This is a genomic window from Prosthecobacter debontii (genome assembly GCF_900167535.1).
GTDB classification, from domain to species: Bacteria; Verrucomicrobiota; Verrucomicrobiia; order Verrucomicrobiales; family Verrucomicrobiaceae; genus Prosthecobacter; species Prosthecobacter debontii.
This window is the reverse complement of sequence record NZ_FUYE01000026.1, coordinates 1-57,671: the sequence shown is the minus strand read 5'-3', so window position 1 is coordinate 57,671 and position 57,671 is coordinate 1. Positions and strand designations below refer to the sequence as shown.

Sequence of the window (57,671 nt, the reverse complement as noted above, 5' to 3'; positions counted from 1 at the left end):
TCCCATGTTAGCCACTGGAGGTAGTGCCTGTGCAGCGGCAGCTCAGCTCAAAGCGGCTGGGGCTAGCCGTATCACCTTGGTTTGTGTGGTGAGTTGCCCCACAGGGTTGGAGGCGTTTGGGACTCAGCATCCGGATGTCCCTGTCGTGACGGCGGCGGTGGATGAACGGCTGAATGACAAGTGCTACATTGTGCCAGGATTGGGAGATGCCGGGGATCGCTGCTTTGGCACTTGAGGGTCATCCCCTGACCGGGGGACAAAAAAATTTAGTTTTGCACAGGGATTGCTCTGTTCATTACGGGCTAGTCGTGAAATAGTGAGGCCCGCATTCCATGAAAGAGTATGCTTACATCCATGAGGACGGTCAGTTGCCAGCGCCGCTGAGTGCAGTGCCGTTTCTCAACAGTTTCACGGAAGATCAGCTCGATGAAGTGCTGAATTCTTCCAGCCTGCTTCAATGTGATGAGGGAGATACCATCATCCGTGAGGGCAGCATTGATTCCCGCATTTACATTCTGCTCAGCGGCGAGCTGGAAGTGAAGGTCGCAGGTAAAAAAGTGGCCGTGATCGGACGGGCTGGCGACGTGTTTGGCGAGTTGGCTCTGGTCAACCAAGACAAGCGTGCGGCGTCTGTCATTGCCGGTAGCCGCGCGTTGTGCTTGGCTGTGGACCAGAAGTTTCTCCAGGACATTCACCCGCGGGAAGAAGATCCTGCCTTTCATGCCGCCCTCTTCGAGTTTGTGGCTCGATTGGTGGCGCGTAAGCTGGATGCTACCTCGCGCCGTTTAGCAGAGCTCGAAAAAGAGCTGAAAGCCTTGAAAGGAATCGATGGCTCGGAAGCTCCGGCGAAAACGACCACGGCTAAGGTGCCTGTGAAAGGGAAAGAAAAGGAAAAGGCCAAAAAACCGACCCTTAAAAAAGCCATGGCACGCCGCTAAGGGCGTGCCAGGCAGGGTCTTGGTCTTTGTTGATGAGAATGGATAAGCTGAGATAGGCTCAGCCGTGAGCTCAACTCACGTTGGGCTTGATCAAGGTTTCCAGACGGCTGACGCCGCGGCGGATGCGAGCCTTGATGGTGCCGAGAGGTTCATGAAGCTGATCAGCCACTTCCGCTTGAGTCAAACCGCTGAAGTATGCGAGATGAATGGCTTCGCGCTGGTCGTCATTCAGCTTCGACACGGCGTTATGAATTAAAGAATGGCGTTCTTTTTCCTGCAGCACTTCCAAGCCCGATTCCTCGAACTCGAACTGCACTTTTTTGTTCTCCGTTTCGAAGTCGTCGTTGAGGCGTGAGCGGCGTTGTTTGGAGCGAATCCGGTCGATGGCACGGTTGCGGGCCATGGTGGTGAGCCATGTCAGAGGTTTACCCTTTCGGGGCTCATAGAGATGGGCTTTGTTCCAAAGCTGCACGAGCACCTCTTGCATCACATCTTCCGTATCGTGATGGTCGTTGAGGACGTTGGAGATGGCCGCAAAGATGAGGCCAGAATATTTTTGGTAGAAGGTCTGGAAAGCCGCAGAGTCACGTTCGGCAATCCGCTGGATGAGTTGGATGTCTTCCTGAATCTGATCCTCTTGTTCAGTGTCAATGGATTCGGTCATGGCAGTAAGGGGGGTGAAAGTGAGAGACCTGAGAGACTGCGATTATTCCTGACATGAACAAAAAAGGTTTTGTTCATATTTTGTCAATTATTTGTCGAAGTTTTTGTGAAGCCTGGGTTTTGCCGAAAGTCCAGTGATGCGCGAGTGGGCTCATCCGATGTCATTATAGATTCGTAAGCTCACTCGCAAGCGGCCTTATGGTCGTGGTTAGACGATAGCCCGCCCCCCTTTTGAAAGCATAACTTGGACAAAGTATTCGCTTGTCGAGCCTAGCCGACGAGGCCCTCATTTGAGGGGCTAAGTAAAGGGCTTGGAGACGAAAGCGACAGCGAAGTCTAACTCTTCGACGGGTCAACACTGGGCACAGGCGGTAGCCAGGCTTCGGGTGCGCCAGCTTTCCTCAGGACCTCGCGTAGACTCACGGGCTTGCCCTCTTGGCGTTTGCTCTGCTGAGCGGCTTCCATGAAGGCATAGATCTCCAATGTTTGTTGAGGGGTTACTGGCGGCTGCCCTGTTTGAAAGAATTTGATGATCTCTCTCAGCATCGGGGTGTAATCCCCCTGGTTTTTTTGCTCCACGACGCCTTTGACTCCGAAGCGGGTGATCTTGTAATTCGGCGAGCCCATGGGCAGGCCATGGATGGCGTGCAGGGTGCCGAGGCGGTTGCCATTCCAGACTCCGGTGACGACCGAAGCATTTTCACTCGTCGTCCGCACGACTTCTTGGCATCCTGTCCCCATCACGGTGAAAAGGGCTTCGACGGAGTGAATGCCATAAAAGAACAGGTCTGGATGGTGTGGCAGAATGGGGGCTGGACCGTAGGCGATGGCGGTGAGGGCAGGGGTATCTTCAGCCGTGGCGACCTCGATGACACCGGGATACCAGCGCATGGAGGAGGCGCTAAACATGGGCACCTTCGCCGCCTCGGCGAGCTTATAGATCTCCACGGCCTCTTTCAGAGATGCAGCTACGGGTTTGTCGAGGAAGAAAGGTTTTTGGCAGAGCAGCACCTCCCGCACCTGTTCCAGATGCGGGCGTCCATCCACGCTCAGGATCATGATGGCATCCACCGCCGCACAGACCTCGGTGATGCTGCTCAGGATTTGCACCCCGTATTTATCTTTGAGCGTGGCTGTGAAGCCCGCCACGCGGTCGGCGCTTTCAGGCAGATCAGGGCTACCACCGGCATAGGCAGCCACGACGCGTGCACCGGGGATGTGGCTTGGATTAGCAGGATCGTTTAATCGCAGGGTGAATTGCTCGCAGTGGGAGGAGTCGAGCCCGATGATGCCAATGCGCAGGTTATCAGCCATGACGAGACGAGGGGAGAGCATGGCTAGAACAGCCATGATGAGCGCGGACATGAACTGGAAGTGCCGGGCGACCATGAGACAGAATGGCATGGGGTAGGAGGGGCGCGCAAGTTGCTAAAGCGACTCTCTTATGACGCCTCTCCTTCGTTATGTATTCGGCGGTGGCGGTGAAATGGGTTCACGTAAATTTGTCTGAAGTGCCTCCGCTGAGACTTCGCCCTCCCAACGGCTGATGACGACGGTGGCCACGCCATTGCCCACCAGATTGGTCAGAGAGCGACATTCACTCATGAAACGGTCGATGCCCAGGATCAGAGCCATGGCCTCCACCGGCACGCTCGGCACAGCTGAAAGCGTGGCGGCAAGGGTGATGAACCCGGCTCCAGTCACACCACTGGCACCCTTTGAGGTCACCATGGCGACGAGAAGGAGACTGACCTGTTGGCTAAGGTCCAAGGGGGTATTCGTCGCCTGGGCCAGGAAAACTGCTCCCATGACCATGTAGATATTGGTGCCGTCCAAGTTAAAACTATACCCGGTTGGGATTACAAGACCCACGGTGGAGGGAGCACAGCCCAGGCCGCGCAGCTTTTGAATCATCTGCGGCAGCACGGTTTCGGAGGAGCTGGTGCCGAGCACGATCAACAGCTCGTCCTTGATGTAGATGAGAAAACGAAAGATGGAAAACCCTGCGGCACGGGCGATCAAACCCAACACCACCACCACGAATAGGATCGAAGTCGTGTAAAAGCCCAGCATCAAATAGAGAAGCTGCTGCAAGGAGCCGATGCCGTAACTGCCGATCGTATGAGCCATCGCCCCCAGAGCCCCCAGGGGAGCGACCTTGATGACGATGCGCATGATGCCAAAGAAGACCTCGCCAGCTCGATCGATCACGTGCAGCACAGGCAGGCCGCGCTCTCCTAGACTGGCGATAGCGAAGGCTGTCAGCAGAGCGATGAATACGACCTGGAGGAGATCTCCTCCTGCAAAGGCCCCAACGAAGGCGCTGGGAATGATGTTGAGCAGAAAGTCTGTCGTGCTCAGAGAGTGAGCTTTGTTGGCATACTCATGCACGGTGGCCACGGACTTCGCATCCAGAGCGCTGATATCTGCATTGAAACCCGCGCCTGGTTGCAGGGTATTCACCACGATCAAGCCGATGATGAGGGCTAAGGTCGAAACGACCTCAAAGTAGAGCAGCGTCTTGCCACCGACTCGGCCGAGCTTTTTCAAGTCGCCAATGGACGCGATGCCATGCACCACGGTGCAGAAGATGATCGGCGCGATCATCATCTTGATGAGCTTGATGAAGCCTTTGCTCAGAGGCTCCAGTGCTTTTCCCGCCTCAGGAAAAAAATGCCCGATGAGAATGCCGATCACCACGGCCATGATGACCTGGAGATACAGAACGCGATACCAAGGAGTGCGGGCAGAAGAGACGTGCATGGTGGGAGACTGGGGGATTCAAGCCCGAAGTCTCCGCCAATTGCAAGCCGCGTCGTCTCAGAACACTATTTCTCAGACTTCTTCACCGGGTAGCGGTTGGGATTCTTTTGATACGCTTCCACGCAGTCGGCACAGCAAAAGATGATGGTGCCTTCATCCGTGAAGATGCGATAGATCGGGCGACCAGGTTTCCCTTCCACAGGGCAGACGTCATTGATGGGGCGGCCACCTTTGGCGAAAACGACGGTGAGGCTGGCAAAGGTGAGCAGCAGGGCGGGTAACAGAGCTTTCATAGCAGGTGGGAATGCGAGTTCGGTAGGTTTGGCGTCTGGAGCGGAGAAAATCCGCTCCGTTAAAGCGCCAACGAACTTGAGCCCACCTTTCCTAGGCCCAGACCAATGCGGGTATGAGGAAGCGCAAACGCTGCACATCTGCACCTCCTGAAAAGATCAAAACGGAATATCGTCGTCTTCCATCCCATCCGTGATGGGGCCTTCACCGAAATCATCGTGCTGTTGGGCTGGAGCAGGCCGCTGAGGAGGCCTCTGCTGGCCGCCGGAGCGCTGTTGATAGCCACCGCTGCCGCCCCCGCCTCCTCCGTAGTTGCCACCACCACCACCACCGCCGCCCCCGCCACCTTGGCGACGCTGCTGCTGGGGTGCTGGGGCGCTGTAGCCCTCAGAGTCGTCACCACCGCTGTATCCACCGCCGCCGCCATTGCCTGGGCCACCGCCACCGGCATTGTTGAGGAACTGCATGTTCTCAGCCACGATCTTGATCTTGCTGCGCTTCTGGCCTGTTGCTTTGTCTTCCCAGGTGTCCATCTGAAGGCGACCTTCGACGAAAACCGAGCGGCCTTTGGCGAGGTATTGACCGGCGAGTTCAGCCGTCTTGCCCCAGAGCACAATATCCAGGTAGGTCACTTCTTCCTGGCGCTCCCCGCTTTCCGTCAGGTAACGGCGATTGACTGCGATGGCCATGTCACAGACCGCACTTCCTTTGGGCGTGTAGCGCACCTCCGGATCGCGGGTGAGATTGCCAATGAGCATGACTTTATTGAGCGAGGCCATAATTCCGTCACCTTATCCATCCAGGAGATTGCGCCACAACCATTTTTTAAACCCGAGCAAAAGGCTGGCCAGGAGAAGGTTCCTACACCTCTCCCGGCTCAGGCAGGGCCGTATCCGCGTCGCGTTCTCCGCTTTTCTTAGCCAGACGGGAGAGAGCGGAGGCAAAGACCACCATGAGCACAATGGAAAATGCTCCTGAGGCAATCAGCTTCTCCACGGAAGGTTTGTTGATGTTGAAGTAGAGGAGTTGGGCCACATTCAGAATGACCACCCCTCGCAGCATCCACTCCACATTCATCCCCTGGAGGATGTAGGAGCCAAACGGTGCCATGAACAGCACCACGGGATACGCACACAGCCAGGTGCGCACCTGATCATGCGTGAGCCCGGCATCGTAGAAATGCCGGTAGGCATACCCGAGCACGCTCATGGCCGCCATGATCATGATGCTCAGGTGCGTAGCCACCTTTTCCTGCATGCCGAATCGGGTGACCAGCAGCGTGTAGAGGATGATGTCTGCCCCTGTGCCGAAGAGGCTGGCACACATGCCCCCGAGAATCAAGATGGCACACAGGAAGGCGATGTCCGTCTTGCTCGTGATCTCCAGCGTCATCTTTTGCCCGCGATGACTGCTGTAAAAGTAAGCGATGGCAAAGGTGGTGATGAGGCTGAGAAACAGGGCCTGGATGATGTAAACCGGGATTTTTTGGAGAGTGAGCATCCCCAGCACGAACCCCACGAAGCCGACGGGAATGAACCACAGCATCGGCCGATAACGGCTCATCACATTTCCCCGATAGCTGAGGATGAAGATGCTGGCGCTGGTCATACCGATGCTCTGGATCATCAGGCTAAAGTCACGGGCGAGTACACGGTCGATGCTGAAAAAGACACTGAGAACAGGAAAAGCCACCGCGCCTCCGCCCTCCGGCGTCAATCCCGCGACGAAGGCGCCGAGGACCATGATCAGCGGATAATGAAAGTGCGAGGCGAGAAACCCCAGATCATTGAAGCTGTAAAACAACCCGGCCCAGACGATGAGCATGGTGATGAACCAAAAAGTGAAGACTTTACTGCGGAACATAATCAGCGGGCAGGGAGCAGAACGGCCGCCATGTTAATCCGAAACGAGAAATGCGATCATACTCTTTTGAGACCTGTGTGATGCTCATCAGGCATAATGAGCAAACGCAAATTTTACGGCGACTCCCGGGGAATCCAATTCGATGCGAGTGTTTGCCGCTGATGGCTTGAGTGGGTTAGATGGGCTGAGCCTGGGTCTAGTCATGCTCAAGAAGGCGGATCAGCTTTTTATATTATCGCCCACACTCTCGATCGTCAAATGAGTGGCATCCGTCTGTCAATGTGGTCGAGAGTCTGAAAAGTGTGGCCACACTCTTGCTGCCAACTCCAGAGGAATAATAGACCGCTTCACCTTAAGTAAAGGGGGCAAGGCTACGGCGTCTCGTGGAATGATGAGCGGCAGTGAAGTGCAGACTGCGCTCTGTGGCCCCTAAACGGCTCTAACTCTTTAAGGTGCTGATCCACCACTAAAAAAGAGAGCAGGCCTAGCGGCCTGCTCTCTCAGGGGGGTTAGAAGGGGAGGGTGGCGGAAATGAATTAGATCTCCTCGCCGACGGCGTAGCGCACGAAGCGACGCACGACAAGGTTCTCACCCAGCTCAGCGATTTTGCTTTTCACGTAGTCGCCGATGGTCTGGTCAGGGTTCTTGATGTAGGCCTGCTCAAGGAGGCACTGCTCGGAGAAGATTTTGTCGATCTTGCCCTGGATGATCTTTTCAGCGATTTCCGCAGGCTTACCCTTGATCTGGTCAGCAGCGATTTCGCGCTCCTTGGCGATGAGGTCCGCAGGGATCTCTTCGCGGGTGAGGAACTTCGGATTCGCAGCGGCGATGTGCAGGGACACGTCCTTCACGAAGGCCTGGAAGTTTTCGTTGCGAGCGACGAAGTCGGTTTCGCAGTTCACTTCGATGAGCACGCCGATACGGCCAGCCATGTGGATGTAGGAGGCGATGATGCCTTCCTTCGTCTGGCGGTCAGCCTTTTTCTCGGCCTTGATGGTGCCTTTTTTGCGGAGAATGGTTTCGGCCTTTTCCAGGTCGCCATCGGCTTCCTTGAGAGCGGCTTTGCATTCCATCATGCCTGCGTTGGTCTTTTCACGCAGGGCCATGACGACTTTAGCGGAGATTTCTGCCATGTGTCTGTAAAGGGGGTGAGGTTGGGTTTACTTCTTGGCTTCAGCAGTCGCGGTGATGACAGGGTCGATCAGCTTCTGCAGGATGATGCGGATGGAGCGGATGGCGTCGTCGTTAGCGGCGATCGGGTAGTCCACTTTGTCAGGGTCAGCGTTGGTGTCCACGAGGGCCACGATTGGGATGCCGAGGCGGCGGGCTTCATGAACGGCGATGTGCTCACGAGCGGAGTCCACGATGACGACTGCGTCAGGGAACTTCTCCATGCCACGCACGCCGCGGAGGTTGCGCTCCAGCTTGATGCGCTCACGGTTCAGGGAGGCGAGCTCCTTCTTGGACATGAGTTTGAACTCAGGCTTCTTCTCGATCTCTTCCAGGTAACCCAGGCGGGCCACGCTCTTGCGGATGGTTTCGAGGTTGGTGAGGGTGCCACCCAGCCAGCGGTGGTTCACATAGAATTGACCGCAGGCTTCAGCCGCTTCACGGATGGCTTCCTGAGCCTGGCGCTTGCAGCCGACGAAAAGGATGCGCTTGTTCTTGCGGGCCAGATCAGCCAGGAATTCAGCAGCGGTATCGATCTGCTTGACGGTTTCCTCGAGGTTGAGGATGTGGATCTGGTTGCGGGAGTCGAGGATGAAAGGCTTCATCTTCGGGTTCCAACGCTTGGTTTGGTGGCCGAAATGGACTCCGGCTTCGACGAGTTCTGCGAGTGCTTGGGACATGTAGGTTTGAGATTGCCAGTTCTTCGCACGTTTCAGCCAAGGGGCTGGACGCTCAATGCCAGGAGTGGCACAGATCCGAAAAAGCAGCGGGTTAGGGTTTACTGAGCTTTTCCCAGGCGGAATGCCCGGAAAAGGGCGGCAAGAGTAGGGCCGTAGGCGGATTCGGCAAGCAGTTTTTCGTGTGCAGATGTACACATGCACATCTGACACCCCCTGGGTGGCGTATTCTTTGCGCCAGGTGGAAGGGCCTTGTTTGACAAGCTGGGCCGTCCCTCCTTGATTACTACCACTTATGTCCAATCCTCAAGATTTCCCCACTCTCATCACCCCTCCGAGCAACTACATCGTCCCGACTGTGATCGAGAGCGAAGGCCGGATGGAGCGCGCTTATGACATTTACTCCCGCCTGCTGAAGGATCGCATCATTTTCCTGGGCAGCGATGTGAATGACCAAGTTGCCAACGTCATCATCGCTCAGTTCCTGTTCCTCCAGATGCAGGACCCGAAGAAGGACATCCACTTTTACATCAACAGCCCTGGTGGTTCGGTGACGGCTGGTCTGGCCATTTATGACACGATGCAGTTTGTCACCTGTGACGTGAACACCTACTGCATCGGCATTTGCGCCAGCATGGGTGCTGTGCTTCTGGCCTCGGGCACGAAGGGCAAGCGTTTCGCGCTGCCGAACAGTGACATCATGATTCACCAGGTCTCCGGCGGCGCCCGTGGCACGGCCAGTGACGTGGAGCGCACGGTGGACTTCATGTATAAGCTGAAGCGCCGCCTGAATCGTATCCTGGCTCACCACTGCGGTAAGACGCCTGAGGTGATCGAGCGTGATGCGGACCGTGATAATTATATGAGTGCTGAAGAAGCCGCCGCTTACGGTCTCGTGGACAAGGTGCTCCAGAGCAACAAGGAACTGCCGCCACTTGCCTGAGGTCGCCTTTCCCATTCAGCGAGTGAGAGCAAGAAAGTTCTTCAAGTTGGCAAAAGAGCCGCTTATGAAGATTGAACGTCTTGCTCCTCACCCGACTCATTGAGATAGAGGGGCATTTCGTCCGTCTTGACTCCAGCCTTCGCTTCATGCGACACTCCATTTATGCCTCGAGCTTCTACAGTAACTCTTTGCTCCTTCTGCGGTAAAAGCCATGCGGAGGTGAGGAAGCTCATTGCTGGGCCTGGGGTGTATATTTGCGACAACTGCATCGGCGTTTGTAAAGCCATTTTGGATAAAGAAGCGGCTCAAGAGGCCGATCATTCGCCACCTCTCTCGGTGCCTAAGCCAGTTGAGATCACGGCGATTCTGGACCAGCACGTCATCGGGCAAGCTCAGGCAAAGAAGGTGTTGAGCGTGGCGGTGCACAATCACTACAAGCGCATTCTGCACAGCCAGCAGCTCGCTGCACGGCGTGAAAATCCGCGGCGTATACCTGGGCCTGACGATGTGGAACTGGAGAAAAGCAATGTTTTGCTCTTGGGGCCGACGGGCTGCGGCAAGACCCTACTCGCCAAGACCTTGGCCAAGATCTTGAATGTGCCCTTCAGCATTGCCGATGCGACCACCCTGACTGAGGCCGGTTACGTGGGGGAAGATGTAGAGAACATCATTTTGCGACTCTTGCAGGCTGCGGATTACGACATTGCGAAAGCGGAAATCGGGATCGTTTACATCGACGAGATCGACAAAATCGGGCGCACCACCAGCAATGTCAGCATCACCCGCGATGTCTCTGGGGAAGGGGTGCAGCAAGCGCTCCTGAAAATCATTGAGGGAACCATATGCAACGTGCCTCCTCAAGGCGGGCGTAAACACCCGCAGCAGGAATACATTCAGGTGAATACCGAGAATATCCTGTTCATCTGCGGGGGAGCTTTTGTGGGCCTGGAGGAGATCATCAAGCGTCGTAAAGGCAAGCAAGTGATGGGCTTCAATACCGGGACGCAAACTGATGAAGGTGAGAAGAAAGGCCCGCTTCAGGTGGAGCCGGAGGACCTCCTCGGTTACGGATTGATCCCTGAGTTCATCGGCCGCCTGCCCGTGATTTGCTCGCTGGAAGCCCTGACGGAGCAAGAACTTGTCCGCGTGCTGACGGAGCCGAAAAATGCTCTGCTCAAGCAGTATGCCAAGCTGATGAACATGGACGGTGTGGACCTGAACATCAATAAAGAGGGCTTGCTGGCTATGGCACGTGAAGCGGTGAAGCGCGGCACGGGAGCCCGTGGGCTGCGCAGCATCTTTGAGCGCATCATGCTGGATGTGATGTATGACGTGCCTAGCCGGGTGGATGTGCGCTCCGTCTCGATCAACGAAGCCGTTGTCAAAGGCGAGCGTCCGCCGATCCTGCGCAAAAAGATCGAGCGAAACGCGGCCTAGCGCGTGTGGGCTGAATCCCGTTTTACTCGTGCCAAGTCTGGGCGATCCGCTCCACCGCGAGCGCCTTACCCGTGGCCGGATCGATCGTGATCAAGGCTCCATTCACGCGCACGGGGCCCCGCCCGACGCCAAATTTGGTGGGCATCTGCGTGTGGAATTTTTCCAGCACCGGCTCGATTTGACTGCCGATGATGGAGTCCATGGGGCCGCACATGCCGGCATCGCTTTGGAAGGCGGTGCCCTTGGGCAGCACGCGTTCATCGGCTGTGGGAACATGGGTGTGGGTGCCGATCACAGCGCTCACCTTGCCGTCCAGATGCCAGCCCATGGCGACCTTCTCACTGGTGGCCTCGGCATGGAAATCCACGAAAATGACAGGGGTCTCCTGGCGCATTTGCTCGACCGCTGCGGTAACGGTGGTGAAGGGGTTTTCTAAGGCATCCCGCATGAAAGTGCGGCCCTGGAGGTTGATGATGCCGATCTTGCCCTTCTTGGTCTGTAGCACGAGGCTGCCATTTCCTGGTGTCCCCGCCGGATAGTTCAGGGGACGCAGCAGGCGCGGTTCATCGGCTAGGAAAGGGATGATTTCTTTCTGATCCCAGATGTGGTCACCTGTGGTGATGACATCTGCCTTGGCGCGCATCAGGCTGATGGCGATCTTCGGAGTGATGCCCCGGCCTGCGGCTGAGTTTTCACCATTGACGATGGCAAAGTCCACTTTGAGCTGCTCACGTAGCAGGGGCAGAAGGGTGCTGATCGCCTTCCGCCCGGGCTCGCCCACGATGTCTCCCAGGAAAAGGATACGGAGAGTTTCAGGCGGCGTTTCGGTGAGGGCATCGGACATAAGCTGCACTTAGTAGATGATGCCGGGGCGCATCAAGTCTAGGATGCAGTCATGAGATCGCTTTTGAAAATTAGCCGTCGGGGGCAGGTGACACTGAGCTGTGTCGTGACTGTCTCCTGGCTAAGTGCCCAGGAACCAGCCCCGCCGGCTGCCCCGGTGCCTGCCGTGGAGGTGCCGCCCCCGCCTGCAGCCGCTGTCGAGCCTACTCCAGACCCGCTGCGGTTGGCCAAAGTCAGTCCTCTGGGCAAGGTGCCTGAGTGGGAGGACCTGAAAGTCTGGGCCGGAACCATGACTCGTGAGGAGTTCGAGACGGCCTGGAAGGAAACTTATTCCCCTGAGGTGGGGCTTCCCCCCCCTTTTGAGATCGCGCCGGATGGTCTGGTGGTGCCCACAGGAAATCCCATCGACCCCGTGATGAAGGTGCCTTTCCGGCAGGGCGGAGCAGGGGAGTTGCCGGCTCGCTCGTGGCGAAAGGCGGCGGACCTGCCGCCGCTGCGTGGACGCCCGGCTCTAAGTGATCTCCACATCGCTCTCGATCCTGGACATATCGGCGGAGGTTGGGCTGAGGTGGAGGAGCGCTATCTAAGTTTTCAACCGGGTGAAGCGATCCGAGAAGGCACTTTATCCCTCATCACGGCTCGCGTTTTATCCCAGAGGTTAGAGGCCTTAGGGGCGCGAGTGAGCTTCGTGCGAGATCGTGAGGAGCCAGTGACTGAACAACGCCCGGATGATTTTGAGAAACTGGCCCGCGATACCCTTGCTGAGCATGGCATCCTCAATCCGCTGCCGACATATGCGGGGCTTCAGGGGGACGCGAAGATCCTCACCGTGCAGTGGCAAAAGGAGAAACTCTTTTACCGAGTCAGCGAGATCCATGCACGGGGTGACAAGGTGAATGGGCAGATCAAGCCGGACCTTGTCCTCTGCCTGCATCTGAATGCGGAAGCTTGGGGGCCTTCGAACGCCCCGCAGTTTTCACCCAAAAATCATCTGCATGTGCTGGTGAATGGCTGCTATGCGCCAGTGGAGCTTGAACAACAAGACGTGCGTTTTGAGATGCTCCAGCGTTTGTTCGCGCGCATTCATGAAGAGGAAATCCCGCTGGCGGTGTCTGTGGCGGAAGGGTTAGCCCGCATTACCCGACTGCCCGCCTACATCTACACCACCCCAAATGCGCGCAAGGTGGCCACAAGTCCCTATGTCTATGCACGGAACTTGCTGGCTAACCGATTGTATCAATGCCCGGTCGTTTATCTGGAGCCCTTTGTCATGAATCATGAGGAAACCTACCGCCGCCTGCTGGCCGGTCATTATGTTGGGCGCACGCTCATCAGTGGCAGGCTGCAAACCAGTGCGCTGGAGGAGTATGTTTCTGGGATCGTGCAGGGACTTCTCAACTATTATCAAAATCAACGTCGCCCCTCATGAGAGTTCTCGTTGTGGGATGTGGTTTTGTCGGTGAACGCACCGCTGATCTGCTGCACGCCGCAGGGCACGAGGTGGTGGGCTTGACGCATTCACCCGCTTCTGCCGAACGCTTGGCAGCCGTGAAGCCGTGGCCTGTGCTCGCCTGTGACATCACGAGCCCAGACGCTGTGATGGCATTGAGCACGGCGGCTTGGCGGCCAGAGGCCTTCATTCACTGCGCCAGTTCCAGCCGTGGGGGGGCGGAGATGTATCTGGCTGTTTATGTCCAAGGGATGACGCATCTTCTGGCGGCGTTTCCTGAGGCGTTCCCGTTCTTCACCAGCAGCACCAGCGTCTATGCCCAAACCGATGGCAGCACAGTGGATGAAACCTCACCTGCCGATCCTGGCAAAGAGACCGGACGCATGCTGTTGACGGCAGAACTGCTTGCTCTGAACCATGGCGGTGCGGCCGCCCGTCTGGCTGGTATTTATGGGTCTGGGCGCTCGTTTGTGCTGAAAAACTTGTTGGAAGGCAAAAGTGGCATCGAGACCACTCCCGAAGCTCCCGATGGGCGTTTGCTGAATCAAATCCACGCCGATGATGCGGCCGCGGCGATTGCCCACCTCGTGACACGTCGCCTCCGGGGACTCTTCAATGGGGTGGATGATGCGCGCATGACGCAGCGGGAGTGTCTGGAAAAGCTGGCTCCGTTGGTGGCTCTTCCAGTGCCACCTGAGAAGGTGCCTGATCCTAACCGTAAGCGTGGGTGGACGCATAAACATGTCTCAAATGCCAAGCTGCGCGCCGCTGGCTGGGCACCCCGGTATCCCGATTACTTTGCGGCTTTAAATGATGATCCTGAGCTGCTGTCTTCAATCCTACAGATTGTTATCGAAGAGAATCAAGTGCCCCTGCCGAGGGCCGAGAACATTGTCTTGATCGGTCTTATGGGCAGTGGGAAATCCACCGTCGGACGCATGGTGGCGCAGATGCTTGGATTCCAGTTTGTGGATACCGATCATATGATCATCGAGCGTGCTGGGTGCTCCATTCCTGAAATCTTTGCCCGAGAGGGCGAGGCTGGATTTCGTCTCCGTGAATCAGCCGCACTGCGCAGTTTGTTGGGCAGTAAACACTGCGTGATTGCTACTGGAGGTGGCATTGTCACCCAGGCTCGCAATCGCGCCCTGCTTCAGCATCTGGGTTTCATCACTTGGCTGGAAGCGGATGTGAAATTGCTGGCCCGGCGCACGGCGGGGAACAATGATCGCCCTCTGCTGCGAGGAGAAGAACCTCCCCTGCAAAAGCTGACACGATTGCTGGCCGAGCGTAAGCCGCTTTACAAACAGCTCGCAGACCTGCGCATTCAGACGGATGAGCTCAGTCAGCAAGAGAGCGCCTATGGAGTGGCAGAGAGTGCGCGCATTTTCTTCTCTCGGCGGATTTGAGACCGTCGAGAGATAGACAAGGTCAATAGAGCAGGAAGCGAGATCGGCGTTGCTCAAAAGCGGCGGTTTCGGCTTGCATGAGAGAGGTCATCTCCCGTCTGCTTTGACCTGCGCGAATGTCTTTGAGAAGCGGGGCGTGATTCAGCAGCGTGTTCACCTTATCCAAAGCAAACTGAGAGGGATACAACTGCTGAAAGACCGTGGCAATGCTAAGGCCAGTTTGCACCGGTTTTATCGCCTGGCGATCGGTGACTTGTAGGCGCACGCCGCCACAGGGTTGGTCTTTGAAAATGCTGGCTGTGGGCGTAAAGCGAATGGGGAGAAAACGAATGCCGGGTAGGCCTTGTTTGTTGAGTTCATAACTCAATCGCAGATCATCCACATACGGCGCACCGAGGATCTCGAAAGGGGTATCCGTGCCACGGCCAACACTGAGGGAAAATTCCAGTAAACCGATGCCTGGATACAGCATGGCAGCTTCCAGAGTGCGCATGTTAGGAGATGGGTTGATCCATGGCAGACCTGTTTCATCGAAGAGCCACTGGCGTTGCCACCCCTCCATGCGGATCACCTGCAGATCCGCATGGATGCCTCGCTCGGCATTGATCATCTGGGCTAGTTCGCCCACGGTCATGCCATGACGAAGCGGGATGCCATGCGTGGCCGTAAAGGATTCTTGATCCAACACGGCAGGGCCTTCGACGGCGACTCCTCCAATCGGGTTGACTCGATCTAAAATGAAGAATTTTTTGTTATGCTTGGCCGCAGCCTCCATGCAGAGGCGCAGGGTGGAAATGTAGGTGTAAAAGCGGCAGCCAATGTCTTGGATGTCGAACACCAAAGCATCCAGGTCAGTCAGTTGTTCGGCGGTGGGAGCGCGGCGTTCCCCATACAGACTGTGAATGGGACGTCCGGTTTTTTGATCCACCGAATCGTTGATTTGGGCCTGATCTAAAGCCCCTCGGATTCCGTGTTCGGGGCTGAACAAAGCCCGCAGTTTTACCTTGGGAGCCTGTGCGAGCAGGTCAATCGTCGCGATACGCCGGGCATTGATCCCCGTTTGATTGGTGATCAAACCGACTCGGAGGCCCTCCAGCGGTGCGAAGCCGTCTCGCTCGAGCACATCGATGCCATTGAGAACCGTGGGCACCTCGTCGGATCGGCGCTGTGTTAAGGCACCGCGTGCATTGGCAAAATCGAAGTCGGGGATGCAACGCGCGGCGGCTTTCCCCACTTCTTCATAGAGATCGCGGACGCTGCCGCCGCCCTGAGGGTGTAAGCGTGAACTGAGAAAAACGACAAAACTCTGGGAAAAGGGATCGATCCAGACGCTGGTGCCAGTAAAGCCCGTGTGTCCGAAGGAGCCGACCGGAAACAGATCTCCACGGGGACGGCTGTAAGCGGATTCGATGTCCCACCCTAACCCACGTCTTTCGTAAAGCGTGGCAGCCGTCTGCACGCGTTGCATTTGCTGGAGGGTTTCGCTTTTGAGGATGCGTGTCCCCCCTGATTGGCCGCCGCCGAGAATCATGCGGGAGAAACGCGCTAAGTCGGCTGCCGTGGAGAACAAACCGGCATGACCAGCCACACCGCCCATGCGCCGGGCTGTGGGGTCATGCACGATACCGCGCAGCATCACCCCTTTTTCGTCTCTCTCCGTGGGAGCGATACGCGACCGCCAGTCTGCAGGGGGAAGGAAACGAGTGGAGGACATCTTGAGCGGAGCGAAGAGATGTTTATGGGTGAAGATCTCCAAAGGTTCACCACTGAGCGTCTTCACCAGATGGCCTAACAAAATAAAGTTGATGTCACTGTAGCGGAGTTGGCAGTCGGGAGGAGCTTCGGGGATCGCCTCCAGTGCCAACCGGATGCCTTGGTTGTAGCCTGACCAAGCGGGTTCCTTCGGCAATCCTGGCTTCAATCCCGAGGTATGGGTGAGCAAGTGGCGCACGCGGATGAGTTCCCGCCCTTCACCGAAAAACTCTGGCAGGTAATGGTGAACGGGGGCCTCAATGTCCAGCTTGCCCTGCTCGGCAAGGATCATGATGGCCGGGGCTGTGGCGATCACTTTCGTTAACGAGGCGAGGTCGAAGACCGTATCGAGCGTCATCTCCTCACGGACAGGATCTAGGGATCGGTCTCCCCTCACATTTTGAGCCGACTTCCCTCGATGCTCCAGCCACAGCACCACCCCAGGGGGTGTTTTTTGAGCCACCGCTTTTTCGAGTGCCTCGTCCAGAGCTTGCCAGCCCTCCGTCTTAAACCCGGCCCCTTGGGCAAGGCACAGCATCGGCAGCAGGAAAAGCAGCAGCAGTGAATGACGCATGCCCACCAGCAAAGAGGACAGCGGAGAGGGAGTCAACTCCTCCTCGATGAAAGACGTCAGATCGTCTTCAGGGTGCTCGCACCTTCGTCGATGAGCTGCCAAAAGTTTTTGGATTGGCTCAGTGCCTCATCTTCGCCGCCACCGGGCAGATTGCTGCGATAGAGGAAGTCTGCCAAGGTATTCTTATGCAGCACGCGATGGATGCGGACATCGCCGTCATTCACGGCAAAATAGATGCGGTGATCTCCGGCCCGGCAGCGGTAGAGTTTCTTTGGACCGCGCTCCAGAACTCCGAAGCGGCTGGCCAGAACCTTCTCCTCCAGATCTCCCGGCGTAATGTTCAGCGCTTCCAGGATTTGAAACTGGATTTGAGTGGGCAGGCGGGAGAGTTCCGCTGCGCTGATGTCATTGAATACGATCTGGAGCATGATCGTGCAGATTAAAGATCAATGGCCGGAGTTCAAAGGGAGAAATCAGCAATCGTGACTGGAAGGCGCGACTTTCACGGGGAGGTGCAACATGGCGCCCACCTCCTCCGCCCTGCGCAGGCACCACTGCTGGAGTTCAGGGCTGTAAACGGGGCAAGCCATGAATTCCTGGATGGTGGATTGACCCTCTTCTTCATGCTCAAAGTAGAGCGATACCATGCCGCCTCCCTTGGCTGGGAGGATGGGATGAAGGCGGATTGCCTTGAGAGATTGGCGGGGTAGTTGCCCCGCATACTCGCGGTTTTGGATGAAAACGGTGCTGTCATTGGCCGCGAGGATCATGAATACCTCAGGACCGCATTGGGAGAGCGCGGCGGTCAAAGTCGGCTCCAACTTCCGTGTGTAGCACGAGCTGGCCATGGCATAACGGGCCATGGGAGGCTGGGAAAAGACAAGATAGACAAGGTCTGTGCCGGGGATGGTTTGGGGTGCGACGAGAGGGCTCGTTGTGGGTTCTCTTGGCGAGGCATCTGCGTTTTCTTTGGCAACGCAAACTTTTTCCGCAGGCTTCTCAGGGGCAGCGAGCGGCAGGCTCTTCCGGGCGAAAAACCACCGAGCGATTACCCAAACGAAAATGACGGCGCCTGGCAGCACCCATGGGCTGCGTGGATCTTCCGTCACTTGACAGACAATCGGGTAGAAAGACAGCATGAGGCTTGAATAAAAGCCCAAATGCGGTTCTGACAAGGTCGTCTGTTCTCATGCCCACGTTACTGTCAGATAAGCACGACATCCTCACCTGCCCGATGTGTGAGGCGAGTTTCACCTGCTTCTGCAATCGGCCTGCTGCTTGCCCCTGTGTTCAGGCGAATGTCACTCGAGATGAAGCCGAGTGGATTTCTTGGCAAACGGGCGGGGAATGCGTCTGCATCGCCTGTCTGATGCGACTGAGAGAAGAAGCCCGTCAGGTTTTGACCTGAGTTCTCATCGGGTTTGCCGTTCGAAGAAAAACACGATAAACCTTGCTTACACTATGACTGTTGCGACGACGCCTCCTCAGACACCCGACCGTTGGTCTCTCGAATCCTGGTTCACAGCCTTTGGTGCGGAGGATTATCACGCTTTCAAAAGTGAGCTTGTCCGCGATGTGGAGACCATGAAAGCCCACGCCACGACCTTGGGTGAAGATGTCCAGGCAATTGCCGAGACGCTCGTTGCTTTTGAGTCGCTGGGTGATCGTCTCTGGCATCTCTCCGCTTATCTCGGTTGTCTCTCCGCCGATGATGCCGGCAATGAAGCGGTGAAGGGGGATGAAGCCTGGCTATCCACGGTGGAAGCAGAGTGCTCGAAGCTGACTTCTTCTTTGCAGTCCGCTTTAGCGGCGCTGAGTGAGGAGGGGTTTGACAAACTTCTGGTTGATCCATCTTTGAAGGGCGCTGAGCACGCAGTGCGGCGCATGCGCACTCAGGGACGGCAGCAAATGAAGTCTGAGCTGGAGGCGCTGGCGGCGGATCTGAATGTGAATGGTCTGCACGCCTGGGGGCGTCTGTATGATACCCTCACCGGGAAGATGACCTTCGACATGACTTTCCCCGATGGTCACACCGAGTCCGTGCCGATGGCACGCCGCCGGGCCTTGATGTCAGACCCGGATCGCCGTCTGCGTGAAGCGGCTTTCCATGCCGGACAGAAACCTTGGTTAGACCATGCGGATACACTGGCGGCAGGGCTCAATGGGATCGCAGGCACACGCCTCACTTTGTATGGGCGTCGGCAGATTCCCCATTTCCTCGATACCCCCTTATTCGATGGTGCCATGAGCCGCGCTTCGCTGGAGGCCATGTTGGAGGCCATTCATACAAATATCGAAATGCCACGTCGTGCCATCCGTGCGGCGGCGCGCTTACAGGGCACACCGGCTTTACATTATTTCGATCTGGAAGCTCCCCAAGTCGCAGCACCGGATGAAAAATCGCTGACCTGGGACGAAGCCTGCAGCACCGTGGAGCGTGCTTTCAGCGCTGCCTATCCGAAGCTTGGAGATTACTTTACCAGCTTGCTGAAACAGCGTTGGGTCGAGGCTCAGCCACGACCTGGAAAGCGGCCAGGGGCCTTCTGCACCGGATCCTTGCTGAAGCATGAAGAGCGCATCTACATGACCTGGCACGGTACCGTGCATGATATGGTCACCCTGGCTCATGAGGCCGGTCATGCCTGGCACTCCTGCGTGCTGCGCCCAGCGCGTTCGTTTGCCGCTAATTATCCGATGACCTTGGCTGAGACGGCGTCCAACTTCGGTGAGATGATCTTGCTCAGCGGGTTGATGAGTGATCCTGAGCTGACACCAGAAACCAAGGCCTATCTGTTGGATCAAGAGATGCTGCGCGCCCATGCCTACCTGATCAATATCCCCATGCGATATGAGTTTGAGAAGGCCTTTTACACGGAGCGTGCTGCGGGTGAGGTGTCAGTTTCCCGTTTGTGTGAACTGATGAACGCAGCGCAGGATAAACTGTATGGTGATACCCTGCTGACAGATGGCAAGGACCCGATGTTTTGGGCCTCAAAAATGCACTTCTTCATCACGGGCGTGTCTTTCTATAACTTCCCGTATGTCTTTGGCTATTTGCTGAGCCAGGCCTTGTTTGCTCAGTTCAAGGCGGAAGGTCCCTCGTTCTTACCCCGATATGAGGCGTTTCTGGCCGCGACTGGAAGGGCCACCTGCGAAGAGGTGGCGCGTGAAACCTTGGGTGCCGACCTCACCAGCCCAGACTTTTGGGCGGTGGCTTTAAAGGCGATGGAACCCACGCTGACCGCCTATGAAAAGCTGGGGTAATTCCCCAGCTTAGCGGCGGCTTCACTCGTCCGGGGTGGACTGCTGCTGATTATTCACGATCAAGCGCAGGAGCGGAAAGAGGGCATCTTCGCACTCTTTGCGCTTGAAGCGTAGCTGGCGTTTGACCAGGGGATTGCTGAACATGCGATGCGCATCACCAGCTTTGCCATCCAGGATGTCTGCCCAACTGCTGCTGGAGGCATCCAAGGCGGAGGCAAGGCTTTGGTCGAGCACGGGCATGCGCAGGATGATGTCTTGAGGCCGGGCAATCTCTTCCAGCATGTCCGAGGTCACAGGGCCGTCTTTCATGCTGACGACGATGACGGAGGGGCATTCTCCAAACACGGCCGTGCGCCATTGATTGATCGCAGGCACGGCGGCGGCCTTGGCGGTGAGCAGATGGATCGGTAGCCAATGAAGGCCTTCATCCGCACGCAAGCTTTGGATGATGTCAGGATTCAAGTCACGAGCCAGGACGTCCTGGCAGCTTGCGGGCAAGTCTGCGAGCACGAGCTTACGCTCCATGGCAGTTTCTACCAGACGGCGCATGGTATCCACGTTATCAATCGGCATGGACTCGATCTTCTCGGGGGAGATCTTCTGAAAGTCACGATTGCCGAGTGCATCACAGTCAAACATGGCGACGTCATCACGGTTTTCAAAGTTGGCGAGCTCATAGATCAAGCGCGCTACAGTGCTTTTGCCGGTGCCGCCGCTGCCTGCGGTGATTAGGATCATCTTCATAGGTTCGTGGGGTAGATTCGCCTTCGGCTGGGAGTTGAAGGCGGGGAATGGGAGATCGAGTTGAGGGAGGGGTGTTGAAGTCGGTGTCGAGGAGAGCGTCTGGCCGACAGCGCTCTTGAGAGATTTCAGAGCTTTTTTGTCTGGGGGCGGCACCCCCAGGTAGCATGAAAAGAGCCCAGGCAATGCTTTCTCTGAAGCACTTCCCATGTCATATCCTGACAAACTAAAGGTCCCATCCTGGAGTGTTTGGGAAAGACGGCCTAGCTGATCATCCAGCTTCCCGCGTAAATCGACGTAAGCCGTATCAGGGGTGGGGGCCTCCCGGAAGACGACAGGGGAGCGAGCGGTGGTGAGGCACCCCGAGCAGGACTGAAGGGCAATGGAGAACTCTGGGAAGCTATCCAAACGCGCATCCAAGAATTTTGTGTCATTCACCGTCTCGCGTTGCGAGGGGAGCTGGAGGAAGATGTGCTGAGGGTCGAGACTGAGACCTTCCTCGGGAACAAGCGCGGCCACTTCTTCCAATTGGCTCAGCAGCAGGGTGATTTCGCTGGGGTTCAGCTTATTCCGGTGCGCAAGGAACCGTGACAACCGCACCATGCTGAGATGATTGCCCGCCGGATCTTTGCGGTAGAGGGGCTCTTGATTTTCCCGCGAGACTGTCTTCGGATACCAGCGCGGATTCACAATGAGCTGAGACATCAGGTTGGTGCCCCGGATGCCGCGTGTGACATCTGCCGTGGCGACCAAAAGCACTCCTTTGAGCTGCTTGAGAGTGAGAGGGGATTTCCCCGTGTGCTGAAGTTGGCGCAGCGGCGTCAGCAAAGAAGACGGCACCCCGACAGCGACGGAGTTATCGATTGCCGGGTTCATGCTGCCATTCAGCAAGAATCCACAGAGCTTGAGCAACTGAGAAGGAAGATCCACTCCGCGCTTGGACGATGTGCCTTGGGCGAAGCGATCAACAAATAAGTGCAGGAACTCTTGCTGCCACAAGCCTAGCTGGCACATCAGAGGATCGATACGCTCAGCGGCCTCAGGCATCCAAGACTCCAGGGCCTCCAATTCCGCTGCCAATCTCCAAATGAGCACGCAGGCGATGCTGACGGGGAGCGGCCCTACTCTCTGACAATACTCAGGGAGAGATTCACCGGGTGAGGTTCCCAGCATGGTCTTGATCTGTCCCCACTCGTTGCGACGGTAGTCCAAGACGCGGGGGAGAGAAGGAAAGTAGCCTCCCAAAATCCCCGTCATCCATTCGGCTTCACGTCTTTCGAAGGTCTGCTTGATGAGCCAAGGTCCATCGGGCGCGAAGAACTCTTCGACTCTGGCTTTAAAGCCGGAGTCTGGGAATAGAGGCCGTGTGGCAGGAGCTGGGGGCACGATCTCAGATCGTGTTCGGAACATAGACGGGAGGAGGTGATTGAGGAATGTCAGGAAGGATTTAGATCGTGCAATAAGCAGAAGTCATGCAATGACACAAAAGACTATTCCCTGACGAGTACTTTCTGTGACAAAAGCCACAAGAATCTCATGACCCGTTGTCAGATTTTAGGAAGAATTACGGGGTTCGGGTTCAAGCTTCGCGAGTCTTTGGTAAAAGCAGCCAAGCCAGACCTATGCCAAGTCAGGACCACTCTTGGGATCAGGATTTTTTGGATGGAAACTTTTGGGCAAGGAGTGAAGCGGCGTGGCTCTCGACTTCTTTCAAAGTGTTCTCTCCAGCGCGGTTTTTGAGCTCCGTCGGGTCGTTGGCATGGTCATAAAGTTCCCGCGCGATGACTTCGCCTGTGTTCCAATCGCGCCATTCCGTATAGCGCACGTGGCCTGTGCGGACGCTGTAGCCCATGGCTTTGGGCTTCTTGTCAGGTTCACGGTCGAAGTAAGCGGGGCGTGGATGCTGAGTGAAAGCTGCGGGTTTGACCGAGGCAGAGGTGTCTTCCAGCACCTTCACCAGACTATCCCCTTCCAGGCCTTCAGGGCGAGGCAGGCCACACATCTCGACCAAGGTGGGAAACAGATCCACCAGCTCAGCGAGGGACTCGGTGCGGGTTCCTGCATTTTTGCCATCCGCACGAGCGATCATGAAGGGGACGCGGGCATCATAATCGAAGTTGGAGGTTTTCCCCCAGAGCGTGTGTTCGCCGAGATGATAGCCATGATCGCCGATGAAGGTGATGATGGTATCCTGTGCGACTCCGCTTTGCTCCAAGGCATCCAATACTTTGCCTAACTGAGCGTCCAAGTAGCTGATGTTGGCAAAGTAGCCGTGCCTCATCTCCGCGGCTTGGGCGGCCGTGGGTTGTTTTTGTTCCGCCACAGGTCCGAGAATCTCGGTGCTTTGATGGAAGGCCAACTCAGGTGCACCTTCCGGGCGATTGGAATTCAAGGGTGGCAATTTCGCGCGATCATAGAGATCCCAATACTTCTTGGGTGCATTGAAGGGCGCATGAGGTTTCCAGAAACCCACGGCCAGGAAGAAAGGTTGATCTTTGACCTCCGCTAGCATCTTCACCGCTTCAGCGGCCACCCGCCCATCGTAGTAGGCTTCATCAGGCACGTCGCGGCATTCGCAGAGAGGCACATCGCCATAGTTCCGCAGGCTGGGTTCGGTGATCTGGTTTGGGGGCAGTTCACCAGTGACTTGCGGAGTGTCGGCCCCATGATTGGCATAGTGCAGAAACTCATCGGCACTCCATGAGCGTCGGTCGCCTTTCTCGGTGGTATGCCAGTTGTGAAAGATCTTACCCACACAGCGGGTGATGTAGCCATGGTCCTTGAACCACAAAGGTAGAGTGGTGACTTCAGGATTCAACTCGCGGAAATGGGTGCCGTTATTCCAGAGACGGAGGGTATCGGGCCGCCGACCGGTGAGCAGGGAGGAGCGAGAGGGATTGCACACGGCCTGCTGGCAGTAGGCACGCTGAAACTGCACACTCTTTTTAGCCAAGCGATCCAGATTCGGCGTGATGGCAGGGGATCCATAGCTGGCCAATTCAGGACGGAAATCATCCGTCATGATGAAGAGCACGTTAGGGCCGGCGGCTTGGAGAGAGAGGGCAGATGTCAGGAGGAGAAACCAAAGACGCATGATTCAGCAAACGTGGCTGAATCATGCACCTTACGCACGGTTTTACTGAGCCGCCTCTTCGACGCTGATGCAGGAGCAGATCAGGTTTCTATCTCCATACACATTGTCCACGCGTGCGACCGGCGGCCAGTATTTGCCGTCCTTGACCCAAGTCAGAGGGAAGGCGGCTTTTTCTCGTGTATAAGAGTGGGGCCATTCATTCTTCATCACGAACACCGCCGTATGAGGAGCGGCCTTCAAAGGGTTGTCCGTGGCTGAAATGCGGCCGCTTTCGATCTCTTCGATTTCGGCATGGATGCACTGCATGGCACTGCAAAAGCGCTCCAGCTCCGCGAGGCTCTCGCTCTCGGTCGGTTCAATCATCAGGGTGCCTCCCACGGGCCAGCTCATGGTCGGTGCATGGTAACCGAAATCCATCAGTCGCTTGGCCACATCTTCCACGGTGACCTGATGGAAATGACGGAAGTCGAGGATGCACTCATGAGCCACAAGTCCGTTGACACCTTTATAAAGGGTCGGGAAGCACGAGGCCAGTTTCTTGGCGACGTAGTTGGCATTGAGGATGGCGTATTTCGTCGCTTGCTCAAGCTGGGGCCCCATCATGGCGATATACATCCAGGAGATGGTGCAGATGCTGGCGCTGCCCCAAGGCGCGGAACACACGGCTCCTTCGTGAAACTCGAGCATTTCATGCCCTGGAAGATAGGGCTTCAAATGAGCGGCGACACAAATCGGTCCCACGCCTGGACCTCCGCCACCATGAGGAATGCAGAAGGTCTTGTGCAGGTTCAGATGGCAGACATCGGCACCGATTTTGCCCGGCGAAGTCAGCCCCACCTGAGCATTCATATTGGCACCATCCATGTAAACCTGTCCGCCCTGCTCATGCACGAGACGGCAGATCTCGACGATGCTTTCCTCAAAGACCCCGTGCGTGGACGGATAGGTCACCATCAGAGCCGCGACTTTGTCGGCGTGCGCAGCTAGCTTCGCTTTCAGGTCAGCGAGGGAGATGTTGCCCTGGTCATCACAGGCCACAGGCACCACCTTGAAGGCGCACATCACGGCGCTGGCAGGGTTGGTGCCGTGGGCACTGGTTGGGATTAGGCAAACGTCACGATGCCCCTGACCTTGGGCTTCATGGAAACGTTTGATGGCCAGCAGGCCCGCGTATTCCCCTTGGGAACCTGCGTTCGGTTGCAGAGAGGTGGCATCGAAGCCGGTGCATTCAGCTAACCAATTTTCCAACTCCGTGAACATGGCACGATAGCCTTCGCTCTGATCGTGAGGCACGAAGGGATGCAAGCCGCCGACCTCAGGCCAACTGAGTGGCATCATTTCCGCAGCGGCATTCAGCTTCATCGTGCAGGAGCCCAGCGGGATCATACTCCGATTCAGCGCGATGTCCTTGCTCTCCAAGCGATGCAGGTAACGCATCATCTCGGTTTCGGAGTGATAGCGATTGAAGACCGGATGGGTGAGGAAGTTAGATTGGCGATGAAAGGTGGCGGAGCAGTTCAGCTCAGCATCGTTGGCCAGAGTGAGTGGGTGCTGAGCTTTACTGATGCCGAAGGCTTTTAAGACACTGTTCAGGTCCTCTTCACGCACACGTTCATCCAGAGCCACGCCCACATGATGAGCATCCACCTTGCGGAGGTTGATGCCAAAGAGCACGGCTGTTTTCAGCACCTCGTGGGCGCTGTGCACCTTGACCGTCAGCGTATCGAAGAAATCATCGCTGACGATTTCCTGACCGGCCAACATCAGCTCACGCGCTAGCCACACCGCAGCGCCGTGCGTGCGGCGGGCGATCTTTTTCAGCCCTTCAGGGCCGTGATAAACCGCATACATGGAGGCCATGACAGCGAGAAGCACCTGGGCTGTGCAGATGTTGCTGGTGGCCTTTTCACGCCGGATGTGCTGCTCACGAGTTTGCAGAGACAGGCGATAGGCGGGATTCCCGGCGGCATCCTTTGACACACCGATCAAGCGACCCGGCATGCGGCGCTTCAGGGCATCCTTCACCGCCATGAAAGCAGCATGGGGGCCGCCAAAACCGAGGGGCACACCGAAGCGCTGGCTATTCCCCACACAGATATCCGCACCGAATTCCCCCGGCGGACGAAGCACGGTCAGGGCGAGAAGATCGGCGGAGACCACAAACAAGGCTCCTGCCTTATGAACGCGGGCAGCGAGGTCCTCGAAATCTTGAATGACCCCACGAGTGTCTGGATACTGAACCAGAACAGCCGCGATTCCATCACTGTCTTCCGATGTCCAAGACGCGATATCCACGACCTGAACGAGGATGCCTAGGGCCTGCATGCGCGTGCGCACCACGGCGATGTTATGTGGATGGCACTGATCGGAAACCACGACGGACTTCGCGCCGTTTTTTTGCGCCACGGCCAGGGTCAATGCCTCTGCACACGCCGTTCCTTCATCCAGGAGCGATGCACCGGCGACATCCAGCCCGGTGAGATCGGTGATCATGGTCTGGAAGTTGATCAGGGCTTCCAGGCGGCCTTGGCTGATCTCAGGCTGATAAGGCGTGTAGGCGGTATACCAGCCGGGGTTTTCCAGGATATTCCGCTGGATGACCGGAGGCGTGAAAGTGTCGTGATAACCCAGGCCGATGAAGGAACGCACGGCCTTGTTGCGACTCATGAGCTGTTTCAGACGCCGCAGTGCATCCTCTTCACTCAGAGCTGGGGGAAGATTCAGCGGCGTGCGCTGGCGGATGGTTTCGGGCACCACTTGATCCACGAGGGCATCCAAGGAGGTGTAACCGAGCGTTTGAAGCATGGCGGCCGTGTCGGCAGCCGAAGGTCCAATATGACGGGAGGAGAAGGACGTGGGCATTCGCACCCGCAGTGGAGCCGATAATTCGCCGGATGCAACTCAAGGCGGTGATTTCAAAGCATACAAATCTGTCAAGGTGTGCAGGCGTGCATGTAGGGAGAACAAACATTGGTTGAGTGGCTGTTCGAAACCGAATTATCCCACGGAACGGCGGAGCAGATTGGCGGTGATGCGCTGCACTCGGGCATCAGGGCCGTGGGGGCGGGTGTAGTGGCTCCAGGGGATGATGTGCCCGGGAGGTGAACTCAGGCCTTGGCTCCAGAAAATGGTGCTGGCATTGAAGACGATGTTCTTTTTGGGGCCTTCGAAGATCGTCGCGGCATATCGCCCCAGGCGGGTGCCACCCGCCCAGACGTTGCCTGCGGCGATGACTTCCAGCCCGACTCGATCCAGATCGGGGTCGCCATGAAATTCCCATCCGACCAGTCCAGGAATGTAATCTCCCTTTTTCATACCCGTGCCTTCAAAGAGCCAATGCTCAGGGCGGGTGCAGGTCCAATCGCCACCGCCATTGAAGGGCACGACGGTGCGAGCTCCGATGATGTCTCGTTCATCAGGGCCGGGGTTTTCAAACGGGCCGAGCACCTTGGCATAAGCTTCCTTTTCCTCCTCGCGGAATTCACCGTAGCAGGTTTCGCGGGTCAGTCGGCGGTTGGCTTCGCCTTGGGCATTCGCGGAAAACGGGGTGACCATGTAGACGTCATTGGCAGAGAGCCACAGGATATTCAGCCCCTCTTGAATCGCCTGCTTGACGTTCTGATACTGGCGGAGGTCCCAGTATTCATCATGACCAATGCTGATCAGTGTTTTGCTGCGCTGTAAGTTAGACAGCTCCAGGTTATCCACATTGGAACCGTAGGTCACATCGTAACCTTCTTTTTCTAACCAATAGCATAGTGGATACTCCCACAGGAGAAACTCACCGCTGCCCATGCTCAGGGGATGATCCAGGATCTGCACATATTTGCCGTAGGGGCGATCAAAGCTCACGCTGACACCGGGGGCATGAGCGGCGCGGGGATCGGTGTAGAGAGATTCATTGACGGGCCAGCGGTTGTAAGCCTGCCACGTGTTGTCGCTGCATTGAAAGAGGACATCGGCACGGCGATCATCTTTGACGATGAAGATGATGTAGTTCTGCCAATAAGGTTCATCGGCACTTGCGGCGAGGGTCGAGAGGCGCCCAAGATACACCCCGCTGAGCCAGTCTTCGGGAATGGTGAGGGAAGTGCTGGCCGTCCATTGGCATTCACGCAGCCGTTGCTCGCCTATTTCAGGAGTGGGCTGAGTTTGGCCTTCGAAGGGGCCCAGGGTGGTCATCAACCGAGACCCGACGCCGTCGTAATAACCCATGCGGAAGATCTCAATCTGAAAGCGCGCGATTGGATTCGTGCTGACGAAAATATCCAGCTTCTCGCCCGCTTTCACCGATTGTCGGGAACAGTAACCTTCGATGACCGAACTCCGGTAGGACTTGGCGCTGTCCGGCTTCATGCGGGTGAGCTGAAAGCTGGCACCCGGTTGGGAATTCTCCGTCTGGATCGCGTTCAGCGATGCGGTTGCCGCATTCGCAGGGAGAGAGCTGCCGATGTAAGCCCCGAGGGCCGCTGCGCTGCCGGATTTGAAAAAGTCACGCCGATCCATCCCTCAGATACGGGATGGGGAAGCGGACTCTTCGAGCAATGATGAAAGTAAGTGCGGGTGCGCTTACTTAGCCTTCGGCATGGCCTGGATCAGCAGATTGAAAAACTCGTTTTCATCGGGGGTCATGCCATCGCGGGCAAGGAGGTCTTTCACCACACCGAGCACCTCGGCCTGCGCGGTCTTGGAAGTAAAGCTGGAGGCGCGTTCGGTGAGGTAATCCATCACCATGTCATCGCTCTCCGCCACTTCGCGGGCACGGGCGAAGGATTCTTCGATGAATAGGCTCTTTGGATATTCGGACTTCCAGCCCTTGGCCACAAAGGCAGACTGGATCAGATCCTCCTCCACCAGCGAGATATGCGCATCGGCATAGATCGAGAGGGAGAGAATGTCGAACAGAGCTTCGCGTTGGGGCTGAGTCATAAGGCGGCCCACCTTGGCAACAAGTGAGGGTTGTTCAAGCAGCTTGATGTCAAGGGGGGCACTTTCATGGCTTAGATGGCGCGATTGACGGCGCTGACCACGGCCTTGATGGAGGCCAGTTCGATGTTGGTATCTACACCTGCGCCCCAGACGGTCTTGCCTGTGGCCAGTTTGATCAGGATGTAGGAGATGGCGCTGGCCTCGGAACCTGCCTCCAGGCTTTGCTCTCGGTAAGTCACCACCTCGAACGGCTGGGCACCGCCATCTTTGATCAGTCCCTGCACGAAGGCGGCGATCGGGCCATTGCCCGTGCCGGTGATGCCGATTTCGCTGCCGTTTTTCACCATGCTGCTGCGGCAGGTGAAGACACCGTCCACGCCATCGGCATGGAAGTGATGCAGAGAAAAAGGCGTATTGCGCTCAATGTATTCTTTCCAGAACATATCGCGCAGTTCAGCTGCCGTGACTTCACGACCCAGCTTATCGACCAAGTCATTGGCGATGGGGCCGAATTCACGCTGCATGTCCTTGGGCAATTCGATGCCAAACTCGCTTTCCAACAGGTAGGCCACACCCCCCTTACCGCTCTGGCTATTCACGCGGATCACCTCGCGATATTCACGACCGATGTCCTCGGGGTCGATGGTCAGATAAGGCACATCCCAGATGGATTTGTGTTCCTCGTAGCCGGACAGGCCCTTCTTGATCGCATCCTGGTGGCTACCGCTGAAGGCGGTGAAGACCAACTCGCCTGCATAAGGCTGACGCGGAGGCACGGTCATGCCCGTGGTGCGCTCATACATGTGGATCAGGCTGCCCATGTTGCTGAAATCCAGCTCGGGGGCTATGCCGTGCATATACAGGTTCATCGCCACCTGGACGATGTCCAGATTGCCAGTGCGCTCGCCGTTGCCAAACAGGGTGCCCTCCACACGATCCGCTCCTGCCAGTAAGCCCAGCTCGGTCGCTGCCGTGCCCGTGCCACGGTCATTGTGTGTGTGAAGGCTGATGATCAGGCTCTCGCGGTTTTTGATGTTCGTGCAGATCCATTCGATCTGGTCGGCATACACATTCGGCATGGCCACCTCCACCGTGTCCGGCAGGTTCAGGATCATCTTCTTCTCCGGCGTCGGCTGCCACACATCCATCACCGCTTCGCTGATCTCCTTGGCAAATTCGACCTCGGTGGCGCTGAAGCTCTCAGGGGAATATTGCAAAGTCACCTGCGTGCCCGTGGATTCCAGGCGATGCAGGCGATCCTTGATCATCTGCGCGCCTTTCACGGCGATGGCGATGATCTCCTCCTTGGTCTTGCCAAACACATACTTCCGCTGGGCGGGCGAGGTGGAGTTATACATGTGGATGACCACCTTCTTGGCCCCCAGCAGGGACTCGACAGTCTTCTCGATCAGGTCCTCGCGCGCCTGCACCAGACACTGGATCGTCACATCCTCCGGGATGCGCTTTTCCTCGATCAGGCGGCGATTGAAATTGAACTCGGTGTTGGAGGCGGAGGGGAAACCGACCTCGATTTCCTTAAACCCGCACTTCACCAGGGCATCGAACATCTCCAGCTTTTGGGAGACGTTCATCGGCACCGCCAGGGCTTGGTTACCATCGCGCAGGTCCACACTGCACCAGATGGGGGCCTTGGAGAGATGGCGGGACGGCCATTGGCGGTTCGGCAAGGTGATCAGCGGGAACGGCTGATATTTGGAGGACGGATTCTTCAACATGACAAAACGGAATGAGACAGACTTAACAAGATTGGCGGGCTTTGCAGGAGGGATTTTCCTGAAATTGACCGTGAGGGGCTGCCGTGACGTGACGGCAAGAGGGCATGGCGAGGAAACACGGGCCGCCTACCCTAGCGTAAGTCGCAGGGGAAGGGAAAGGAGAGCCTGAGCCAGAAAGGTCACATGAAGGGTATAAGCGCGCGCGCCTGAAAAAGCACGCACTTTTTTGAGAAGTGAAACCTCACCTTGCCAAACGCTCCAGATCCGCCTAACATCGCCATCTGCTGAATTCAGCACGGAAGGGTGGCTGAGTGGTCTAAAGTATCTGACTCGAAATCAGACGTGGGGTCAAACTCACCGTGGGTTCGAATCCCACCCCTTCCGCCATACTCTTTATAAGGCGTTCTAAATCAGTTAAATCGTTCATTTTCAATGGCTCAGAAGAAGCGGGTGGTACACAAACCTGTTCCACAAGAAGCCAAGAACGATATGTCCAAAGCCCCCCACGTGTTCCTGCGCGGAAACGTCTATTACGTCAGAAAAAGGGTTCCTACAGAGCTTGTCCCAATTCTGAATGCCTGCGAAATCAAGGTTTCGCTCAAAACCTCGGATCGCAAAAAAGCGATGGGCGAAGCCAACTATGCGAATGCTCAACTCCAAGTGAGGTTTGATGAAGCTCGGAAAATGCTGGTGAAAAGGGAAGCTCTCCGTCCTACTCCAGTGAAGGAGTTGGCTGAAGGCGAGATTCATCGGATTGTGGCTAGCTACTTCATCGCGGAAGAGAAGCGACATGAGACATGGTGGGTGACTGAGGGACAGAAGTGGCCGCAAGAGGATCTGGAAACTGCATGGGACAACCTCACTGGCGATATTTCCCATTACCAGACTGTGCGCGAGAAGTCTGGAAACGGTTTTGGCACCCCGGCCTTCGATACCTCAGGAATGGCAAAATTGTGCCTAGAAGAAGCGGGCATCGAATTGCCGCCTGATTCTCCCTCGTTTGCAAAACTTGGTGAACTTCTGCGACGGGCTTTGGTGGAAACGACAGCAAGGCAGATTGATCGTCTGCGCCCGTATGTTAGGGGCGGCGATGTCCGTCCTCGTGGCGACGCATTTTTCGATACACTCAATGCCTTGTCTCCCCTGCCTGGAAAAAGGCACACCCTAGGAGATTTGCTGGAACAGTTCCAAAAACATCACGCGGATAATAGCTCAGAAGGCACCCAGCGGACATACAACATCCCGATACGTTTGCTCACGCAACACTTCGGGACACAGCATCCTTTGGCGGCTATTGGTCCGCAACAAATTGGCGATCTTTTGGATTTGCTGAAGAAGGTCCCCTGTAATGCCCAGCAACGTTATCCTGATATGTCCCTACAAGAGGCTATCGAGGCGGCCAACAAGAGGGGAGATACTGATCGGCTGGGGACAAAGACGTTAATCAACTATCATAGAAACATCTCTGCCATTTTCAATTTTGGGAAGGCGGTAAAGCTATTGGAAGACAATCCGGTCAATTCAATAATTAATAAAAATAAGGTCAAGGGTAAGCCTGCTCGGCGCGTGCCTTTCGAGATTGGAGAACTTCAAAAGCTGTTTAATGCGCCGCTTTATAGGGGTTGTGTGGACGATGAAAGAAACTATGCCAAGCCTGGGGAATCCGTGACGCGCCGAGGCCGTTTCTGGGTCCCTTTGCTCGCGTTATACCACGGGTTCCGATGCAATGAAACTTGTCAGCTATACACGGAGGACGTTCTACTGAAAGACGATGTATGGTGCATTTGGATCAGCGAAAGCACGGATAAAAACGAGGATGAAGTAACGGACAAAAAGATCAAAAATCAATCCAGCGAACGACTGGTGCCAATTCACAAGACCGTGCTTGATCTGGGATTTTTAGATTATGTTACCGAACGCCGGAATGACGCATCACAGAGGAATCTGTTTCCAGAGCTCCGGGTGGATAAGAAAGGATATCGATCCAATCTGTTTTCCAAATGGTTTGGGCGCTTTAAGGGCAAGTATATCCCAACCAGCAAGGCAACTTTCCATGGGTTCCGTCATACTTGGAGAACTCAGTTGACCCGTTTTGATATCAGCATCGAAGATGTTGAGCAACTGGGAGGCTGGACTTCGGAAAGACGCAGCTCAGAAAGAATCTACTCGCATGGAAAAACACTCCCTGCGATCAAGGCTGTTCTGGACCGTGTAGAATATCCAGGTCTGGATTTGGGCCATCTCGCTCCTCAGGCTGCGATTAAACAGCCATCAATGACTCATCCGAGGCGTTTCCGTCCCAGTGCCTGAGCTGTTTGTGCAGCAATGCTGCACAGATTTTGAGGAGCTTTGCGGAAAGGGAGATTATCCTTGAACAGAACCCACGCTTTGCCATTGTGGTAGCGTGTTCGCCATAGCGGGCACCAGGGCGTAGAAACTCTGATCCGAAAGCGGAAGGCGATGACCGAAATGCATCGCCGCTCAACCGACATAAACGTCGGGCGGGCGGCTGGCATACAACAGGGCGCGGGCTAAGGCTCGCGCCTAAAACCCGTCGCGCTCGTCTTTCGGCGAGTTTCTAACCGACCCGGCACCTTGCTGGGCGGATATGCGCTCTGAATCTCAACTCAGACGCACATGAACCAACCGCCATCCCTCCCTAGCCCTGTCCCTCAGCCAACTCTTTCAGAAACTGAAAAACGCCCCTGGTGGGACCGTGGACGGGTTGTCTTGCCGCTCCTTGTGGTGACCTTACCATTTCTCTTTGTGCTGTGGCCTCTGGGTCTTTTTCCATTGTGGGCGGGAAAGCGGTTCTCCAAAAATTGGAAGATTGTTCTCAGCACCCCTCACATGGGTGTGATTTTGCTGATGATCGTAGGAATGCTCGCCCCAAAACGCTCTGGTAGTTACGCAAGCCCCTCCTATTCGGCTTCTGAATCCGCCACGCCGTTAGAAAAGGTCCGTGCTCAGGTTGAGCGAATTGCAAAGAAGAAACTGGGTAGATCGTTAGTAGCAGCGGAGGTCTTCGAAACCGCTCGTGGTCAAGAAGAAGGGCTCTACAATGTCAATATCCGTTTCAACGGCGACAGGACGTGGCCAACAAGAATTTCGTTGGAGCGCAGCATGAAGGATGTTTATGAGGGCTTGTATGAGGCAAAATTAGACATTCGGGATGTCTATTGTTTTGCTTCGGCGGACATGGTTGATAAGTATGGACAAAAAGCATTGGTTGTAGTTTACAAGACTTCGCTAAGCAGGGCGGAAGCGGAGAAAGTAAATTGGGCAAGCAAGGACGGCTTGGACTTTAGTCGTATTTGGGAGACTCACTTTCTACACCAAGCCTTTGAAGATTAGATTAGGAAACCGAATGCTTGGAATCGTGGTCGGCTAAGTATAGGCCATTGATGGGCTAACTAATTAATCGGCAACACATCGCATAGTCATGTGACTGCCAGGTGAGCTTCCTTCAATCAAAGCAAAGGGCTATGTAGCCTCGCTCTGGCACCCTCAAGCGGCCCAAATCCTGCTTGAGGGTGGTATGACTGCTTTAGGGGATAAGGCGGTTTAAAAGAAGCCTAAGACTTCATCGCGGTTGACCATTATAGTCCTTGAACTACAATATTTTGTGGCTTGCGCATGAGGGCTATTGCAGGACAAATCCTTCGTGAGTTGTGCAGCAAGCTGCACAAAAAAAGGGGCGATCATTCTCTCTATAAGAAAGCCCAACCTCGTCAAAAACAGATGAAAAGTGATAATGGCATGTGATAAACATCCATGCTTCCATATTTTTCCCTCGACCAGACGGTCGTTGCAGAGACAGCTCGCCAAGATCGTATCCTATTCACAATGAATTTGGGCAAGCTGGAGGGAAGCACTCACCAGATTGATCGATTTAGAAAAGCGCTCCATCCCGTGCCAGCAGACGGATTCCCCGAAACGCTGCCGTCTCACGGTTGCATTTTTAACAGGCCTGAACAGCCGGGGGCTTATCGAGCGCCGCAGCTCATTAGATCAATAAGGGATGCTTACGGCATTCATGATGAGCCTCCATTATTCGCTGGTGAGTTGAAGTATGGCCAATATTATCGACCAAGCATGGATGATCCGACTCGGTCTAAGCTTCGCTTGAGCTTGAACTGCAATCCGACTCGTTATGCTCGGTTTTGTCCCCCTAGCCTAAATGTAAGCCTTTTCGCTCGCGAGCCCTTTGGCAATAAGGCTGAGCCCGCTTGGGATGGAGAGTCCTCACTTGATTTTAATGACAATTGGCTTCCTAAGGGGACGCACACTGACTACTACAATCCTGAGCGCTGGAAGCGAAATGTTTTCACTTACCTTAGCCAGGTAAAGTCTGCGATTCAGCAGGACATCAGCACCGCTAATTTGCTGGCCGGAACGAGCTTATCACAAGGAGAAGATCCACTGTTTGTCTTTCATTTAATCGAAACTTATTGGGAGTTTGAATCGGCGAATCCCATAGGTTTGGTGCATACGTTCAAGCTGATGTTGAAAGAATTTGGCTTCAGTGGCCGTGAAACGGCATACGAGAAGAACTGTCTTGTGCTAAAGTTTAATGTTGGGAGCGGGGTCATCCTTTGCATATATGCCAAAACGGATCGTCGAGTCAGGTTTGAAGTGCGTCATCAGCTTTCTTCGAGAGCTAGGCCTAGCGGAATTATGAAGCGGACCTGTAAAACGCTCGCTGGCGCAATGAAGATCATTATGGGATGCCGAGCAGATGCCGTTACTTTAGTTAATAATGCTCTGCAAACCATACGAAGTAAGCAGTCGGTCTCCTCGTCCCACATTAATGAGACGCTTTTAATCGTCAAAATAGGCAGGATCGTAAAAAATGACAATCTGGCGGTGATGTTCGTGGAGTTGCTGAGATCAAGAGGTGCTATTTGTCCAAATAACAGCGTTCCTACACTCCACAAGGCTCTGAGAGGATTACAGCGTCACGGCATCATGAAGTGGTGTCAGATTAACAAGCATTACATTCTAACAGATGAATACGCATACGCTGGCCAACAGTTAGCTAGTAGAGCTGTTCCTATGTTCGTGCCTCCTGAGATGCAAATGCCACCCGTCCGTCCTGCCTCCTCCTATCCCAGACGCAATCGCCAGCCAACCGAACCCCAACCGGAAGCTCCCGCGACTGATACAAATCGAGAACCGTCATCGCCCGCCAAAGTGAGGCGTTCACGAGACGCTATTAGCAGGCTTCTTTGGGACTGATAGATTAGACGCTAAATACAGCTTCCCTAATTTATGCCGAATCCTGCGGAAGGTATGATTTATGTATTCAAATAATCATTGTTCAACTTTTTGTATTGTTGCCCCTTCATGGAAATGGTGAAAGTGTAAAATAATGTGTGTTCGATAATTCATTTGTTTATTTGAATACATCGTCTCATGTGGAACAAATGGAAGCATCTACCGTCCCTGTTCCCGTAGCTATTCTAGTCCGTGTTTCGACTGCTAAGCAAGAAACGACACGCCAAATCACCGAGTTGAAAAGTTTGGCGGATTTGAAGGGTTGGCAAGTAATCGCTGTGTGTGAAGAGGCGGGTGTTTCAGGCCGTGCGAATGAGCACGAACGTCACGGCCTTCATGAGATAGAAGAACTCGCCTGTGCTGGAAAAATCAAAAAAGTCCTCGTTCATGAGGTCTCCCGCCTCGCCCGCAGGAACTCATTGGTTCACAAGTTCGTGGAGACGATGGAAGAGCTTGGAGTCTCCCTATACTGGCATGCCCAAGGAGTTGAAACACTCATGAGCAATGGCAAGCGCAACCCCGCCGCAGCCATCATGCTTGCCCTTTTGGCGGAAATGGCCCGGAACGAAGTTGAGACCCTTTCCACTCGGATTAAATCGGGATTGGCGGAAGCACGCCGGAAGGGGCGGAGGTTGGGGCGACCTCCTGGAAGTGGTCTTGAGCGTTCTAAACTGCTTGCCAAGCATCGCGACATTATCCGCCTTGTGAAAGCGGGTCAGTCCGTGCGCAATGCGGCCAAGATTTCCGGCAAGGGAGTGAGCACTGTACAGCGCATCATTGCAGCCTTAGCGGCTTGAGATTCATCATGCTTTTTTTCAATTTTGATAATAGCTAACTCGGACGTCCGTAGTTTTAGCCTCGCGAGTGCGACATGTCAGGGTTTTTTTATTGCGCTTCCTACGCATCGCCCCATCATTACCTAATGGCTACAACTATTCGCCTGCGCTCTGTTCGGACTCTTGCCGCATTAGAACCATTGCTTGCCCAAGGAGCTAAATTCCGATTTGCAATCCCAGTTGCCGATATTGAAGATGCCATAAAGCAGAATGTGGGGCTGCCTGAGCCTCTGAAACCTGGGATGTTTTTCTTCCGGGTATCTGCGGTTCAAAGTCAGACACCAACGCAAATGGTCGGATTGTTGTAAGGAAGGATCTTCCAATGGAGCTGGTACCGCGTGCCATTTACCGAACATGGAACGATTGGCATGGTCAGCCGCACTCAGGGTTACAATTTCGTCATTATCCCCGCTACCCAAGACAGAATGTTCCTCCGCAAGAAGAATACTTCTTCACGCTCCTAATCGATGGCAAGCTCTGTGTATGCAGTGACCTACTGACATATGGAGGGACTGAAGACGAGCGAATTATGTGGTGCTTTAACTTGTTCCTCGAATGCTTTGGGCAATGTTTTTGCGTAGGTGAAGACAATAAGGGAATCGAAAAGCCGCGTTTTAAACGGTTCAATTGGGAACTTCTTCCGAAAGGAGATTATCCGTGGGAAAAGCTTTCGAAGATCATCACTCAACGGCTTGAGAAACGAGCGAAACCAGAAGAACTCGAAGTCACTTTAGAGCGCCTTAGATACTTGAGGGAACTCGGTTCTTCGGATGTTGGGTTTGGACGTGGTGGTTTCGATGGGTATATTGTGCTGGAATACGAGAGGGCGGGCCTTTGGGTATTGGAGTCTTCGTATTTAGATAATGCCACTTATGTTTTTGACAGCGACTGGGACCTGTTCAGCAGCCTAACAAAAAATGAAATTCTTTCCGGAAAACTCTGTATGCGTCGAGTTATTCACGATAAAAAATGGAAATCCACAATGAGGTCCTTAGTAGCACCTCCGAGTAGATCATCATTCTGGTGAGCGATATAAGGATGGCCTTGAATTGGCTACGAGTCGCTAATCCGTGCAGCATGCTGCACAGCAAATTTGTTCCTGGGCTGAGGTTGCCGATTCATGTAGTGCTTCAGAAAGTTTGAGTAGTTCCGTTTTTTTCGCGATCGTTCTGCGTCATGTTAGCGACGTCGTTACAGCACCTTAGGTATATGACCGCTCATCGAGATCGGGTGGAAAATCAACTTGTATAATAATATCTGCGCATATCTCAGCAGGGAAAATGCATGGGTAAGCATGTGATTTCATCATGGACAAAATTGGAGACAGAATCTCTCCGATTTTTGCCGAGTAGCATACCCAGTCGACTGGCTACTTCGCTTTGCTTTGCGGTTTGAGAAGTAGGCGACAAGCCAATCGCGTCTCACCGTATCGTACAGCAAATGTGTCTGATACTTCGAACCATCCACCACTATGCGCTGCGCCGTGATTAGCCCCCATACATGAGCATTCGCACTCGAACCCGTGTGCATTCATGCAAGCTGGAGCACACACTTCCTTTTCGCGATACGGCTGAATAATGTAGAGGTGCCCAAATCGTTCCAGAATCATCGCAACAAGTTCGTTGAAACGCGAATGAGGAAGCTCCCAATACTTTTGTTTTGGCTCCCATTCCGGTTCCTTTTTGCGAGCACCGTTTTTAAGCCATTCGCGATTCTCCGACGAAAAAGGAATCCGGAGCCGGACGGCCTGAGAACCGCCGCGACGGAGAACAACTGGTACCGCCCCATTGTTCCATACGACTTTTGCCTCTTTTTCGTCTGGTCTCATTCAAGGGGGGTCACATCAGTTGCTTGAAGTTCACAATTTGGTGAATTTGTTCCATCACTTTCCTTTGCCTCCTCCTTCCTTTTCCTTCTAGACTTAGCTCGTTGACCTTGTCCCGTCACAAGGAGAGGTTTCCAATTGTGAGGAGCACCTGCCATTTCGAATTCCGCCTCTACTTGAGCTTGTGTCATATATGGATCCGTCATATAAAAAACTGCAAAGAAAGTCGTCCAGTCTGCTGAACCATTATAGCCCATAATGTCCTCATAGACTCCCCCTATCGCTGTCTTCAGTTCATCGGCTGAATCACAGAATTTATATTCCACTGCGGTCTTCAAACTCTTGATGCCAATATCCGGCTTGTAGGTTTTTGATACTTTGGAAATTGGTATTTCTCGAACGGTGTCGGGGTAGTAATGAATCAATAGTTCATACATCTTGACGCGGATCTCTTTTTCATTAGAAGGCTCAATCTTACTATGAAGTATGAGCGTGGGAGTTCCCAATAGAATGCGTTGCAATTTTGTTATCTCGATTGCTAATCCAAGTCCAGGAGTTCCAACCTCTTCATATAAAAGCGAAGCAAGTCCATCGACATATTGACTCAGCCGACTTGTTGCAGGACAAGTAAGTCCTTCAGCCCAATAAGGCATATCGACACCTTTCAAATTCCAGGTCTTGAAATCTTCACGCAAATCATTCAAGACCTCCATTGCTCCGACGTGAGTGAGAGCTATACAGAGTTTTATGTATATACCACGATTTAAAAACTCAAGGTAATGATAATTTGCGTCAGCGACCGGGTTTTCTCCATTTTCATCTTGATAGGGTGTGGCGTACTCAATCTCTGAAACGACATCCCATGCTTTTTTGATGTCTTTATTTAAAGCGACTACCATTGATGTGAGTTCCTTTTGCATGAGATTCTATCGAGTTGTATCATATTTCGCCAAGAAAGTCTTTTAAAGTTTCTTGGTCGTCTACACTCACTTTATCTGACCATGATGCTTCGTTGATGTGAGATTTAACCGTTTTGGAAAACACCAAGACAAGTGTGGCAACACTTTAGACGGTGCCTGATTTTTGCGGGGGCGACCACCTGTAGCCCGGATTAAAACTCACAATCTGCTTGAAAAATCTAGTGCCTTCACAATCGCCAAATCGAGAGATGAAAGCCGCGCTGCTATCAGCAATAATTTTCCACCAATGGAACCCCAACTCTGGAGTCTGTAAGTGATTGGTAAGTCCTTTAGATGATAAAACACTGTCTAAGTAACCACTACAACGACTCAATCGCTTTTGCCATGAATATGGATATACATCGGCAGCAGAGTCCGGAAGTGGGGTATCTGGAAAAACAATATTCGAACCATGAGCAGTCGAGTTTCGAATAGTATTAAGGTGATCCAGAGCTTGGTTCAGCGGGCTGCCAACCACATCCTGAACTGTGCAATCAAACGCTAGGCGGAAGAACTGCTGTGACTTTGCCCAGCCACCATCAAGTTCGACCTTATCGCGGATGAAATCTCTAAATATCTTCTGTCGGGGATCCATTTTGTTTGGATCATCGCCATCAAAGAGCTTGGTAGTGACTAGATGATTTAGAGAACCTTCAATGCAGGCAGCCGCCATACCTGTTATCGAAACATTCAATCCGAAAACAGCAAAGATATTCATGGGGTAAATGCTTCCTATCGCTTTGTCGATTTCTGTGGGAGGCTCCTTTATTAATCGATCTCTGCGCTCCTGCTCAATCCGAAGGTGGTGGTAAAGCTCCGAAGCGCCATGTATAAGGCCGGTAACGGCATAACTAATTGTATACACTGTATTTTATTCAGGTGAATTTGTTGAGGTGAGAAGTAATTTAAGATCCTCCTGTGGTTAATTTACTCTAGCACCCACGATACATCCGCCAACGCCCATGAATCGCTCGCTTTGAAGTAGGGATTGGACCAATTCATGGCCACTGAAGCCAAGCGGACAAAAAGACAGTTTCAGTGCCTCTGCTGCAATTGACAATCCTCCAATCAAAACTCCTGCATCTCTCCAGGCTAAACTCTCTCCATCCCGATATTTGTCAGCAAGCTTAAAGGTGTCAGCTGCAAAAAGCAAAATTGTCCCTCTTCCTGGGGCAAGGACAGAGCCAACGGCAGTTCGTATAGAGACGACATCCTCTACTGGCGACAAAGACAATAGGCTATGACTTTTGTTTTCATACAAAGACGTGGAGGGTTCGGCGTCTGCGGTTTGAATCACTATGGTTGAAATTACGTGGCACGCTCCAGCAGATGGCAGTGGTCTAAATTCTACCCCGGAGATGCTAGCTGTTGGTGTGATTCGGCACGTCTTAATAGTGAGCCACAGCAGCTGGGAAAGAGATTGGATGTCGAGTGTTCCAAACACGCGACGTGACCGGCGGTTTGTGAGGATGCGATCTAGACTATCAAGTCGCCCCATCGAGGGCTTTGGAAGAAAAAGACGCGACGAGTCCTTGGGTTGGAAGGGCTCACTGGCGACGGTGTTATGAAGCGAAACAGGGTCTTTGAGTATGCTATTGGCCACTCTGCAAATCCTCCCACACTCTTTGATTCTTGTGACATCCTCTACATTGTCCACATGCGAATTCGCTAACGTGGCATGAGTGTGTCCAAGCAAGTAATTCGAGGGGAATTCCCGACAGCCTGACGAGCTCAACTGATGTGTGACCGATGGCTGGTGCAGAGACTCGCACTCCCCCTTCTTGGAAGCTCAAGAGCGAATCTAATTTGGTATAAAATGCCTCTGTTCCATCGGAGTGAAAGCCGTCCGAAAGAACGGACCCGACCAATAACTCTGACAGGCCCAGGGGATACCCCTTCATAGCCACCAATGTGACCAAGAGTTGATTACGGAAAGGCCACCATTCAACAGCGGGAGCGTTTTTGGCAGCTGGCAGTCCAGCCATGTCGCCAGCCCCCAACGCACGGCAGTCCACAGAAACCACCTCATGATTTATCCCTAGTTCTGAACAGATTTTCTGAGATGCTCGAAGTTCACCGAGAAAACCAGTCTGACCATAGTTGACGGTAAATGCATATTTCGGCCTTTTCCAAAAGGCCAATGCCACCGAGTCAATCCCTCCCGATAATAGAATGCCATTTGATGTCATGACTTCTCAAGGGTCATCCAGGAAGTTTTGTAGATAGCGGTAACAAAATCCTTCTGGAGAAGGCACTCAGCACCTTGGAGCATCTTCAAATCCTCCGGTTTCTCGTTTTGAACAAAAGCAACGACAGGCTTCTCGATGGCTTTTGCGAAACCGATCTCAAACAGCGTGCCAGCATCTAGTCCGTCAACGCATGCGAAAACTACGTCACAATCTCTCAATCCTTGTATGTCAGGATCATAGACGTCTTCAGCGGAGCCGCGACCGACGTCATGAAGTGGAGAAAAAACTTTGAGCCCCTGAGAGCGAAGGGCCATACGAGCTTCATTGATGAGCCAAATCTGAGACATTGAGAAAAAGGGTCCAGCTAAATAGACCCGTTTCTGACTCTTGACTCCAGATAGCAGGGGCTTGTTAAGAAACTCATCTGGAAACCCTGAAGGAAACTGAAGGTGGCGGTGTTCACAGTAGAATGCTGTGGCTTTGGAGGCAAAAGAAGCAGCTTCTTTCGCGCTTAAGCCCTCCACCGCCCATTTTACTGCAAATGCTGCCGCGAAAACATCTCCAGAGCCAATCGGCCAGACGTTGTCTGTCTCGTATGCTGGAATCTCATGATTGCCGTCTGAGTCTGCTACCAGCGCTCCAAGACTCCCGCGTTTCACAACTACAACAGCGCAGTTATTGCTCCTTCGGAGCTTTTGAACAGCTTCTGATAAAGAAGTCTCACCTGTCATTGCGCGTGCCTCAGCTGAATTGCAAACTATAGCAAGAACCTTTGCGGTTGATCCATGCGCATCAAAGGCTTCTGGCTTGTGCGGGTTTTGAGGGTCGTAGACTACGCGATCTCCATGAACAGCGACGTCAGATTCCAACATTCCAAACTGGAGAATGTTGTCGCCATTAACTTGCAATAAATTCTTGTTGAGAGCCAGCCAGTCGGTGGGAGGAAAAATCTCGGGCGTCGAGAACCCATGTGTGTACGCAAATGAGACTGTGTTGGGAATACTGGTCGAAGAAGGCTCGATCTTTAATAACACCGAACGAGCATCTAGCGCTGGCCGCTGTTCTTCTGCGACACACGTTGTAAACTTCACAGTACACCCTAAACGGCTTGCGACTTCCGCCGCACGTAGCCCGGAGCCATAGACCTCATCCCATTCTGGGAATTGGCAGATTTCCACGTATGTGCCACCAACAACATTAAGATTCATCATGGCTTTGGTCTGATTTCCACTCTAATAAGACCGCCCGTGTTGCTGACTACCTTGGCGATATACTGCACCCCGCTTTTGATACAGCTGATCAGAGATCCCATCTTTTTAACGATTAAGGACCCGGCTGTAGCTCCCAAATAGACTGCTTCAAGGACGGCTACTCCGCCACTCGTCGATAGGCGAACCTCTAAAACATCCCCCACCTTCAAATTTGAAACTACCGTTGAAACTGGGGAACTGAGTTGCACCCTCTCGAAAAATTTGTAGCAATCAAAGTCGTCAGAATCTTCGCCCCCTCTAGGGTTTCCACCCTGAGTTGGGTTGCTTTCGGGAAAAAAACCACCACCGCCACCAGATCCAGACATAAGCCGAGAATGGGGGGTATGCAGGAAACGGTCAATAAAAAACTAGGCGAAATGATAATTTAGCTCGGTCATTATCTCGGCTTGATCGTCTTTTCACTTGAGAGCAAATGCAGCGCGATCCACCCCATCTGTCTCATTTCGTCCCAGATTAACGCATCCAAAAACGAGAGTTTAAGTCCCAGGGCTTTAGCAAAATCAACCAGCCGTCGTTCCATCTGGAGATAGCTCTTTTCCACGCGATCAGTGCGCTCAAACACCCCGGCAAGCAGGCCAGCCCTAATAATGTGGATGTCTAAGACTGCAACCTCATCGCTTCCCAGATAATTGCGAGCTACCCAAGATGCCGTCTTTAACCCAATTCCGTCAAATGAGAGGAGCCAGTCTCTGAAAGCGACAGCATTATGGCTCGGAGGACATTCGCTGTTTAGTCGCCGGAGAGCTGAAGCCACGTATCGCGCCTTTTGATGGGGGTAGCGATAGCGCATGAATTTGCCCCTGATTTCAAGGGGCTCTAACAGTGCGGTCTTTATCTCATCTTCCGAGGCAGCGTGCGAAATGAGGCTGCGTTCCGAAAGCCTATTAAAGGCTGCTATACCAAGTTCTGCGGGCATTCCAAATCCACCCAGCAAACATGCAATCACCTCCTCGGTAAAATCGCGCCCCAGCTTGTGCTGTCTGTAGAGACCGTGTGATTCAGCGTACTGTGCCCGGATGGACCAGAATGCTGGAGTAAAGAGGTGATCAAATCGTCCCCAACACACCCCTGGCATCAATTCGGTGGAGGGGTTTGGGATGCAAATGAGCCGTTCGCCGCTCGGTGTGTTGATCAAGGCTGTTTGGTTCATCTGAAATTAAAAGTTGATCGAAACATGACATAATGCAAAAGATTTTGCATATTTGCATGACCAGCTTTCCTCCCAAACAACTAGCTGAGTTGTTGCGTGCAAAGATGGCAGAGAGCGGAATTACCCAAGAAAAACTCGGGGAAGCGACTGGAGTGCACCAGTCTCAAATCTGTCGAATCCTTCAGGGTCGTTTCAGGAGACCATCCAAAAATGTATTGGAAATATGCAAATATTTAGGCATAGAACATAGCATGCATGACCGAGCTAACCCACGGCTGGAGCGAGCTGTCTGTAAACTTTGGGATGGCACGCAAAGGCACGAGGACTCTTTGCTTCGATTGATGGACGCATTGTCCCGTGTCGGATTTTGATGCCAAATTTTCGATACAAGCTCCGCTTGAGCCGAGGTCTGGGCCTCAATTTAAGCGTTTCCAGATGTTTTGCGGCTTTCTGTGAGGCTCTTTGTTTACGACAACCCGTGAAGGGAAATTCCCTCGAGGAGTGCAGCTTTCAGGTAAAGTGCTGTGCAACTTGCTGCACATTTTCTAACTATTAGTTGCAGTGGGACACAAATGTGGTCCACATCATATAAATCACTCGATTTAAAAGTTGTTGATAATGAACTCTTTAACTGCTGTTTGGTGATCGCTGCGTGTGGTCCCACCCCTTCCGCCATTCTTCGTCGGCTTTAAGAGGTGAAGAATGCCCTCCGAAGTTCACAGAGCGAAGGATGGGCTCCACCTCATTTGCCACGGCTTCGAATGGCACGCCACTTTTGCCTATTCGACATACAGGCTCCTTGATGGCGGGGCTTAGCAGGGTGCAAATTAAACAATATCGGTAGGCGGCACATTGCAATACGCTGGTTGTGAGATGGTGCCCCAGAGTACCCCTCCACGGCGTAAGCCACTGATTGTCAGTCACTTGAGGGGGATTGAACGGCTTGGCATCAGCTTTGCATAGTCAAGTGATGAGCTCGTAATGTCCTCAAAAAAACAACCCCTTACCACCATGAACAGAGTCATCCTATACATCTTTGGCACACTCCTCGTTATCGCTGGCGCGGCCTACACAGCATCCACCCTTGGAGTGGAGCAGCGGTGGATTGTCGTCGGCTGCCTTGTTGTCCTCGGCCTCGGTATTATGGGCGCTGCTACCGGAGCTAGAGGGTCTGCAAAGACCAATGTTGTTGTAGATGAATAACTGAGCTTGTGCTCGGATCTGGAGAGGGCAGCCGCAGTGCCACGCCACCGCAGCTGCCCTCTCGTTTTCTGGTTTCGGAGGGGCTTGGGAGCTTGGAGTTCGAGAGGTAGCGCAAAACGCTCCCCGCTGGGCGAGAATACCAGGCACAATGGGGTGGCGCTGCGAAGGATGGGTTCCACCTCATTCGGATTTGAATGGCACGCCACTTTTGCTCATACGAAATAGGATGTGCTACGCCGATCTGATTCGGTGCCAAGCAGCCACAGATCAAGTCTATACGGGCTTCACGGAACCTCCGCGACAGGGTTGCTGGATCACAAAGATGGAAAACCCGTTCATAACACGAGATTCTGTGCTGGACTCGGGAGAGCGCCATTGGCGTTGCAAATCTAAATCGGGCGTTGGATTTTGAGCGGTATTTCAAAACAAGCTCCGGTATGGCATCTGCCAAAAAGCGGCTTCGAGAAGTTTTGGCGAACTCTTTAAGATTGAAGGATTCAGAGAGAACCATTTTCAACCCAGAAAAAGTCCAGCGCCATTTTGCCTCGATTGTCGAGGGGCGAAGATATAACCTTGGGCGAAAACAGACGGATCTCGCTTTCGGATGGGATTATCGTCGGAGTGCGTCAGATGACGCTGCTTGTATCGGGCTGGCATCATGAGAGTTCAGGACGTTTGCGGGAGGTTTTTCGCCTGAGTCGGGGTCGCACATGAGGGGATTGGCTAGACCCAGACGAGGCTGCCAACAGACCCGGCCCCGATGACAGCATTCCTGGAGGGAATGCTGCCTACATTCGAATCTAGATCCTCCGCAAATTGCGTCTGTAACCCCGCATTTTGACTTGAGGGCCGTGAGGTTGATCTGGAACTAAAGAGGCCCCCATCGAAGTCTGAGCGAGACACTGTATTTCACATTTTTTCGTGTTACCCAGTAAAGAAATGAGATGGTTCAAAATAAAGAGAAAGATGCTTTTTATTTGATTTAAAAATAAGTAACAAATAACGATATAAATGCTTAATCATGTGAGATTTAAATTCAGTAGATTAATTTTGAGTAACCATTTAAATCTAAGTACAAACCTGAATGATGAGAGGGATGTCTTACATTAACTAAACGGCGGTTCGTCCAAAATGGTTGTTGAGTATGCATAATGCAAATAGGTATCTAATACGCTATAGCCCTGTTTAAACGTTCATAATCAATGAATTAAATGAAAATTTCCGCTCAATTTTTAAATTGAAGATGATTTTTAAGTAACTAGCGCATTCAAAAAGTAATTTTTTAATGCGCGCAAAATTATAAATTTAATATTTGATAAAATTGTCACCAAAACCAATTTCGTGAGTTGGTGGATTGTGCGGCGGAACACTGATTTTTCCCCAAACTAAAAACCTCCTGCTCCTAATGAAAATAAAAGTTAATCTTACGATATCATCATTGATATTTGCATCAACGGTTGGATGGGCCACGCCACCTAGTGGTGTTGAGCCTGGAAAAGTGCTCACTGGTAATAATACTCTCAACGGGTATGGCCGGGTGATCGATGGTGATGATGACACGGGCTATTTTGTGAAATCTGGCACCCTGACGATTAACAACGCCACACTTCAAAATTTCGTGACCAAAGGCGGCGCTGGAAGTGGTGGCGGTGCCGGCCTAGGGGGAGCCATTTTTGTCAATTCGGATGCCACCGTGATCCTGAACAACGTTAGCATCATCGGCAACAGCGCGATTGGCGGCAAAGGCGGATATGGTTCAGGGCAAGGGACGTTGAATGGTTTTTCCAAATCCAGTTTAGGCAGTTCCTACTACGGGCACAGCTATGGCCACGGTGGTGGTTATGGTGGAAATAGCTGGGGTGATTTTGGCTTTGGGGGGGAAGACGATGAGAAGGGCGGCTTCGGCGGCGGCGTGGGATCCGAGTATTATCGTCGCGAAGGCGGTGAGGGTGGTAGCGGCTATGGCGGCGGCATCTTCGTCCGTGACGACGGTACTTTGATCATCAAGGGCAATGCCACCTTTGGAGATAACTTTGTGAAGGGTGGAGATGGCGAAAGAGGCGGCTATCACTCCTATTCGGGTGATGCAGGCGATGCCGCAGGAACAGATCTTTTCATGATGAAAGGCTCCACAGTCCTTCTGGATGCGGGTGAAGGCAATACCATTACCTTCAACGGCAATGGCTATGGTTCGTCCATTGCAGATGATAGCAAGGCATCCATCAACGATACCAGCATCGCTTCAGGCAATGGCGCTGGATTGACGATCAAGAGCGGTCTTGTCATCTTCAATGGCAAGAACACCTACACCGGGCAGACCAAAATCTCTGGAGGTGTTTTACAGGCTCAAGATGGTTATGGGATTCACGCCAATAGTAACATCCGTCTGGATGGTGGCGTGCTGCAGAGCTCTGGCACATTTTCCCGCTGGGTAGGTGAGCAGAGCAATCGCATCCAATGGACAGGCAGTGGTGGTTTTGCCGCAGCTGGCGGTGATTTGACTGTGCGTCTGAACAATGGGCAAGAACTGGAATGGAGCCGTAATAACTTCGTGTCTGGAGATAATAGCCTGATCTTCGGATCCACCAGTGCGACCCATAAGGTGTATTTTGTGAACAGCATCGATCTGAATGATCGTGACCGTTCCATTAAGGTCAAAGCCAACGAGGACAACAGCAACTGGGCAGTCCTGACGGGTAAGCTTTCCGACGGTGGCTTGATCGTCGGGGACTCCCAGCACACAGGCGTGCTGGTGCTGACGAACCGCAATACCTATCGTGACGGCACGACCATCAAGGGCGGCACCTTGGCTCTCAAGGACAGCGGGACTCTTTATGAGAGAGGTGATGTGAAAGTTTACTCTGGAGCTCACTTTGACATTTCCATGTCGGGTAACCAGAAGATTGGTGAGTTGTCCGGCTACGGCACGGTGCATCTCGGCCAGTATAATCTGACGGTGAATCATGATTGTGATACCACCTTTGCGGGCATCATTAAAGACGGTGGTTTGGGCGATGGCGAAGGGGGTTCCTTCACCAAGAAGGGGCATGGCAATTTGACCCTCAGTGGCCACAGCACCTACACCGGGAAGACACACCTGGATGAAGGCTCCATCACGCTGACAGGCTCGCTTCTGAGCAAGGAAATCAAGATCGATGAGTGCACTGTTTTCAATAACAAATCTGGCGGGTTCTCAGCACTGGCTGCTGTAACCAATGACGGCACTCTGAATCTGGATGAGAGTGACACCCTCACCTCCCTGGTCAACACAGGCACCATCAATGGCCATTGCGCTACGTTGACGGCAGAAACCTATGCTCTCAACGATGGTTCGGTGATCAACGCCAATCTGGGGACGGGAGAAGTCACTGCCAATGGGGCTGTGAAACTGAATGGCACCAGCGATGCTGAGACCTTCAAGGTAGAATCTGGCACCACGACGCTAGGTTCCGCCGAGCGTCTCAATGACGAAGTGGATCTCACCATTGAGGCGAATGCCAAGATGATCTTGGGCGGTAGCGAAACCATCGGCAGTCTCTTCGGAGCTGGCTCTTTGGTGACCGATACGGATTTCTGCCGGACAACCACACTAACCGTTGATGATGGTGAGTTTTCTGGAGTTATCTCGGGCGGTGCGGATTTGGTCAAAGTGTCCGAGGGTGAACTCGTTCTGACGGGAGCGAATACCTTTACGGGCTCCACCAAGGTGAAGGGCGGCACACTGGAGATTTCGGGCGAGGGAAGCTTGGCTAGCGATTACATCAAAGTGTACTCCAATGGCACTCTGGAAGTCTTCAATGGCGGTTTGGCTTGTGATGCTACGTTGAAGAACGAAGGTCTGGTGAATATTGATGAGGCGGATGTCAAAATCGCTTCTTACATCAGCTGTGACGGCACGCTTGATGGCACCGCCACCCTGACGGCAAATACCTACACGCTGAATAACAACTCCGTGGTCAATGCCAACATCGGCACCGGGACCGTCACTGTGACGGGTGATGTCTGGCTGAATGGAACCAGCGATGCGGAAACCGTCACCATCAATGCAGACAGCAACCTGTGGCTGGGTGCAGCTGAGCGCATCAATGACGAAGCGACTGTCAACGTGTATGGTGTGCTGACTCTCGGTGGTATCGAAACGATCAAATACCTGAACGGCACCGGCAAGGTAGATATCCAGGGCTACAAACTGATCGTGACCGAAGGTGGTGATTACAGCGGAACGGTGGATGCAGAAGCTACGGAGTTCATCAAAGAAGGCCTTGGCACGCTGAAGCTGAATGGCAAGACGGAGACTTTGAACGTCCTCATTGATGAAGGTGTTCTTCAGTTGGGTGAAAACGGTGAACTCATCGCTACTGGTGACGCTAAGCTGGACATCGTGGGCTCTATCACCGTGAAAGGTGGTGCTAAGCTGGTGTTGGATCCTGCCTCCCTGCTCAGCTACGCTCTGCTCAATGGTGCAGGCACGGTTGATGCGGTGAACTTCACGAACGCCGAAGACTCGAAAGTGGGCGGGACGCTCAGCTTCACGGGTAATTTCACCAACAACGGTGTGTTTGCTCCAGGGAACTCCCCCGGTATCACCAACATTGCTCTGAACTATGTGGAGAATGCTCAGCTTGAGCTGGAACTCGGTGGGCGTGCAGGTCCTGGCATTGATCCCAATGGTTGGGACCAAGTGCGTGTCGGTGGCACCGTCACCCTTAACCCGACGAGCGAACTGTTGGTTTCCAGCTACAATGGCTTTAGCCCGCGCCGTGGGGATGTGTTTCAGGTCATCTCCGATGCCGCTGGTGACCCCATCCGCGTCAATGGTCTCTTTGGTTCCGTGCTTTTCGATGTGGACGGTGCCGGTGGGTCCACCCCAACTAACAATGCAGCCATTCTCTTCGACGTGGCTACTGGGCAGCTGAATGCGACAGGGCTGAATGCGCGTAATAGCAAATTCTCTGATCTGGGTGACACTGACAACCAGCGTCGTGCAGCTCGTGCGTTGTTCCGTAACGCGCTTGTTGGGCCTAACCAGATTGACTCCGCGACCACGGGAGGCCGCTTGGCTCTTCAGATTGTAGATGCCGCAGGATCTCCTGATGGTGATTTGGAGCGCTACACCCCTGAATACTATGGTGCGATGGCTGACTACGCCTTTGCAGGTGACCGCTCCATCTCCCATAGCATCCAGGACCGCGTCTCCCTCTTTGCTCCTCTCAGCGCAGGAGATATGAAGCGTGGTGCTGTGTTTGCCGGGTTTGCCTTTAACGATACAGCCAACGTGGAAGATGCAGATATCACCCGTCGCGACTACTTCGTGGGTGGCGATATCGTGGCTGCACAAAATTTCTCCATTGGTGCTGCCTTGCTGATGAACGAGGGTTCCATCTCCTCACATCAGGGGACGGCGGACATCGAGGGTATCGGTGGCCTTCTCTACGGTCGTTACGAAATGAAAGGCTTCGCCTTCTGGGGCACCTTCAGCTACACGAACTATGACTTTGATGCCAGCCGTGACACGGTGAATGGTGATGTCAATGGTTCCACCAATGCAGATGGTATCTCTGGCCTCATCGGTGTGGGGTATAAAGGATGGAACGTCGGACCTGTCTCCCTGGCTCCTCGCGCTTCCTTGATCTACTCCTACTTCACCATGGATGGCTTCTCGGAGTTGGGTGCTATTGATGCCCTGTCTAACAGCGGCTACGATGCCAGCATCCTGACCTCGGAGCTCAGCCTGTCTGCTCTGTGGAGCAAAGAGATCGCCGGTCACACACTCAGCGTCGAAGTGGTGGGTGGCCTGGAAGCGGACCTAGCTCGCTCGCAGGAAGGCTCCCAGATGCAAGTCGTGAGCAGCCCTGGTATCGAGTATAACATGCTGTATGAAGATCGTGATCGTGTGCGCGGCGTTGGTCGCCTTAACATCGGTTATGATGTCTGGAAAAACGGCATGATCTACGGTGGCTATGAAGGGCGCACGGGTGAAGGGGGCAATCATCTGTTCCGCCTTGGGATGCGTGTGAACTTCTAAAATATCCGAGAGTCTGGTCAGGGTTTCTGATCTGACCGGACTCTCATGAAGGAAATGGATGCAAATCCGTCTGTCTTCGGGGCATTTAATAAATGCTGACTTCATGCTATGCATTGTCTCGATCGTCTTAGAACCATCATGTCTGTGGCAATGCTACCTATGTTAACGACTATAGGATTCAGTTGTGTGGTACACGAATGTGTGTCCACATTGCATGACTCACTCATTTTCAAAGTTGATGATGAATGCTTTAACGGCCCTGGATGATCGCTGCGTGTGGTCCCATCCCTTCCGTCATTTTGCCGACTTCAGGAAGCGAAGAATGGCCTCCGAATCTCGCAAAGCAAAGGATGGGACCCTACCTCTTCCACTCGGCTTCGAATGACACGCCATGCTGTAAAATTGTCATCCTCCCAAACGGCTGCTGACCAAGTCTAAACAGGGGACACTGAGGACCTTCGGCAAAGGCTGGGGGATCACAACGCCGACAAGTCCGGTCCACACCAAGAAGTATCTGCTTTGGACCCTTGAGGCTGACCTTGCTTTTTCGGATCGAAATCATTTCCTTTTTTCGCCGCCGTTGTCATTCCAGCTTCTCTCCAGGTGACGAGGCTTCCCCCAGAGCATGTCCCCAATAAGTGGTCTCACCTTGATTGTGAATCAGCGCGTTAGGTGGAACCTGTTTCCAAAACCGAATCCATGTGATGATATCACCGCTGCAAGCGGAGGTATGCACGAGGATGAAATAGGTGGTTAACGAGGCAAGGTCTCCTTGGAGAAATAAAAGCAGGCCTAACGGCAAAAAAGTCAGTGTGACCAAAGGTGCGGCGAGCATGCGTAGCACCCGCGCTTTGGGCAACGGGGCATCATACAGCACATAGATCAAGAAGCGTCTCGGCCAAATTCCCAGAATGAGATGAGGCGAACGTAGCCCACATCGGTAAGCCAAGGCATGAATGAGTTCGTGAACGGGAACCATCAATAGCAGGCAGGTGAATAGAAGAACTCTCCCTCCGGGCTGTGAAAGGACTCCTTTTTTCCAATCCGAGATGGAGTGATATAAGACGATTAAGGATCCCAAAAAACATGGGAGACCGATCACTAGGGCAAGCCAGACGTAATGCGTCGACTTCAGTCCTGATACCGGCTTCCAGCCAAGCGAGGAAGGATCGAAAGTGCGACTGAGTTGGGGCGAACCTATATGAATGCGCATATGTCGGATTTGGGGCTAATCCATCACGATACGGAGCGTAATCTGACCAAGCTGCGCGGGCACTCCGCTCTCCTAGAGAGCCGTGGAGAGGCACACGTATTTTTTCCAGACTAGTCAATTGGAGGGGTTTATACAATCTCAGAAACGCATGCTGATGTTAAGAACAGCATCGACAGCCGCAGGGCTTACTGGCATACAAGGCGCTTAGGTTTATCCTATGAACGCCTCCGGTACACTCCCCGATGCTCCTCCAGATAAGATCTGGGGAGATGAGGTGGCGGGGTTGTTTCGCTGTGCGTTAGACTCAGCTTATGCGCGGTCGGAAGCCCAACCCTGGGAGCCGCCGAGTGTGGAAACAGTGGCCCGGTTGCTGCCTCAGTATCATGTGGAGGCCTTGATCGGACGGGGCGGTATGGGGGCGGTTTATCGTGGTGTTCAGATGTCCTTGGAAAGGCCGGTGGCGATTAAGCTGCTGCCGACTGAGTTGGCGGGTAACGAGGAGTTTTTCAGTCGCTTTCAGCGGGAGGCTAAGACGCTGGCCCGGCTGCATCATCCGGGCATTGTTTCTGTGCATGATTTTGGCCAGACGGAGGAGGGTCACTGCTACTTTGTTATGGAGTATGTGAATGGCACCGACCTGCAGCGGTTGATTGAAAGCCAAAGCCTGACGCCGTCTCAGGCTCTGGAATTGACGGTGCAGGTCTGTGAAGCGCTGCACTATGCCCATGCACAAGATGTCATTCATCGGGATATCAAACCGGCGAATGTTTTAATGACGCAGGATGGTCAAGCTAAACTGGCGGACTTTGGCCTTTCACGGCCATTGACGGTCCGGCCCGAGGGCAGCACGCTGGCGACTTTGGTGATGGGGACACCGGATTATATGGCCCCGGAGCAGTGGCGGGGGAAAGCGGACCAGAGGAGCGATATTTATGCGCTGGGGGTCATGCTGTATGAGATGCTCACCGGGGTGCGTCCACAGGGCGCCTTCGATCTGCCTTCGCAGAAAGTGCAGGTGGATGTGCGCCTGGATGAGGTGGTGGTGAAGGCGATGCGCCAGGAGCCCGAGCGCAGGTATCAAAAAGTGAGTGAGTTAGGGCAGGACGTTAACTCGATCCGAACGGGGGCAGCGCCAACTCCTCCGGCTCACGAGCAGGGGCCCGCTCAGGGAGGTTCTAGAAGGAGCTTCAGCCTTTGGCGCCGTCATTGGCCGCTTGGAGTGGGGGGCAGCCTAGCCCTCGGAGCGGTGGTGATGGTCTCCATGCCAAAGCATACGGTGGCTCCGCGTGACATAGCAGAACGGCAGAGCGGGAACCGCAGCTACGCATCGCCAAGGAATTCAACACCTCCAGGGACGACGCGGGGCGGTGCCAAGGTGCCTGTTTTCACCAACAGTCTGGGCATGCAGTTCGTGCCTGTGCCGGGAACCAACGTGCAGATCTGCATTCACGAAACCCGAAATGGTGACTATGCTCGGTATGCGGCGGAGAAACCGGGGCTGGATGAAGCCTGGAAAAGAGCCTACGCCTACAGTCTGCCGGTCAATCGTGGCGATGACTATCCCGTCTGCCACGTGAACTGGCTGGATGCGGTGTTCTTTTGTGAGTGGCTCAGTCAGCGGGAGGGGCGCACCTACCGGCTCCCCACAGATCGTGAGTGGAGTCATGCGGTGGGGACGGCTGAACGAGAACCTTCGGGTCCCTCTCCCGAAGAATTGGCCCGGCTTCAGCTCGAGGTGGCGGATTGGCCTCGGCCTGCTCCAGGGATGCCTGCTGACGGTAACTTTGCGGATGAAACTTTAGCGAAAGTATTGCCTAGCCATCGTGGTATTCCCGGTTATGTGGATGGTTATGCCACGTCGTCTCCCGTCATGTCTTATCCGCCCAATCGATTGGGCATTCATGACCTGATGGGTAATCAGTGGGAGTATGTGCAGGATTGGTTTGATGAGGCGAAAACCGTGAAGGCCATTCGTGGCAATTGCCATCACGACACCTACTCCTCGCCCTCGTCACGGGCTTTGCGGAAAATCGACATGCGGCATGAAAGTGCAGGTTTTCGGGTGGTCTTAGAAAACCCGTCTTCGAAGGAAAACGCTACGCCGGAGTGGGAGGTGGAAAATGACTTTGTCGATCTCTTTGCCTCTGAACGGCGGCTGCAGTGGAAAAATCAGGGAGATGTCGTGATGCAGTGGGGAGAGGAGGGCATCGCTCGCCTGAGCCGAAAGGGCCCTGGCCAAGGTTATCCTTGGTATGCCGCTCGACCGTTTGGGGACTTCGTTCTTCGCCTGGATTTCCGAATCCGTGACATCCGTGGGAACTCCGGCGTCTTACTGCGGAGTCCGGCTCTGGACACGATCCGTGGCTTACCGGACCCGCAGGTCTATCAGGTGGATCTTTCGAATTTCCCGCAAGGCAACCAAGCCAGTGGAGCCATCATGTTTGTTCAATCCCCTACGTCTGTGCCGATGCGTTTTGGCGGATGGAATCACCTGGAGATTCAAGCCGAAGGCCAACGCTATCAGGTTTGGCTCAATGGCGAGAAGGTGAACGACTTTACTGGTCAACGCCTGACCGAAGGTTACCTCGCCTTTCAGATGTATCGCCCCGAAGGCGTGGAGTTTCGACGCCTTCGGATTCGGGAGTTGCGCGGGAAGTGACCGAGAGGAGATAAAAAAGGCGGACAAGCCGAAGCCTGTCCGCCTAACCAAACAGAGGATTCAATCAAGCCTGAAGTGCTGCAATGCGCTTGCAGACTTCCTCGACATTGGCGCGGCTGTTGAAGGCGCTGATGCGGAAGAAACCTTCACCAGCGCTGCCGAAGCCGCTGCCAGGAGTGATGACGACGTTGGCTTCATTGAGCATCTTGTCGAACATCTGCCAACTCGTCACGCCCGCAGGGCAGCCGACCCACACATACGGTGCATTGACACCGCCGAAGACCTGGAGACCGGCGTTTTTGCAGGCTTCCACCAGGAGCTTGGCATTGCCCATGTAGTGCTCGATGAGGGCGGCCACTTGGGCCTTGCCTTCTTCGCTGTAGATGGCCTCGGCACCGCGCTGGACGATGTAGCTGACGCCGTTGAACTTGGTGCTGTGGCGGCGGCTCCAGAGAGGATGCACAGCCATGGTCGTGCCGTCTTTCTTTTTGCCCATCAGGCCTTTCGGGATCACCACGATGGCGCAGCGCACGCCGGTGAAACCACCGTTCTTGGAGAAGCTGCGGAACTCGATGGCGCAATCACGGGCACCTTCGATTTCGAAGATGCTGCGTGGCACTTCGGGATCTTGGATGAAGGCCTCGTAGGCGGCATCGTAGAGGATGATGGTGCCGTTGGCCTTGGCGTATTTCACCCAGGCTTCCAGCTGAGCGCGCGTCGCTGTCGCCCCCGTCGGGTTGTTCGGGTAGCAGAGATAAACGAGGTCCACCGGCTCGCTTGGGATCTCAGGGACGAACCCGTTTTCGGGGGTGCACTTCAGGTAATGCAGACCGGCATAGGCACCGGCGTCATCGGCTTCACCGGTGTTCCCGGCCATGACGTTGGTGTCCACATAGACAGGATACACGGGATCGGTGATGGCGATCTTGTTACCGCAGCCGAAGATGTCCAGGATGTTACCCGTATCGCACTTACTGCCGTCGGAGATGAAGATCTCATCGGCATCCACCTGGATACCTCGGGCCTTGTAGTCGTTGTTGGCGATGGCGTTGCGCAGGAAGTCATACCCTTGCTCAGGACCGTAACCGCGGAAGCTGGAGCGGTCGCCCATCTCATCCACGGCCTTGTGCATGGCGGCACGCACGGCCTCAGGCAGAGCCTCGGTGACATCACCGATGCCACAACGAATCAAGCGCTTCGCCGCTTCAGGATTGGCTTCTGTGAAAGCCTTCACGCGACGCGCGATTTCAGGGAACAGGTATCCAGCTTTGAGCTTGAGGTAGTTTTCGTTGAGGTAGGCCATGGCAAGGGAAAAGAGGGCACGCAGTGTGGCGCGCCGCCGCAGGGATGCAAGAGAGGAAAAGAAAACGCCCTGACGGTTAGGCCAGGGCGTCGTGGGGAAATCTCGGTTGGAGAAAAGGCTCAGTCCTTCGGATCAGGCAGCTTGCGCACCCAGATGTTACGCAGGCGGATCGGAGGATTGTTTTTGTGGTCCTGCAGGCGCAGAGGAGCGGTGGCGGGGAAGCTGCCGCTGTAGTCGGTGATGTTTTTGTGCTTCGTCGGGCCCATGATCTTCGTATGCACCTGCACGCAGACGCCATTGACGAAGGTGGTCACGTAGGCGGGTTCCACCACTTTATCGCCATCCAGTTTAGGCGCGGTGAAAACGATGTCGTAGGTCTGCCATTCGCCAGGTTTCTTCACCGCATTCACCAGGGGAGGGGTTTGGCCGTAGATGCAGCCCGTCATGCCATCGGCATAGGTGGGATTGTTGTAGGTGTCCAGCATCTGACACTCATAGCGATCCATGAAGAACACGCCGCCGTTACCTTTTTTCTGAGAGTTGCCTTCGGTTTCAGGAGCGCTCTTCCACTCAATGTGGAATTGGCAGCTGGAGAACTCTTGTTTGGTCCAGGAGTCACCACCGTCCACGACGAGTTCACCATTGTCGATCTTCCACGCGCAGGGGCCCATCTCGGCGGTGGGTTTACCATCGGGGCCTTTGACTTTGGATTGGAAGGCGTCGGCATTGCTGCCATCGAAAAGGATGATCGCATCCGCCGGGGGCTGGCCCAGCTTCTCGCCAGGAGCCACGTATTCAGGACGTGGACGGTCGATGTCGTGCACCTTCCACTGGGTGCCGGGGATCACGGGAGTATCGGAATAACCGATGGGAGATGGCTGAGGGGCAGCGGCCGGTTTATCAGCAGCCGAAAGAAAGCTGGAGACAGCCAGCAACAAAGCAGGGGCAAGGTAGGTCTTCATGGAAGAGAAGGAGGAACGAAACGAGCACTCGCTGACGATGTTTCAAGGCTCGTGTGAGAAAAGGTGTAAAAACAGGTTGCTAAAGTCTCAGCGCATGAGAGACTCACCGTCCAACAAAACCGCGGGGTGGAGCAGCCCGGTAGCTCGTCAGGCTCATAACCTGAAGGTCACAGGTTCAAATCCTGTCCCCGCTACCAAATGAAGGCCGTGCAGCAATGCACGGCCTTCACCGTTTTCAGACGAGATGACTTATCAAGTCTAT

45 protein-coding genes and 2 tRNA genes (1 of these 47 running past the window's edge) are annotated in these 57,671 nt (G+C 54.1%); 20 read left to right on the top strand and 27 right to left on the bottom strand.

What is annotated here, in order from left to right:
- Positions 1 to 235 carry the final stretch of a uracil phosphoribosyltransferase gene (upp, locus tag B5D61_RS24250; protein ID WP_078816014.1) on the top strand. The gene continues 389 nt to the left of window position 1, outside the view, so 235 of the gene's 624 nt are visible here — the last part of the coding sequence; its start codon lies off the left edge, out of view; it ends in the stop codon at positions 233 to 235.
- A 97-nt stretch (positions 236 to 332) separates the two neighbouring features.
- Complete coding sequence (locus B5D61_RS24245; protein ID WP_078816013.1) at positions 333 to 938, top strand: cyclic nucleotide-binding domain-containing protein; 606 nt, start codon at positions 333 to 335, stop codon at positions 936 to 938.
- 70 nt (positions 939 to 1,008) lie between these two features.
- Here the strand turns inward: B5D61_RS24245 and B5D61_RS24240 are convergent, their stop codons facing one another.
- The 8 genes from B5D61_RS24240 to rpsB form a co-directional block, all read right to left on the bottom strand.
- Positions 1,009 to 1,602, bottom strand: coding sequence for a sigma-70 family RNA polymerase sigma factor (locus tag B5D61_RS24240; RefSeq protein WP_078816012.1), 594 nt, complete (start codon positions 1,600 to 1,602; stop codon positions 1,009 to 1,011).
- Positions 1,603 to 1,937: 335 nt separating this feature from the next.
- Entirely contained in the window at positions 1,938 to 3,005 is a 1,068-nt protein-coding gene (locus B5D61_RS24235; protein WP_217699062.1) for a Gfo/Idh/MocA family protein, read from the bottom strand.
- Positions 3,006 to 3,062: 57 nt separating this feature from the next.
- Complete coding sequence (locus tag B5D61_RS24230) at positions 3,063 to 4,364, bottom strand: dicarboxylate/amino acid:cation symporter (RefSeq protein WP_078816011.1); 1,302 nt, start codon at positions 4,362 to 4,364, stop codon at positions 3,063 to 3,065.
- Between the two features lie 65 nt (positions 4,365 to 4,429).
- Positions 4,430 to 4,657 (bottom strand): hypothetical protein, encoded by a 228-nt coding sequence (locus B5D61_RS24225; protein ID WP_078816010.1) that lies wholly within the window; start codon positions 4,655 to 4,657, stop codon positions 4,430 to 4,432.
- 156 nt (positions 4,658 to 4,813) lie between these two features.
- Positions 4,814 to 5,434 carry a single-stranded DNA-binding protein gene (locus tag B5D61_RS24220; protein ID WP_078816009.1) on the bottom strand — a complete coding sequence of 207 codons (621 nt, stop codon included), beginning with the start codon at positions 5,432 to 5,434 and terminating at the stop codon, positions 4,814 to 4,816.
- An 82-nt stretch (positions 5,435 to 5,516) separates the two neighbouring features.
- Complete coding sequence (locus B5D61_RS24215; RefSeq protein ID WP_078816008.1) at positions 5,517 to 6,518, bottom strand: sulfite exporter TauE/SafE family protein; 1,002 nt, start codon at positions 6,516 to 6,518, stop codon at positions 5,517 to 5,519.
- 536 nt (positions 6,519 to 7,054) lie between these two features.
- The gene (gene tsf / locus B5D61_RS24210; RefSeq protein WP_078816007.1) at positions 7,055 to 7,651 is read right to left on the bottom strand and encodes a translation elongation factor Ts; all 597 of its coding nucleotides are present in this window, start codon (positions 7,649 to 7,651) and stop codon (positions 7,055 to 7,057) included.
- A 27-nt stretch (positions 7,652 to 7,678) separates the two neighbouring features.
- Complete coding sequence (gene rpsB, locus B5D61_RS24205; protein ID WP_078816006.1) at positions 7,679 to 8,368, bottom strand: 30S ribosomal protein S2; 690 nt, start codon at positions 8,366 to 8,368, stop codon at positions 7,679 to 7,681.
- A gap of 292 nt (positions 8,369 to 8,660) precedes the next feature.
- On the opposite strand from rpsB, the gene B5D61_RS24200 reads away from it, so the two are divergent.
- Positions 8,661 to 9,308: an ATP-dependent Clp protease proteolytic subunit gene (locus B5D61_RS24200; protein ID WP_078816005.1), complete on the top strand. Its 648-nt coding sequence runs from the start codon at positions 8,661 to 8,663 to the stop codon at positions 9,306 to 9,308.
- A gap of 162 nt (positions 9,309 to 9,470) precedes the next feature.
- A complete protein-coding gene (gene clpX, locus B5D61_RS24195; protein WP_078816004.1) occupies positions 9,471 to 10,745 on the top strand; it encodes an ATP-dependent Clp protease ATP-binding subunit ClpX in 1,275 nt (424 codons plus the stop codon).
- Positions 10,746 to 10,767: 22 nt separating this feature from the next.
- On the opposite strand, the gene B5D61_RS24190 is transcribed toward clpX, so the two are convergent.
- Positions 10,768 to 11,589, bottom strand: a complete 822-nt coding sequence (locus B5D61_RS24190) for a TIGR00282 family metallophosphoesterase (RefSeq protein ID WP_078816003.1) — start codon at positions 11,587 to 11,589, stop codon at positions 10,768 to 10,770.
- Positions 11,590 to 11,640: 51 nt separating this feature from the next.
- On the opposite strand from B5D61_RS24190, the gene B5D61_RS24185 reads away from it, so the two are divergent.
- Complete coding sequence (locus tag B5D61_RS24185; RefSeq protein ID WP_139373476.1) at positions 11,641 to 13,017, top strand: N-acetylmuramoyl-L-alanine amidase; 1,377 nt, start codon at positions 11,641 to 11,643, stop codon at positions 13,015 to 13,017.
- Entirely contained in the window at positions 13,014 to 14,447 is a 1,434-nt protein-coding gene (locus B5D61_RS24180; protein ID WP_078816001.1) for a shikimate kinase, read from the top strand. The genes B5D61_RS24185 and B5D61_RS24180 overlap by 4 nt, the downstream gene beginning before the upstream one ends.
- A 22-nt stretch (positions 14,448 to 14,469) precedes the next feature.
- Here the strand turns inward: B5D61_RS24180 and B5D61_RS24175 are convergent, their stop codons facing one another.
- From B5D61_RS24175 to B5D61_RS24165, 3 genes are read right to left on the bottom strand one after another with little or no spacing between them, the layout of a single operon-like run.
- Positions 14,470 to 16,773: an exo-beta-N-acetylmuramidase NamZ domain-containing protein gene (locus B5D61_RS24175; protein WP_139373475.1), complete on the bottom strand. Its 2,304-nt coding sequence runs from the start codon at positions 16,771 to 16,773 to the stop codon at positions 14,470 to 14,472.
- Between the two features lie 56 nt (positions 16,774 to 16,829).
- Entirely contained in the window at positions 16,830 to 17,201 is a 372-nt protein-coding gene (locus tag B5D61_RS24170) for a type II toxin-antitoxin system RelE family toxin (protein ID WP_078815999.1), read from the bottom strand.
- A gap of 45 nt (positions 17,202 to 17,246) precedes the next feature.
- Positions 17,247 to 17,912 carry a hypothetical protein gene (locus tag B5D61_RS24165; RefSeq protein WP_078815998.1) on the bottom strand — a complete coding sequence of 222 codons (666 nt, stop codon included), beginning with the start codon at positions 17,910 to 17,912 and terminating at the stop codon, positions 17,247 to 17,249.
- A 50-nt stretch (positions 17,913 to 17,962) separates the two neighbouring features.
- On the opposite strand from B5D61_RS24165, the gene B5D61_RS26520 reads away from it, so the two are divergent.
- Positions 17,963 to 18,181: a cysteine-rich CWC family protein gene (locus B5D61_RS26520; RefSeq protein ID WP_176159651.1), complete on the top strand. Its 219-nt coding sequence runs from the start codon at positions 17,963 to 17,965 to the stop codon at positions 18,179 to 18,181.
- A 53-nt stretch (positions 18,182 to 18,234) separates the two neighbouring features.
- The gene (locus B5D61_RS24160) at positions 18,235 to 20,037 is read left to right on the top strand and encodes a M3 family oligoendopeptidase (RefSeq protein ID WP_176159650.1); all 1,803 of its coding nucleotides are present in this window, start codon (positions 18,235 to 18,237) and stop codon (positions 20,035 to 20,037) included.
- A 21-nt stretch (positions 20,038 to 20,058) separates the two neighbouring features.
- On the opposite strand, the gene B5D61_RS24155 is transcribed toward B5D61_RS24160, so the two are convergent.
- From B5D61_RS24155 to leuA, 6 genes are all read right to left on the bottom strand, one after another.
- Entirely contained in the window at positions 20,059 to 22,188 is a 2,130-nt protein-coding gene (locus B5D61_RS24155; protein WP_078815996.1) for a hypothetical protein, read from the bottom strand.
- A gap of 238 nt (positions 22,189 to 22,426) precedes the next feature.
- Positions 22,427 to 23,872 carry a sulfatase gene (locus tag B5D61_RS24150; protein ID WP_078815995.1) on the bottom strand — a complete coding sequence of 482 codons (1,446 nt, stop codon included), beginning with the start codon at positions 23,870 to 23,872 and terminating at the stop codon, positions 22,427 to 22,429.
- 42 nt (positions 23,873 to 23,914) lie between these two features.
- A complete protein-coding gene (gene gcvP / locus B5D61_RS24145; RefSeq protein WP_078815994.1) occupies positions 23,915 to 26,734 on the bottom strand; it encodes an aminomethyl-transferring glycine dehydrogenase in 2,820 nt (939 codons plus the stop codon).
- Positions 26,735 to 26,869: 135 nt separating this feature from the next.
- Entirely contained in the window at positions 26,870 to 28,378 is a 1,509-nt protein-coding gene (locus B5D61_RS24140; protein WP_078815993.1) for a N,N-dimethylformamidase beta subunit family domain-containing protein, read from the bottom strand.
- Positions 28,379 to 28,441: 63 nt separating this feature from the next.
- Positions 28,442 to 28,801 carry a hypothetical protein gene (locus B5D61_RS24135; protein ID WP_078815992.1) on the bottom strand — a complete coding sequence of 120 codons (360 nt, stop codon included), beginning with the start codon at positions 28,799 to 28,801 and terminating at the stop codon, positions 28,442 to 28,444.
- Between the two features lie 71 nt (positions 28,802 to 28,872).
- Positions 28,873 to 30,537 carry a 2-isopropylmalate synthase gene (gene leuA / locus B5D61_RS24130; protein WP_078815991.1) on the bottom strand — a complete coding sequence of 555 codons (1,665 nt, stop codon included), beginning with the start codon at positions 30,535 to 30,537 and terminating at the stop codon, positions 28,873 to 28,875.
- A 297-nt stretch (positions 30,538 to 30,834) separates the two neighbouring features.
- On the opposite strand from leuA, the gene B5D61_RS24125 reads away from it, so the two are divergent.
- From B5D61_RS24125 to B5D61_RS24100, 7 genes are all read left to right on the top strand, one after another.
- Positions 30,835 to 30,924: transfer RNA gene (locus B5D61_RS24125), tRNA-Ser, on the top strand.
- Positions 30,925 to 30,969: 45 nt separating this feature from the next.
- Positions 30,970 to 32,847, top strand: a complete 1,878-nt coding sequence (locus B5D61_RS24120; RefSeq protein ID WP_078815990.1) for a site-specific integrase — start codon at positions 30,970 to 30,972, stop codon at positions 32,845 to 32,847.
- 327 nt (positions 32,848 to 33,174) lie between these two features.
- Positions 33,175 to 33,891 (top strand): hypothetical protein, encoded by a 717-nt coding sequence (locus B5D61_RS24115; RefSeq protein ID WP_139373474.1) that lies wholly within the window; start codon positions 33,175 to 33,177, stop codon positions 33,889 to 33,891.
- A 420-nt stretch (positions 33,892 to 34,311) separates the two neighbouring features.
- A complete protein-coding gene (locus B5D61_RS24110) occupies positions 34,312 to 35,775 on the top strand; it encodes an FHA domain-containing protein (RefSeq protein WP_078815988.1) in 1,464 nt (487 codons plus the stop codon).
- 188 nt (positions 35,776 to 35,963) lie between these two features.
- Complete coding sequence (locus B5D61_RS24105; RefSeq protein ID WP_078815987.1) at positions 35,964 to 36,611, top strand: recombinase family protein; 648 nt, start codon at positions 35,964 to 35,966, stop codon at positions 36,609 to 36,611.
- 125 nt (positions 36,612 to 36,736) lie between these two features.
- Positions 36,737 to 36,958, top strand: coding sequence for a hypothetical protein (locus B5D61_RS26515; RefSeq protein WP_176159649.1), 222 nt, complete (start codon positions 36,737 to 36,739; stop codon positions 36,956 to 36,958).
- Positions 36,959 to 36,972: 14 nt separating this feature from the next.
- Complete coding sequence (locus tag B5D61_RS24100; RefSeq protein WP_139373473.1) at positions 36,973 to 37,677, top strand: hypothetical protein; 705 nt, start codon at positions 36,973 to 36,975, stop codon at positions 37,675 to 37,677.
- A 797-nt stretch (positions 37,678 to 38,474) separates the two neighbouring features.
- Here the strand turns inward: B5D61_RS24100 and B5D61_RS24090 are convergent.
- The 6 genes from B5D61_RS24090 to B5D61_RS24065 form a co-directional block, all read right to left on the bottom strand.
- Complete coding sequence (locus B5D61_RS24090; RefSeq protein WP_078815984.1) at positions 38,475 to 39,395, bottom strand: hypothetical protein; 921 nt, start codon at positions 39,393 to 39,395, stop codon at positions 38,475 to 38,477.
- A gap of 145 nt (positions 39,396 to 39,540) precedes the next feature.
- Positions 39,541 to 40,152, bottom strand: coding sequence for a hypothetical protein (locus B5D61_RS24085; RefSeq protein ID WP_139373472.1), 612 nt, complete (start codon positions 40,150 to 40,152; stop codon positions 39,541 to 39,543).
- A gap of 204 nt (positions 40,153 to 40,356) precedes the next feature.
- Positions 40,357 to 40,932 (bottom strand): nitroreductase family protein, encoded by a 576-nt coding sequence (locus B5D61_RS27270; RefSeq protein WP_425440082.1) that lies wholly within the window; start codon positions 40,930 to 40,932, stop codon positions 40,357 to 40,359.
- Between the two features lie 94 nt (positions 40,933 to 41,026).
- Positions 41,027 to 41,623: a 7-cyano-7-deazaguanine synthase gene (locus tag B5D61_RS27145; RefSeq protein WP_078815982.1), complete on the bottom strand. Its 597-nt coding sequence runs from the start codon at positions 41,621 to 41,623 to the stop codon at positions 41,027 to 41,029.
- Positions 41,620 to 42,834, bottom strand: coding sequence for a PfkB family carbohydrate kinase (locus B5D61_RS24075; protein WP_078815981.1), 1,215 nt, complete (start codon positions 42,832 to 42,834; stop codon positions 41,620 to 41,622). The genes B5D61_RS27145 and B5D61_RS24075 overlap by 4 nt, the downstream gene beginning before the upstream one ends.
- A gap of 436 nt (positions 42,835 to 43,270) precedes the next feature.
- The gene (locus tag B5D61_RS24065; protein ID WP_078815979.1) at positions 43,271 to 44,044 is read right to left on the bottom strand and encodes an 8-oxoguanine DNA glycosylase; all 774 of its coding nucleotides are present in this window, start codon (positions 44,042 to 44,044) and stop codon (positions 43,271 to 43,273) included.
- A gap of 32 nt (positions 44,045 to 44,076) precedes the next feature.
- On the opposite strand from B5D61_RS24065, the gene B5D61_RS27265 reads away from it, so the two are divergent.
- The 3 genes from B5D61_RS27265 (at position 44,077) to B5D61_RS24050 (ending at position 51,272) form a co-directional block, all read left to right on the top strand.
- Entirely contained in the window at positions 44,077 to 44,415 is a 339-nt protein-coding gene (locus B5D61_RS27265) for a helix-turn-helix domain-containing protein (RefSeq protein WP_078815978.1), read from the top strand.
- A gap of 640 nt (positions 44,416 to 45,055) precedes the next feature.
- The gene (locus tag B5D61_RS26510; RefSeq protein ID WP_078815977.1) at positions 45,056 to 45,247 is read left to right on the top strand and encodes a hypothetical protein; all 192 of its coding nucleotides are present in this window, start codon (positions 45,056 to 45,058) and stop codon (positions 45,245 to 45,247) included.
- Between the two features lie 1,498 nt (positions 45,248 to 46,745).
- Entirely contained in the window at positions 46,746 to 51,272 is a 4,527-nt protein-coding gene (locus B5D61_RS24050; protein WP_176159647.1) for an autotransporter domain-containing protein, read from the top strand.
- Positions 51,273 to 51,855: 583 nt separating this feature from the next.
- Here B5D61_RS24050 and B5D61_RS26505 read toward each other — a convergent pair.
- Positions 51,856 to 52,251 carry a DUF3267 domain-containing protein gene (locus B5D61_RS26505; protein WP_176159646.1) on the bottom strand — a complete coding sequence of 132 codons (396 nt, stop codon included), beginning with the start codon at positions 52,249 to 52,251 and terminating at the stop codon, positions 51,856 to 51,858.
- A 451-nt stretch (positions 52,252 to 52,702) separates the two neighbouring features.
- Here B5D61_RS26505 and B5D61_RS24040 point away from each other — a divergent pair, with 451 nt between their 5' ends.
- Positions 52,703 to 55,144 carry a protein kinase domain-containing protein gene (locus B5D61_RS24040; RefSeq protein WP_078815974.1) on the top strand — a complete coding sequence of 814 codons (2,442 nt, stop codon included), beginning with the start codon at positions 52,703 to 52,705 and terminating at the stop codon, positions 55,142 to 55,144.
- 64 nt (positions 55,145 to 55,208) lie between these two features.
- Here the strand turns inward: B5D61_RS24040 and B5D61_RS24035 are convergent, their stop codons facing one another.
- Both B5D61_RS24035 and B5D61_RS24030 read right to left on the bottom strand, forming a co-directional pair.
- The gene (locus tag B5D61_RS24035) at positions 55,209 to 56,447 is read right to left on the bottom strand and encodes an LL-diaminopimelate aminotransferase (protein ID WP_078815973.1); all 1,239 of its coding nucleotides are present in this window, start codon (positions 56,445 to 56,447) and stop codon (positions 55,209 to 55,211) included.
- Between the two features lie 119 nt (positions 56,448 to 56,566).
- The gene (locus B5D61_RS24030) at positions 56,567 to 57,409 is read right to left on the bottom strand and encodes a 3-keto-disaccharide hydrolase (RefSeq protein WP_078815972.1); all 843 of its coding nucleotides are present in this window, start codon (positions 57,407 to 57,409) and stop codon (positions 56,567 to 56,569) included.
- A 120-nt stretch (positions 57,410 to 57,529) separates the two neighbouring features.
- Here B5D61_RS24030 and B5D61_RS24025 point away from each other — a divergent pair.
- Positions 57,530 to 57,606, top strand: a tRNA-Met gene (locus tag B5D61_RS24025).
- Positions 57,607 to 57,671 lie beyond the last annotated feature (65 nt).

What these genes read in the sequence shown, in the direction of transcription:
- B5D61_RS24245 (WP_078816013.1), top strand. Translation starts at nt 333, where the DNA reads ATGAAAGAGTATGCTTACATCCATGAGGACGGTCAGTTGCCAGCGCCG.
- B5D61_RS24240 (WP_078816012.1), bottom strand. Translation starts at nt 1,602, where the DNA reads ATGACCGAATCCATTGACACTGAACAAGAGGATCAGATTCAGGAAGAC.
- B5D61_RS24235 (WP_217699062.1), bottom strand. Translation starts at nt 3,005, where the DNA reads ATGCCATTCTGTCTCATGGTCGCCCGGCACTTCCAGTTCATGTCCGCG.
- B5D61_RS24230 (WP_078816011.1), bottom strand. Translation starts at nt 4,364, where the DNA reads ATGCACGTCTCTTCTGCCCGCACTCCTTGGTATCGCGTTCTGTATCTC.
- B5D61_RS24225 (WP_078816010.1), bottom strand. Translation starts at nt 4,657, where the DNA reads ATGAAAGCTCTGTTACCCGCCCTGCTGCTCACCTTTGCCAGCCTCACC.
- B5D61_RS24220 (WP_078816009.1), bottom strand. Translation starts at nt 5,434, where the DNA reads ATGGCCTCGCTCAATAAAGTCATGCTCATTGGCAATCTCACCCGCGAT.
- B5D61_RS24215 (WP_078816008.1), bottom strand. Translation starts at nt 6,518, where the DNA reads ATGTTCCGCAGTAAAGTCTTCACTTTTTGGTTCATCACCATGCTCATC.
- tsf (WP_078816007.1), bottom strand. Translation starts at nt 7,651, where the DNA reads ATGGCAGAAATCTCCGCTAAAGTCGTCATGGCCCTGCGTGAAAAGACC.
- rpsB (WP_078816006.1), bottom strand. Translation starts at nt 8,368, where the DNA reads ATGTCCCAAGCACTCGCAGAACTCGTCGAAGCCGGAGTCCATTTCGGC.
- B5D61_RS24200 (WP_078816005.1), top strand. Translation starts at nt 8,661, where the DNA reads ATGTCCAATCCTCAAGATTTCCCCACTCTCATCACCCCTCCGAGCAAC.
- clpX (WP_078816004.1), top strand. Translation starts at nt 9,471, where the DNA reads ATGCCTCGAGCTTCTACAGTAACTCTTTGCTCCTTCTGCGGTAAAAGC.
- B5D61_RS24190 (WP_078816003.1), bottom strand. Translation starts at nt 11,589, where the DNA reads ATGTCCGATGCCCTCACCGAAACGCCGCCTGAAACTCTCCGTATCCTT.
- B5D61_RS24185 (WP_139373476.1), top strand. Translation starts at nt 11,641, where the DNA reads ATGAGATCGCTTTTGAAAATTAGCCGTCGGGGGCAGGTGACACTGAGC.
- B5D61_RS24180 (WP_078816001.1), top strand. Translation starts at nt 13,014, where the DNA reads ATGAGAGTTCTCGTTGTGGGATGTGGTTTTGTCGGTGAACGCACCGCT.
- B5D61_RS24175 (WP_139373475.1), bottom strand. Translation starts at nt 16,773, where the DNA reads ATGCGTCATTCACTGCTGCTGCTTTTCCTGCTGCCGATGCTGTGCCTT.
- B5D61_RS24170 (WP_078815999.1), bottom strand. Translation starts at nt 17,201, where the DNA reads ATGCTCCAGATCGTATTCAATGACATCAGCGCAGCGGAACTCTCCCGC.
- B5D61_RS24165 (WP_078815998.1), bottom strand. Translation starts at nt 17,912, where the DNA reads ATGCTGTCTTTCTACCCGATTGTCTGTCAAGTGACGGAAGATCCACGC.
- B5D61_RS26520 (WP_176159651.1), top strand. Translation starts at nt 17,963, where the DNA reads ATGCCCACGTTACTGTCAGATAAGCACGACATCCTCACCTGCCCGATG.
- B5D61_RS24160 (WP_176159650.1), top strand. Translation starts at nt 18,235, where the DNA reads ATGACTGTTGCGACGACGCCTCCTCAGACACCCGACCGTTGGTCTCTC.
- B5D61_RS24155 (WP_078815996.1), bottom strand. Translation starts at nt 22,188, where the DNA reads ATGTTCCGAACACGATCTGAGATCGTGCCCCCAGCTCCTGCCACACGG.
- B5D61_RS24150 (WP_078815995.1), bottom strand. Translation starts at nt 23,872, where the DNA reads ATGCGTCTTTGGTTTCTCCTCCTGACATCTGCCCTCTCTCTCCAAGCC.
- gcvP (WP_078815994.1), bottom strand. Translation starts at nt 26,734, where the DNA reads ATGCCCACGTCCTTCTCCTCCCGTCATATTGGACCTTCGGCTGCCGAC.
- B5D61_RS24140 (WP_078815993.1), bottom strand. Translation starts at nt 28,378, where the DNA reads ATGGATCGGCGTGACTTTTTCAAATCCGGCAGCGCAGCGGCCCTCGGG.
- B5D61_RS24135 (WP_078815992.1), bottom strand. Translation starts at nt 28,801, where the DNA reads ATGACTCAGCCCCAACGCGAAGCTCTGTTCGACATTCTCTCCCTCTCG.
- leuA (WP_078815991.1), bottom strand. Translation starts at nt 30,537, where the DNA reads ATGTTGAAGAATCCGTCCTCCAAATATCAGCCGTTCCCGCTGATCACC.
- B5D61_RS24120 (WP_078815990.1), top strand. Translation starts at nt 30,970, where the DNA reads ATGGCTCAGAAGAAGCGGGTGGTACACAAACCTGTTCCACAAGAAGCC.
- B5D61_RS24115 (WP_139373474.1), top strand. Translation starts at nt 33,175, where the DNA reads ATGAACCAACCGCCATCCCTCCCTAGCCCTGTCCCTCAGCCAACTCTT.
- B5D61_RS24110 (WP_078815988.1), top strand. Translation starts at nt 34,312, where the DNA reads ATGCTTCCATATTTTTCCCTCGACCAGACGGTCGTTGCAGAGACAGCT.
- B5D61_RS24105 (WP_078815987.1), top strand. Translation starts at nt 35,964, where the DNA reads ATGGAAGCATCTACCGTCCCTGTTCCCGTAGCTATTCTAGTCCGTGTT.
- B5D61_RS26515 (WP_176159649.1), top strand. Translation starts at nt 36,737, where the DNA reads ATGGCTACAACTATTCGCCTGCGCTCTGTTCGGACTCTTGCCGCATTA.
- B5D61_RS24100 (WP_139373473.1), top strand. Translation starts at nt 36,973, where the DNA reads ATGGAGCTGGTACCGCGTGCCATTTACCGAACATGGAACGATTGGCAT.
- B5D61_RS24090 (WP_078815984.1), bottom strand. Translation starts at nt 39,395, where the DNA reads ATGCAAAAGGAACTCACATCAATGGTAGTCGCTTTAAATAAAGACATC.
- B5D61_RS24085 (WP_139373472.1), bottom strand. Translation starts at nt 40,152, where the DNA reads ATGAATATCTTTGCTGTTTTCGGATTGAATGTTTCGATAACAGGTATG.
- B5D61_RS27270 (WP_425440082.1), bottom strand. Translation starts at nt 40,932, where the DNA reads ATGGGGCGACTTGATAGTCTAGATCGCATCCTCACAAACCGCCGGTCA.
- B5D61_RS27145 (WP_078815982.1), bottom strand. Translation starts at nt 41,623, where the DNA reads ATGACATCAAATGGCATTCTATTATCGGGAGGGATTGACTCGGTGGCA.
- B5D61_RS24075 (WP_078815981.1), bottom strand. Translation starts at nt 42,834, where the DNA reads ATGATGAATCTTAATGTTGTTGGTGGCACATACGTGGAAATCTGCCAA.
- B5D61_RS24065 (WP_078815979.1), bottom strand. Translation starts at nt 44,044, where the DNA reads ATGAACCAAACAGCCTTGATCAACACACCGAGCGGCGAACGGCTCATT.
- B5D61_RS27265 (WP_078815978.1), top strand. Translation starts at nt 44,077, where the DNA reads ATGCAAAAGATTTTGCATATTTGCATGACCAGCTTTCCTCCCAAACAA.
- B5D61_RS26510 (WP_078815977.1), top strand. Translation starts at nt 45,056, where the DNA reads ATGAACAGAGTCATCCTATACATCTTTGGCACACTCCTCGTTATCGCT.
- B5D61_RS26505 (WP_176159646.1), bottom strand. Translation starts at nt 52,251, where the DNA reads ATGGTTCCCGTTCACGAACTCATTCATGCCTTGGCTTACCGATGTGGG.
- B5D61_RS24040 (WP_078815974.1), top strand. Translation starts at nt 52,703, where the DNA reads ATGAACGCCTCCGGTACACTCCCCGATGCTCCTCCAGATAAGATCTGG.
- B5D61_RS24035 (WP_078815973.1), bottom strand. Translation starts at nt 56,447, where the DNA reads ATGGCCTACCTCAACGAAAACTACCTCAAGCTCAAAGCTGGATACCTG.
- B5D61_RS24030 (WP_078815972.1), bottom strand. Translation starts at nt 57,409, where the DNA reads ATGAAGACCTACCTTGCCCCTGCTTTGTTGCTGGCTGTCTCCAGCTTT.